This window comes from Tardiphaga sp. 813_E8_N1_3 (assembly GCF_051811025.1).
Classification (GTDB): domain Bacteria; phylum Pseudomonadota; class Alphaproteobacteria; order Rhizobiales; family Xanthobacteraceae; genus Tardiphaga.
Map to the genome: position 1 here is coordinate 2,995,443 of NZ_JBPWQE010000001.1, position 55,717 is coordinate 3,051,159.

The 55,717-nt window shown below is 61.8% G+C and carries 56 protein-coding genes and 3 tRNA genes (1 of these 59 running past the window's edge); 25 read left to right on the forward strand and 34 right to left on the reverse strand.

Annotation, left to right across the window (positions count from 1 at the left end; all coding sequences use genetic code 11):
• Window positions 1-131 precede the first annotated feature (131 nt).
• The 6 genes from AB8A33_RS14345 (at window position 132) to AB8A33_RS14370 (ending at window position 4,750) form a co-directional block, all read left to right on the forward strand.
• The gene (locus AB8A33_RS14345) at window positions 132-452 is read left to right on the forward strand and encodes an HU family DNA-binding protein (RefSeq protein ID WP_068730898.1); all 321 of its coding nucleotides are present in this window, start codon (window positions 132-134) and stop codon (window positions 450-452) included.
• Between the two features lie 96 nt (window positions 453-548).
• Window positions 549-1,808, forward strand: a complete 1,260-nt coding sequence (gene pepT, locus AB8A33_RS14350; RefSeq protein WP_439093363.1) for a peptidase T — start codon at window positions 549-551, stop codon at window positions 1,806-1,808.
• Window positions 1,809-2,019: 211 nt separating this feature from the next.
• Window positions 2,020-2,754, forward strand: coding sequence for a helix-turn-helix transcriptional regulator (locus AB8A33_RS14355; protein WP_439093364.1), 735 nt, complete (start codon window positions 2,020-2,022; stop codon window positions 2,752-2,754).
• Window positions 2,755-2,836: 82 nt separating this feature from the next.
• On the forward strand, window positions 2,837-3,451 hold the full coding sequence (locus AB8A33_RS14360) for an acyl-homoserine-lactone synthase (RefSeq protein WP_439093365.1): 615 nt from the start codon (window positions 2,837-2,839) through the stop codon (window positions 3,449-3,451).
• Window positions 3,451-3,636, forward strand: a complete 186-nt coding sequence (locus AB8A33_RS14365; RefSeq protein WP_439093366.1) for a hypothetical protein — start codon at window positions 3,451-3,453, stop codon at window positions 3,634-3,636. Before AB8A33_RS14360 ends, AB8A33_RS14365 begins: the two co-directional genes overlap by 1 nt.
• A 331-nt stretch (window positions 3,637-3,967) precedes the next feature.
• Window positions 3,968-4,750 carry an outer membrane protein gene (locus AB8A33_RS14370; protein WP_439093367.1) on the forward strand — a complete coding sequence of 261 codons (783 nt, stop codon included), beginning with the start codon at window positions 3,968-3,970 and terminating at the stop codon, window positions 4,748-4,750.
• 60 nt (window positions 4,751-4,810) lie between these two features.
• On the opposite strand, the gene AB8A33_RS14375 is transcribed toward AB8A33_RS14370, so the two are convergent.
• From AB8A33_RS14375 to AB8A33_RS14405, 7 genes are all read right to left on the reverse strand, one after another.
• A tRNA-Val gene (locus tag AB8A33_RS14375) sits at window positions 4,811-4,887 on the reverse strand.
• Window positions 4,888-4,951: 64 nt separating this feature from the next.
• A complete protein-coding gene (locus AB8A33_RS14380; protein WP_439093368.1) occupies window positions 4,952-5,368 on the reverse strand; it encodes a GFA family protein in 417 nt (138 codons plus the stop codon).
• A gap of 99 nt (window positions 5,369-5,467) precedes the next feature.
• A complete protein-coding gene (gene lon / locus AB8A33_RS14385; protein ID WP_439093369.1) occupies window positions 5,468-7,894 on the reverse strand; it encodes an endopeptidase La in 2,427 nt (808 codons plus the stop codon).
• Window positions 7,895-8,201: 307 nt separating this feature from the next.
• Window positions 8,202-9,476, reverse strand: a complete 1,275-nt coding sequence (gene clpX / locus AB8A33_RS14390) for an ATP-dependent Clp protease ATP-binding subunit ClpX (RefSeq protein ID WP_439093370.1) — start codon at window positions 9,474-9,476, stop codon at window positions 8,202-8,204.
• A gap of 443 nt (window positions 9,477-9,919) precedes the next feature.
• A complete protein-coding gene (locus tag AB8A33_RS14395) occupies window positions 9,920-10,555 on the reverse strand; it encodes an ATP-dependent Clp protease proteolytic subunit (RefSeq protein WP_089264576.1) in 636 nt (211 codons plus the stop codon).
• A 313-nt stretch (window positions 10,556-10,868) separates the two neighbouring features.
• The gene (gene tig, locus AB8A33_RS14400; RefSeq protein ID WP_093758783.1) at window positions 10,869-12,221 is read right to left on the reverse strand and encodes a trigger factor; all 1,353 of its coding nucleotides are present in this window, start codon (window positions 12,219-12,221) and stop codon (window positions 10,869-10,871) included.
• 161 nt (window positions 12,222-12,382) lie between these two features.
• Window positions 12,383-12,467, reverse strand: a tRNA-Leu gene (locus tag AB8A33_RS14405).
• A gap of 150 nt (window positions 12,468-12,617) precedes the next feature.
• On the opposite strand from AB8A33_RS14405, the gene AB8A33_RS14410 reads away from it, so the two are divergent.
• A complete protein-coding gene (locus tag AB8A33_RS14410; RefSeq protein WP_439093371.1) occupies window positions 12,618-13,934 on the forward strand; it encodes a multicopper oxidase family protein in 1,317 nt (438 codons plus the stop codon).
• A 6-nt stretch (window positions 13,935-13,940) separates the two neighbouring features.
• On the opposite strand, the gene AB8A33_RS14415 is transcribed toward AB8A33_RS14410, so the two are convergent.
• Window positions 13,941-15,437 carry an NAD(P)H-hydrate dehydratase gene (locus tag AB8A33_RS14415; protein WP_439095940.1) on the reverse strand — a complete coding sequence of 499 codons (1,497 nt, stop codon included), beginning with the start codon at window positions 15,435-15,437 and terminating at the stop codon, window positions 13,941-13,943.
• Between the two features lie 428 nt (window positions 15,438-15,865).
• Here AB8A33_RS14415 and AB8A33_RS14420 point away from each other — a divergent pair, with 428 nt between their 5' ends.
• On the forward strand, window positions 15,866-16,204 hold the full coding sequence (locus tag AB8A33_RS14420; RefSeq protein WP_068730910.1) for a P-II family nitrogen regulator: 339 nt from the start codon (window positions 15,866-15,868) through the stop codon (window positions 16,202-16,204).
• A 187-nt stretch (window positions 16,205-16,391) separates the two neighbouring features.
• Window positions 16,392-17,801, forward strand: coding sequence for a type I glutamate--ammonia ligase (gene glnA / locus AB8A33_RS14425; RefSeq protein WP_439093372.1), 1,410 nt, complete (start codon window positions 16,392-16,394; stop codon window positions 17,799-17,801).
• Between the two features lie 76 nt (window positions 17,802-17,877).
• Here the strand turns inward: glnA and AB8A33_RS14430 are convergent, their stop codons facing one another.
• Entirely contained in the window at window positions 17,878-18,564 is a 687-nt protein-coding gene (locus tag AB8A33_RS14430) for a hypothetical protein (RefSeq protein ID WP_439093373.1), read from the reverse strand.
• Between the two features lie 122 nt (window positions 18,565-18,686).
• On the opposite strand from AB8A33_RS14430, the gene AB8A33_RS14435 reads away from it, so the two are divergent.
• Window positions 18,687-19,826 (forward strand): AI-2E family transporter, encoded by a 1,140-nt coding sequence (locus AB8A33_RS14435; RefSeq protein WP_439093374.1) that lies wholly within the window; start codon window positions 18,687-18,689, stop codon window positions 19,824-19,826.
• A 76-nt stretch (window positions 19,827-19,902) separates the two neighbouring features.
• On the opposite strand, the gene AB8A33_RS14440 is transcribed toward AB8A33_RS14435, so the two are convergent.
• From AB8A33_RS14440 to AB8A33_RS14465, 6 genes are all read right to left on the reverse strand, one after another.
• Complete coding sequence (locus AB8A33_RS14440) at window positions 19,903-20,199, reverse strand: antibiotic biosynthesis monooxygenase family protein (RefSeq protein WP_092142187.1); 297 nt, start codon at window positions 20,197-20,199, stop codon at window positions 19,903-19,905.
• Between the two features lie 78 nt (window positions 20,200-20,277).
• Window positions 20,278-20,475: a hypothetical protein gene (locus tag AB8A33_RS14445; RefSeq protein ID WP_439093375.1), complete on the reverse strand. Its 198-nt coding sequence runs from the start codon at window positions 20,473-20,475 to the stop codon at window positions 20,278-20,280.
• A gap of 185 nt (window positions 20,476-20,660) precedes the next feature.
• Window positions 20,661-21,911, reverse strand: coding sequence for a diguanylate cyclase (locus AB8A33_RS14450; protein WP_439093376.1), 1,251 nt, complete (start codon window positions 21,909-21,911; stop codon window positions 20,661-20,663).
• 246 nt (window positions 21,912-22,157) lie between these two features.
• Window positions 22,158-22,634 (reverse strand): 30S ribosomal protein S9, encoded by a 477-nt coding sequence (gene rpsI, locus AB8A33_RS14455; protein WP_068730917.1) that lies wholly within the window; start codon window positions 22,632-22,634, stop codon window positions 22,158-22,160.
• Window positions 22,634-23,098, reverse strand: coding sequence for a 50S ribosomal protein L13 (gene rplM / locus AB8A33_RS14460; RefSeq protein WP_068730918.1), 465 nt, complete (start codon window positions 23,096-23,098; stop codon window positions 22,634-22,636). The genes rpsI and rplM overlap by 1 nt, the downstream gene beginning before the upstream one ends.
• 151 nt (window positions 23,099-23,249) lie before the next feature.
• Window positions 23,250-23,681 (reverse strand): PaaI family thioesterase, encoded by a 432-nt coding sequence (locus AB8A33_RS14465; RefSeq protein ID WP_093758792.1) that lies wholly within the window; start codon window positions 23,679-23,681, stop codon window positions 23,250-23,252.
• Between the two features lie 76 nt (window positions 23,682-23,757).
• On the opposite strand from AB8A33_RS14465, the gene AB8A33_RS14470 reads away from it, so the two are divergent.
• The 3 genes from AB8A33_RS14470 to AB8A33_RS14480 all read left to right on the forward strand — a co-directional run bounded on the left by AB8A33_RS14470 (window position 23,758) and on the right by AB8A33_RS14480 (window position 26,611).
• Window positions 23,758-24,579, forward strand: coding sequence for an enoyl-CoA hydratase (locus AB8A33_RS14470; protein ID WP_439093377.1), 822 nt, complete (start codon window positions 23,758-23,760; stop codon window positions 24,577-24,579).
• Between the two features lie 5 nt (window positions 24,580-24,584).
• Window positions 24,585-25,181: a CoA-binding protein gene (locus tag AB8A33_RS14475; protein ID WP_439093378.1), complete on the forward strand. Its 597-nt coding sequence runs from the start codon at window positions 24,585-24,587 to the stop codon at window positions 25,179-25,181.
• Between the two features lie 149 nt (window positions 25,182-25,330).
• Window positions 25,331-26,611: an O-acetylhomoserine aminocarboxypropyltransferase gene (locus tag AB8A33_RS14480; RefSeq protein ID WP_315841828.1), complete on the forward strand. Its 1,281-nt coding sequence runs from the start codon at window positions 25,331-25,333 to the stop codon at window positions 26,609-26,611.
• 160 nt (window positions 26,612-26,771) lie between these two features.
• Here AB8A33_RS14480 and AB8A33_RS14485 read toward each other — a convergent pair whose 3' ends face one another.
• Window positions 26,772-27,581 (reverse strand): FTR1 family iron permease, encoded by an 810-nt coding sequence (locus tag AB8A33_RS14485; RefSeq protein WP_439093379.1) that lies wholly within the window; start codon window positions 27,579-27,581, stop codon window positions 26,772-26,774.
• A gap of 98 nt (window positions 27,582-27,679) precedes the next feature.
• Entirely contained in the window at window positions 27,680-28,792 is a 1,113-nt protein-coding gene (locus AB8A33_RS14490) for a COX15/CtaA family protein (protein ID WP_439093380.1), read from the reverse strand.
• A 153-nt stretch (window positions 28,793-28,945) separates the two neighbouring features.
• On the opposite strand from AB8A33_RS14490, the gene AB8A33_RS14495 reads away from it, so the two are divergent.
• Window positions 28,946-29,170: a DUF2842 domain-containing protein gene (locus AB8A33_RS14495; protein WP_439093381.1), complete on the forward strand. Its 225-nt coding sequence runs from the start codon at window positions 28,946-28,948 to the stop codon at window positions 29,168-29,170.
• Here AB8A33_RS14495 and AB8A33_RS14500 read toward each other — a convergent pair.
• Window positions 29,167-30,204 carry a polysaccharide deacetylase family protein gene (locus tag AB8A33_RS14500; protein ID WP_439093382.1) on the reverse strand — a complete coding sequence of 346 codons (1,038 nt, stop codon included), beginning with the start codon at window positions 30,202-30,204 and terminating at the stop codon, window positions 29,167-29,169. The two genes, AB8A33_RS14495 and AB8A33_RS14500, sit on opposite strands and share 4 nt — an antisense overlap.
• A 126-nt stretch (window positions 30,205-30,330) precedes the next feature.
• Here AB8A33_RS14500 and AB8A33_RS14505 point away from each other — a divergent pair, with 126 nt between their 5' ends.
• The gene (locus AB8A33_RS14505; protein ID WP_439093383.1) at window positions 30,331-31,512 is read left to right on the forward strand and encodes a GNAT family N-acetyltransferase; all 1,182 of its coding nucleotides are present in this window, start codon (window positions 30,331-30,333) and stop codon (window positions 31,510-31,512) included.
• Window positions 31,513-31,663: 151 nt separating this feature from the next.
• On the opposite strand, the gene AB8A33_RS14510 is transcribed toward AB8A33_RS14505, so the two are convergent.
• Complete coding sequence (locus AB8A33_RS14510; RefSeq protein WP_439093384.1) at window positions 31,664-33,967, reverse strand: GumC family protein; 2,304 nt, start codon at window positions 33,965-33,967, stop codon at window positions 31,664-31,666.
• Window positions 33,968-34,200: 233 nt separating this feature from the next.
• Here AB8A33_RS14510 and AB8A33_RS14515 point away from each other — a divergent pair, with 233 nt between their 5' ends.
• From AB8A33_RS14515 to AB8A33_RS14525, 3 genes are all read left to right on the forward strand, one after another.
• Complete coding sequence (locus AB8A33_RS14515) at window positions 34,201-35,334, forward strand: glycosyltransferase family 4 protein (protein ID WP_439093385.1); 1,134 nt, start codon at window positions 34,201-34,203, stop codon at window positions 35,332-35,334.
• Between the two features lie 108 nt (window positions 35,335-35,442).
• A complete protein-coding gene (locus AB8A33_RS14520) occupies window positions 35,443-36,981 on the forward strand; it encodes an undecaprenyl-phosphate glucose phosphotransferase (RefSeq protein ID WP_439093386.1) in 1,539 nt (512 codons plus the stop codon).
• Between the two features lie 62 nt (window positions 36,982-37,043).
• Complete coding sequence (locus AB8A33_RS14525; RefSeq protein WP_439093387.1) at window positions 37,044-38,312, forward strand: O-antigen ligase family protein; 1,269 nt, start codon at window positions 37,044-37,046, stop codon at window positions 38,310-38,312.
• A 64-nt stretch (window positions 38,313-38,376) separates the two neighbouring features.
• Here AB8A33_RS14525 and AB8A33_RS14530 read toward each other — a convergent pair whose 3' ends face one another.
• On the reverse strand, window positions 38,377-38,628 hold the full coding sequence (locus AB8A33_RS14530; RefSeq protein ID WP_439093388.1) for a hypothetical protein: 252 nt from the start codon (window positions 38,626-38,628) through the stop codon (window positions 38,377-38,379).
• Between the two features lie 167 nt (window positions 38,629-38,795).
• Here AB8A33_RS14530 and AB8A33_RS14535 point away from each other — a divergent pair, with 167 nt between their 5' ends.
• Both AB8A33_RS14535 and AB8A33_RS14540 read left to right on the forward strand, forming a co-directional pair.
• A complete protein-coding gene (locus tag AB8A33_RS14535; RefSeq protein WP_439093389.1) occupies window positions 38,796-38,966 on the forward strand; it encodes a hypothetical protein in 171 nt (56 codons plus the stop codon).
• A 347-nt stretch (window positions 38,967-39,313) separates the two neighbouring features.
• Window positions 39,314-39,595 carry a hypothetical protein gene (locus tag AB8A33_RS14540; RefSeq protein ID WP_184516113.1) on the forward strand — a complete coding sequence of 94 codons (282 nt, stop codon included), beginning with the start codon at window positions 39,314-39,316 and terminating at the stop codon, window positions 39,593-39,595.
• A gap of 128 nt (window positions 39,596-39,723) precedes the next feature.
• Here AB8A33_RS14540 and AB8A33_RS14545 read toward each other — a convergent pair whose 3' ends face one another.
• The 8 genes from AB8A33_RS14545 to AB8A33_RS14580 form a co-directional block, all read right to left on the reverse strand.
• Entirely contained in the window at window positions 39,724-39,861 is a 138-nt protein-coding gene (locus tag AB8A33_RS14545) for a hypothetical protein (protein WP_439093390.1), read from the reverse strand.
• A gap of 449 nt (window positions 39,862-40,310) precedes the next feature.
• Window positions 40,311-40,388, reverse strand: a tRNA-Pro gene (locus tag AB8A33_RS14550).
• A gap of 80 nt (window positions 40,389-40,468) precedes the next feature.
• Window positions 40,469-41,290, reverse strand: a complete 822-nt coding sequence (locus AB8A33_RS14555; RefSeq protein ID WP_439093391.1) for a MerR family transcriptional regulator — start codon at window positions 41,288-41,290, stop codon at window positions 40,469-40,471.
• A gap of 51 nt (window positions 41,291-41,341) precedes the next feature.
• Window positions 41,342-41,677 carry an integration host factor subunit alpha gene (locus tag AB8A33_RS14560; RefSeq protein WP_120290178.1) on the reverse strand — a complete coding sequence of 112 codons (336 nt, stop codon included), beginning with the start codon at window positions 41,675-41,677 and terminating at the stop codon, window positions 41,342-41,344.
• Between the two features lie 145 nt (window positions 41,678-41,822).
• Window positions 41,823-42,800 carry a beta-ketoacyl-ACP synthase III gene (locus AB8A33_RS14565; protein ID WP_068730934.1) on the reverse strand — a complete coding sequence of 326 codons (978 nt, stop codon included), beginning with the start codon at window positions 42,798-42,800 and terminating at the stop codon, window positions 41,823-41,825.
• Complete coding sequence (gene plsX / locus AB8A33_RS14570; RefSeq protein WP_439093392.1) at window positions 42,797-43,858, reverse strand: phosphate acyltransferase PlsX; 1,062 nt, start codon at window positions 43,856-43,858, stop codon at window positions 42,797-42,799. Before plsX ends, AB8A33_RS14565 begins: the two co-directional genes overlap by 4 nt.
• Before the next feature lie 213 nt (window positions 43,859-44,071).
• Entirely contained in the window at window positions 44,072-44,662 is a 591-nt protein-coding gene (locus tag AB8A33_RS14575; protein WP_439093393.1) for a YceD family protein, read from the reverse strand.
• Window positions 44,659-45,201, reverse strand: coding sequence for a ubiquinol-cytochrome C chaperone family protein (locus AB8A33_RS14580; RefSeq protein WP_439093394.1), 543 nt, complete (start codon window positions 45,199-45,201; stop codon window positions 44,659-44,661). Before AB8A33_RS14580 ends, AB8A33_RS14575 begins: the two co-directional genes overlap by 4 nt.
• Before the next feature lie 140 nt (window positions 45,202-45,341).
• Between AB8A33_RS14580 and AB8A33_RS14585 the strand changes: the two genes are divergently transcribed.
• Both AB8A33_RS14585 and AB8A33_RS14590 read left to right on the forward strand, forming a co-directional pair.
• Window positions 45,342-45,812: an outer membrane protein assembly factor BamE gene (locus AB8A33_RS14585; protein ID WP_439093395.1), complete on the forward strand. Its 471-nt coding sequence runs from the start codon at window positions 45,342-45,344 to the stop codon at window positions 45,810-45,812.
• A gap of 157 nt (window positions 45,813-45,969) precedes the next feature.
• Window positions 45,970-46,974 (forward strand): Bug family tripartite tricarboxylate transporter substrate binding protein, encoded by a 1,005-nt coding sequence (locus AB8A33_RS14590; protein ID WP_439093396.1) that lies wholly within the window; start codon window positions 45,970-45,972, stop codon window positions 46,972-46,974.
• A 76-nt stretch (window positions 46,975-47,050) separates the two neighbouring features.
• On the opposite strand, the gene AB8A33_RS14595 is transcribed toward AB8A33_RS14590, so the two are convergent.
• The 4 genes from AB8A33_RS14595 to AB8A33_RS14610 form a co-directional block, all read right to left on the reverse strand.
• The gene (locus tag AB8A33_RS14595) at window positions 47,051-47,293 is read right to left on the reverse strand and encodes a DUF2171 domain-containing protein (RefSeq protein WP_068730941.1); all 243 of its coding nucleotides are present in this window, start codon (window positions 47,291-47,293) and stop codon (window positions 47,051-47,053) included.
• A gap of 82 nt (window positions 47,294-47,375) precedes the next feature.
• On the reverse strand, window positions 47,376-47,531 hold the full coding sequence (locus tag AB8A33_RS14600) for a hypothetical protein (RefSeq protein WP_439093397.1): 156 nt from the start codon (window positions 47,529-47,531) through the stop codon (window positions 47,376-47,378).
• Window positions 47,532-47,618: 87 nt separating this feature from the next.
• Window positions 47,619-48,449, reverse strand: a complete 831-nt coding sequence (locus tag AB8A33_RS14605; protein ID WP_439093398.1) for an arylamine N-acetyltransferase family protein — start codon at window positions 48,447-48,449, stop codon at window positions 47,619-47,621.
• A 1,053-nt stretch (window positions 48,450-49,502) separates the two neighbouring features.
• Window positions 49,503-50,303 (reverse strand): hypothetical protein, encoded by an 801-nt coding sequence (locus AB8A33_RS14610; RefSeq protein ID WP_439093399.1) that lies wholly within the window; start codon window positions 50,301-50,303, stop codon window positions 49,503-49,505.
• A 158-nt stretch (window positions 50,304-50,461) separates the two neighbouring features.
• Here AB8A33_RS14610 and AB8A33_RS14615 point away from each other — a divergent pair, with 158 nt between their 5' ends.
• From AB8A33_RS14615 to AB8A33_RS14625, 3 genes are read left to right on the forward strand one after another with little or no spacing between them, the layout of a single operon-like run.
• On the forward strand, window positions 50,462-50,944 hold the full coding sequence (locus AB8A33_RS14615; protein ID WP_439093400.1) for a YaiI/YqxD family protein: 483 nt from the start codon (window positions 50,462-50,464) through the stop codon (window positions 50,942-50,944).
• 9 nt (window positions 50,945-50,953) lie between these two features.
• Window positions 50,954-52,762 (forward strand): ABC-F family ATP-binding cassette domain-containing protein, encoded by a 1,809-nt coding sequence (locus AB8A33_RS14620; protein ID WP_439093401.1) that lies wholly within the window; start codon window positions 50,954-50,956, stop codon window positions 52,760-52,762.
• A 1-nt stretch (window position 52,763) separates the two neighbouring features.
• Entirely contained in the window at window positions 52,764-53,843 is a 1,080-nt protein-coding gene (locus AB8A33_RS14625) for a D-TA family PLP-dependent enzyme (protein WP_439093402.1), read from the forward strand.
• Here the strand turns inward: AB8A33_RS14625 and AB8A33_RS14630 are convergent.
• Window positions 53,840-55,060 carry an NAD(P)/FAD-dependent oxidoreductase gene (locus AB8A33_RS14630; RefSeq protein WP_439093403.1) on the reverse strand — a complete coding sequence of 407 codons (1,221 nt, stop codon included), beginning with the start codon at window positions 55,058-55,060 and terminating at the stop codon, window positions 53,840-53,842. The two genes, AB8A33_RS14625 and AB8A33_RS14630, sit on opposite strands and share 4 nt — an antisense overlap.
• A 39-nt stretch (window positions 55,061-55,099) precedes the next feature.
• Window positions 55,100-55,717: the 3' portion of an SDR family NAD(P)-dependent oxidoreductase gene (locus AB8A33_RS14635; RefSeq protein ID WP_439093404.1), read on the reverse strand. 300 nt of this gene lie beyond the right edge of the window; only the last 618 of its 918 coding nucleotides appear in the window; its start codon lies beyond the right edge, outside the window — the gene reads right to left on this strand; it ends in the stop codon at window positions 55,100-55,102.

Sequence of the window (55,717 nt, forward strand, 5' to 3'; positions counted from 1 at the left end):
CCGTTTTAAGGCCGGAAATGCAAATAAGCCCCTGTTTGCAGGCAAAACAGCGGGGCGGCATCGCTCCGAATCGTTTAAGCCCTGCTGCGTCACAGGTTTAAGACAGACCACCAACGAGAAGGGCCAGATTCATGGCAAAAGCTGCAACCACCACCGCCGCGAAAGCGGCCACTCCTCCCACCATCACGCTGAAGCATCTCGCCGCGGCCCTGGCTGAAGATCACGAGCTGTCGAAGAAGAAGGCCGAAGAAATCCTCGGTGACATGGTGGAGCGCATCACCAACCACCTCAAGAATGGCGAGCGTATCCGCATCGTCGGCCTTGGCATCCTTCAAGTCCGCAAGCGCGCCGCCCGCATGGGTCGCAACCCGGCGACCGGCGAGCAGATCGAGATCGCGGCCAGCAAGAAGGTCGCGTTCCGGCCGGCCAAGGAACTCAAGGAAGCCGTCTGATCGACCGCTTGAACTTCTCATTCCGGGCCGCGTCCTCGTGACGGCCCGGAATGAAACTTCTAAGCTGCCAGGACTTCTGCAATCAGATGGTGCCCTTTGACAGCAACTCCCCCCTTCGATTTCGCCCATGACGTGACTGCGTGCTTCCTGCGCTATGTGGTGATCGACACTCAGTCCGACCCCGCTTCCCCCACCTGTCCATCGACCGAAAAGCAGAAGGATCTCGGCCGCGTACTCGCGCAGGAGCTGCGGGACCTGGGGCTCAGGGACGCGCATCTCGACGAGCATGGCTATGTCTATGCGACGATCCCCGCGACATCGGACAAGAAAGTGCCGGTGATATGTTTCTGCTCGCATATGGACACCTCGCCCGACTGCAGCGGCAAGGACGTCAGACCGCAGATCGTCAAGAACTATCGGGGCGGCGATATCGTGCTGCCGGTGGACACAACGCAGGTCATCCGCGTCGCCGACAATCCAGCGCTGAAGGACCAGATCGGCCATGACATCATCACCACCGACGGCACCACTTTGCTGGGCGCCGACAACAAGGCTGGCCTTGCCGAGATCATGGACGCGGCACGTTTCCTGGTTGCCAATCCACAGATCAGGCACGGCACCATCAAGATCCTGTTCACGCCCGATGAAGAGATCGGCCGCGGCGTCGACAAGGTCGACCTGACAAAGCTGGGCGCTGACTTCGCCTACACCATGGATGGCGAGACCGCCGGCTATGTCGAAGACGAGACTTTCTCGGCCGACGGTGCCGTCATCACCATCGAAGGCGTCAGCGCGCATCCCGGCTTTGCCAAGGGCAAGATGGAGCACGCCATCAAGATCGCCGCCGCAATCGTCGAGCAACTGCCGAAAGACACCTGTTCGCCTGAGACCACCGACGGCAAGCAAGGCTTCCTGCATCCGATCGGCATTTCAGGCGCGCTTGAAAAAGCGACGCTCAGTCTGATCGTGCGCGACTTCACAGATGACGGCCTTGCGGAGAAGGAAGCGCTGCTGCAATCCATCGTCGACGACGTGATGATGGCCTATCCGCATTCGACGGCGACGGTCGAGATCAAGCAGCAATACCGCAACATGAAGCAGGTGATCGACCGCTATCCGCAGATGGTCGAATACGCCGTGGAAGCGATCCAGCGCGCCGGGCTCAAACCCGTCCGCAGCAGCATCCGCGGCGGTACCGACGGATCACGGCTGTCCTTCATGGGCCTGCCCTGCCCCAACATCTTCGCCGGCGAACACGCCTTCCATGGCCGTACCGAATGGGTCAGCGTCCAGGACATGGAAAAAGCCGTGCAGACCATCGTGCATCTGGCGATGATCTGGGAAGAACGGGCGTAGTGGTAATAAAGAACCGGTCGCCTCGCTGCACAAAGCAGCGAGGGCCGACGTTCCGGCAGTGACGGAACGGTGTATAGTTGTGCTGTCAATCGAATGGCGAATTGCGCGCCGTGACAACCACGATATGCTCACCCCAGTACATAATTATAAATTATAACAAGAATTAATTCTCAAAAACATAGCTCCATTTCAGCTGAAATGCAGGCGCGCCATGGGGTCATTCAAAGGCAAGCATTTTCAGACCGCTTTGTCGGCCATCGAAAGCATCGCCAATGCCGCCTCCATGTCTGCGGTTGGCGATATCGTGGCCGCTACGGTCAAATCATTCGGCTACAATCACATCTGCTTTCTGGCCTCGACCGGCGTCAACCAACCGTTCGAAGATCGCGTGTTGCTGAAAGTATGGCCCAAGCCATGGGCCGAACAATATAGCGCGTCCAATTTCTATGCCTCCGATCCCGTTGCGCCACGGATCCGTCGGCAACCCGAGCTGTTCACCTGGTCCGACATCCGGCTCGACGAGGTCAGTCCGATATCACGGACCATCATGGAGATCGCATCCGTCGATTACGGATTGAAGTTCGGCCTCTGCGCACCCGTGCACGGCATGAACGGCTATCAGGCCGGCCTGTCGCTGGCGGGCTACGAAGTCGAAAATACCGAGGACGCGCACGGCGCCATCGAGCTCGTCACCATGTATGCGTTCAACCGCTTTGCAACGCTTCGCTCTCACCAGCGTGCGAAGTCGATTGCGCTCACTTTGAGGGAGCGCGAGGTCGTCAGCTGGGTTGCTGCCGGAAAGACCGCCTGGGACACGAGCGTCATTCTCGGTATCTCCGAGGATACGGTGAACAAGACTGTCACCGCCGCCATGCACAAGTTGAATGCGCATACGCGCGCGCAGGCCGTTGCCGAAGCGATCACACAAGGACTGATCGCTTTCTGAATTGTCAATCCCCTGCCCACGGAATATCGCGACCAAACTCATCATGAGAACTCTCCACGCAGACGAGCGTGGAGAGCTTTTTATGATCGAGGTCATTCACAGCGGTAATGCTGGGCAGTTCGGCGATCTCCTGGACAAGCAGTTTCGGCTGCGGCACGAGGTCTTTGTCGGAGAGCGCGGCTGGACCGCCTTTGATGTCGATGGCATCCACGAGAAAGACCAGTATGACGATGATGCTGCCGTCTATCTGGTCGCGGCCGACGACGCAGGCACTGTCGCCGGCGGCTTTCGCCTCTATCCAACCGTCTTGCCTCACATGCTCAGCGAGAATTTTGCGCAGCTGGTCGATGGCGCGCTGATCCAGCGCCGCGATGTACTGGAGCTGACGCGCTTTGCCATGCGCAAATCCGAACGGCGCAGCCGGCACTATTTCGAACTGCTGCTCGCAATCCAGGAATATGGCCTGATGGAGGGCCTGTCCGGCTTCACCTCGGTCATCAATCCCTTGCGCATCCCTATTCTTCAGGGCTTCGGACTGGAGATCGAGCCGCTGGGATTGCCAGCCATGATCGATGGCGAGACGACCATCGCCGTGCTGTTTCATGTCAGCGAAAAGTGTTTCGCTCGCGTCAGCAAGAGTGTTGCTATCGAAGAGAGTGTTTTTGCGCTGCCTCAAACATCCCGGTGGATCGCCTGATGCCGATGTCCCCCAATCAGTTCCAGGTCATTCAGGGCGGTAAGGACAGCGACGAGCTGATCGCCACGATGCTGCAAGCCCTGCGGCTGGCAAACGCATGCGGGTCCGAGACAACCTATGATCTGCTGCGCATGGCGTTGTTGAACGAAGGCGTTCAACTCGCCAAGGTACTGGCGGCGCGCTAGGCGCAACGCTCGCAAGAGATGTGGATCGGGAGATGGCAGCCGGCGAGAGAGACAAGCTCCCGCCGCGCGATAGGCGTCCGGGCTCAATCTCGGAAATCCATTTGCTTCACCGCCAACTAACACTGTGCGTTGCGACCGATGCGCAGACTGAAACTGGCGGCAGGCAAGGCAAATACTCCAGCTCAGCGTTGCTAACGCGGATTCATTGTGAGCCAAGGGCGACAACAGCCAGAATGAGCGCCAGTGTATCTCTCCGGCAACAGCGGTTGCTCGACTCAGTGGTTACACTCTCACGCTGTTTCGCCGCCTATCCATTTTCGGGAATCACCCCATGAAGACATTTGCTGCTGCGATCCTCGCGCTGGCGTTGGGGTCTGTAACGGCCTCGGCCGCGGACTTGCCGGCCCGCAGCTATACCAAGGCTGCACCGCTCGCCGTGCCCGCCGCCTATGACTGGTCCGGCTTCTATATCGGCGCGAATGGCGGCGGCGGCGGCGGCCAGTCGTGCTGGACCTTGGTTTTGATCCAACAAAACGACGGCTGCTTCAATGTGAGCGGAGGTTTGGCGGGCGGCCAGATCGGTTACAACTGGCAATGGAGCCGCGCTGTACTCGGCCTGGAAGTGTCGGGGGATTGGGCAAATCTGACGGGAAGCGCCATCCCCAGTGTGGGACTACAGCGAACCGATCACTCTCATGTTTCCAGCATCGTCATGGCGACAGCGCGTGCTGGCTATGCCTGGGACCGCTCCCTGCTCTACATCAGAGGCGGCGCAGCCTGGGTGCACGAAAACTATTCCGTCACATGCAACGGGACCACCGCGACCGGCAATTGTAGGCCCATTGGCGCAACGTCGCGTAGCGCGAGTGAGACTCGCGTGAGCGGCGTTGTCGGCGCCGGTTACGAATATGCGGTGACCAACAATCTGATTCTGGGCATCGAGGGTGATTATCTGCCGATGGGCACGAAAGATGTCATGTTTGAATCTCAACCGGGATATACTTGCGGCGCTGGCTTCGGCCAGCCGTGTTCTGTTGCCGTCAAGCAGGACCTCTGGACAGTGACTGGGCGGCTGAGCTGGAAATTTCACGGACCGGTGGTCGCGAAGTACTAATACTGATCGCCGCCGGTGCCGGATCGTTCAAAAGCCCTACCTTGCGGGTATTTGGCTTGATGGTAGGCGGCGAGAGATTCGAACTCCCGACCCTCTCGGTGTAAACGAGATGCTCTAACCAGCTGAGCTAGCCGCCCTCACGGCCTCTCTTTAACGCCGGGACTTCCCCGCGGCAAGGCGTTCTGCGTGGATCATCTCGCCCTACGGATCGTTCGATCCCTTCGGTCGCGCCGGCAGTTCCGCAAGATCATGAATCCAGGGCGAGGCTGACCGGCACCAGATCTGACGTCGTGGCGGCAGCTCGGCGCGCTGGCGGATACTGCCCCAGCGAATACCCCACTCGTTATCCTCAGCCGCCTCGCCACTGGCGAACATTGGCGAACCGCAGTCGCCGCAAAAGTGCTGCAGCCGGTTGAGACCGTTGTCGCCACGCTTGACATAGATCTTCGGTGCACCGCCCGTCATCTCGATCGTGTCTGCCGGCGTCAGCACGGTGACGCGATAGGCCGAGCCGGTCATGGTCTGGCAATCCGTGCAATGGCAGATCGACACCCGCTGCGGATCGATTGTCGCGCGATAGCTGACGAAGCCGCAGTGGCATTGGCCGTCGATCTGCATGTCGCACTCCTCCCTCATGGCGTCATCTGTGCCGGGATGATGTCACAAAAAAAGCGGCGCCCCGGAGGGCGCCGCTGATTGTTGTCGAGAAGTCCGGCCTTAGTGCGCCGTCAGGCCGCTGCCGGCCTCTTCCGCGCCGTCGGCCTTCACCGGCAGCTTGGTGTCCTCTTCCCAGACGATCGCCTTCGGCGCCCTTACCAGGGCGTTGGCGATCACCTCGTCCATCCGGGCGACCGGGATGATGTTCAGCCCGCCCTTGATGGCGTCGGAGATCTCGGTGAGGTCCTTGGCATTGTCCTCAGGGATCAGCACCGTCTTGATGCCGCCGCGAGCCGCCGCCAACAACTTCTCCTTCAGACCGCCGATCGGCAGGATCCTGCCGCGCAGCGTGATTTCGCCGGTCATGGCGACATCGTGCCGGATCGGAATGCCCGTGAGCACAGACACGATCGTCGTCGCCATCGCCACGCCTGCGGACGGACCGTCCTTCGGCGTTGCACCCTCGGGCACGTGGACGTGGATGTCGCGCCGCTCGAACAGCGGCGGCTCGATCCCGAAGTTGATCGCGCGCGAGCGGACGTAGGACGCCGCCGCCGAGATCGATTCCTTCATCACGTCGCGCAGGTTGCCGGTGACGGTCATGCGGCCCTTGCCGGGCATCATGACGCCTTCAATGGTGAGCAGCTCACCACCGACATCCGTCCATGCCAGACCGGTGACGACACCGACCTGATCGTCGCTCTCGATCTCGCCGTAGCGATACTTCGCCACGCCCAGAAACTCTTCGAGATTCTTCTCGGTGACCTTCACCACCTTCTTCTTCGAGAGCATCAGCTCCTTCACGGCCTTGCGGGCCAGTGTGGAGAGCTCCCGCTCCAGATTACGCACGCCCGCTTCGCGGGTGTAGCGGCGGATCATCAGCAACAACGCGTCGTTGTCGATCGACCATTCCTTGGCATCCAGGCCGTGCTTGGAGAGCGCGATCGGAATGAGATGCTTGCGGGCGATCTCGACCTTCTCGTTCTCCGTGTAGCCGGCGATCCGGATGATCTCCATACGATCCATCAGCGGCCCCGGAATATTCAGGGTGTTCGCCGTGGTGATGAACATCACGTTCGACAGATCGTAGTCGACCTCCAGATAGTGATCGGCAAAGGTGCCGTTCTGCTCGGGGTCGAGGACCTCAAGCAGAGCCGACGACGGATCGCCGCGGAAATCGGCGCCCATCTTGTCGATCTCGTCCAGCAGGAAGAGCGGATTCGTCGTCTTCGCCTTGCGCATCGACTGGATGATCTTGCCGGGCATCGAACCGATATAGGTCCGGCGATGTCCACGGATCTCCGCTTCGTCGCGCACGCCGCCGAGCGACACGCGCACGAACTCACGCCCCGTAGCCTTGGCGATCGACTTGCCCAGCGAGGTCTTGCCGACGCCGGGAGGTCCGACGAGGCACAGGATCGGCCCGCTCAGCTTGTTGGCGCGCGTCTGCACCGCGAGGTACTCGACGATGCGGTCCTTGACCTTCTCGAGCCCGTAGTGATCGTCGTCCAGCACGGCCTGCGCCGCGGCAAGGTCCTTCTTGACCTTGGACTTCTTGCCCCACGGAATCGACAGCAGCCAGTCGAGATAGTTGCGCACGACGGTCGCTTCCGCGGACATCGGCGACATCTGGCGCAGCTTCTTCAGCTCATGCTGCGCCTTCTCGCGGGCTTCCTTCGACAGCTTGGTCTTGGCGATCTTCTCTTCGATGTCGGCCAGCTCGTCGCGACCTTCGTCGTCGCCGAGTTCCTTCTGGATCGCCTTCATCTGCTCGTTGAGATAGTACTCACGCTGGGTCTTCTCCATCTGGCGCTTGACGCGCGAGCGGATGCGCTTCTCGACCTGCAGCACCGAGATCTCGCTCTCCATCAGGCCGAGCACCTTCTCCAGGCGCGCGGTGACGGACAGCGTTTCCAGGATGCCCTGGCGATCCGCGATCTTGACGGCGAGATGCGATGCGACGGTGTCGCCGAGCTTGGCGAAGTCAGTGATCGCCTGCACGACGCCGACGACTTCGGCGGAGATCTTCTTGTTGAGCTTCACATAGCTCTCGAAGTCCGAGACCACCGAACGCGACAGTGCTTCCGCCTCGACGCTCTTCGCCTCGGTATCGGCCAGCGCGACTGCAGTCGCTTCGTAATATTCGGTGCGATCGGAATATTTCTCGACCTTGGCGCGCTCGAGCCCTTCCACCAGCACCTTCACGGTGCCGTCGGGAAGCTTCAAAAGCTGCAGCACGCTGGCGAGCGTACCGATCTCGTAAATTGAGTCCGGCGATGGATCATCATCCGACGCATTCTTCTGCGTGGCGAGCATGATGAGCGCATCGTTCTTCATCACCTCTTCGAGCGCGCGGATTGATTTCTCGCGGCCGACGAAGAGAGGCACGATCATGTGCGGGAAGACGACGATGTCGCGCAGCGGCAACACCGGATAGGAGTGGCTTTCGCCGTGAACAATGGTTGGCCGGGGTTTGGAGGCAGTCATGGCCCATTCCTTTTGCTGTGCCCCCTTGCAAGCAGTCCGCCCGATGGCGCAACCGCACAAGGTGCCGATTTTCCGTCTTTGCTCGGCCGTCTCAGGCTCTACGTGTCCGGATCGTTATGGCGAATCTTGAGGGAGATTTTGTGTTCGCCGAGAGCATTAGGTGGCTATGGGCCGGGGGGGTGTCAAGTCGCGGAAATACCCATGAACAAGGGCGGTTTACAGAGCGTAGCAGCAATAAAATAGGCGGCTACCGATCACCGGCAGCCGCCTATTGAACTTAAGTCGATGGGCCCGAAAGCCGCGTGGATCAGGCGCTTGCGCTGCTCTCGGCGGTCCGGTCCGAACGGTCGGCGTAGATGTAGAGCGGGCGAGCCGTCCCATCCACAACCTCCTTGGAGATGACGACTTCCTCGACACCTTCCAGACCGGGCAGATCGAACATGGTTTCGAGCAGGATGCTCTCCAGGATCGACCGCAGACCACGTGCACCGGTCTTGCGTTCGATAGCCCGGCGGGCCACCGCGCCCAACGCCTCGTCGGCGAAGGTCAGCTCGATGTTCTCCATCTCGAACAGGCGCTGGTACTGCTTGACCAGCGCGTTCTTCGGCTCGACCAGGATCTTCTTCAACGAAATCTCGTCGAGATCCTCGAGCGTCGCGACCACTGGCAGACGGCCGACGAATTCGGGGATCAGGCCGTACTTCAGAAGATCTTCCGGCTCGACATGGCGGAAGATTTCACCGGTGCGGCGATCTTCGGGTGCCAGAACCTGCGCTGCGAAGCCGATCGACGTGGTCCGTCCGCGCGACGAGATGATCTTCTCGAGGCCAGAGAACGCACCGCCGCAGATGAACAGGATGTTCGTCGTATCCACCTGCAGGAATTCCTGCTGCGGATGCTTGCGGCCGCCCTGCGGAGGCACGGAGGCAACGGTGCCTTCCATGATCTTCAGCAGTGCCTGCTGCACGCCCTCACCCGACACGTCACGGGTGATCGACGGATTGTCCGACTTGCGCGAGATCTTGTCGATTTCGTCGATGTAAACGATGCCGCGCTGCGCACGCTCGACATTGTAGTCGGCAGCCTGCAGCAGCTTCAGGATGATGTTCTCGACGTCCTCACCGACATAACCGGCTTCGGTCAGCGTCGTCGCATCGGCCATCGTGAAAGGCACATCCAGAATGCGGGCGAGCGTCTGCGCGAGCAGCGTCTTGCCCGAACCGGTCGGACCGATCAGCAGGATGTTCGACTTCGCGAGTTCGACGTCGTTGTGTTTGGTCTGGTGGTTGAGGCGCTTGTAGTGGTTATGCACCGCGACCGAGAGAACCTTCTTCGCATGGAACTGACCGATGACGTAGTCATCGAGCACCTTGCAGATTTCCTTCGGCGTCGGAATGCCGTCGCGCGACTTGACCAGCGAAGACTTGTTCTCCTCGCGGATGATGTCCATGCAGAGTTCAACGCATTCGTCGCAGATGAAGACGGTAGGACCCGCGATCAGTTTGCGAACTTCGTGCTGGCTCTTGCCGCAGAACGAACAATACAGCGTGTTCTTGGAGTCGCTGGTACCGACCTTACTCATTCCTATCTCCGTCCGCCGTTCGATCTTTGTCTGCCGGTCGCCCAGTTACGGGACATATCCCGTAGATAGAGCAAAATCCGTACCAAAAAAGACCTCGTTCCAGAATGCCGCTCGAATCACGGCTCACTCGAATCCCCGCGATACTAACCGATCCGCATCAGCGAACCATGCTGACAGCCGATGATCAAGAATTCGCTAATCGGCTCCATCGCCTGGAGCGTGACAATAGCGTGATTTGCGGCATTTGCGCGGGAGAACCCCGAAAATTGGGGAACGTTGCGTGAATGACACCACCCGACCAGCACGAAAGCGGAACTCTCGCGTCTGCTGGCGTCGGCACATAGTACCAATTCGGGAATAACTTGATCGATAGCTGGCTTGGGACAGGCGGCGCGCGGGCGCCGTCTGTCTCGGTCTCGATATGTTCGCCGAAACGGCGTCGTTTAGGCCGGCTTCGCCGGGGTCGATTCTTCAGCGCGCTTGTCGATGACCTTGTCGATCAGCCCGAAATCCTTCGCCTGATCCGCCGTCATGAAGTTATCGCGCTCGAGCGCGTTGTGAATGTCCTCGTAAGCACGTCCCGTGTGCTTCACATAGATCTCGTTGAGCCGGCGCTTCAGGCTCTCGACTTCCTTGGCATGAATCAGGATGTCGGTGGCCTGGCCCTGGAAGCCACCTGACGGCTGATGAACCATGATGCGGGCGTTCGGCAGCGCGAAGCGCATGTCCTTGGCGCCAGCCGTCAGCAACAGCGAGCCCATCGACGCGGCCTGACCGACGCACAGCGTCGACACCGGCGGACGGATGAACTGCATCGTGTCGTAGATCGCCAGACCCGACGTCACCACGCCACCGGGCGAGTTGATGTACATCGAGATTTCCTTCTTCGGATTCTCGGCTTCGAGAAACAGAAGCTGGGCAACGGTCAGCGTCGACATGCCATCTTCGACCGGACCGGTCACGAAGATGATGCGCTCCTTAAGAAGGCGCGAAAAGATATCGTAAGCCCGTTCACCGCGGTTGGTCTGTTCGACCACCATCGGGACGAGGTTCATGTAGGTTTCTACCGGATCGCGCATTGATCACCCGAAAGGTTGGAGGAGACACACGTCCATCGGCAAGACTGGAACCGGTTACGGTTTGCCGGGAGAGGACGAGTGTCCCGTGATGCAGGAACAACAAACAGAGCCCACAGATATGGACCAATCGAGCGGCAACAAGACCACCGGTCCACATGCCGCCCTGAACCTCAGTTCAAGCCGATTCGGACGGCCACCGCAAAGCGCTGGAGCCCTTTTGGAACCTGTTTCGGGCGGTATCCTTAACGTCAAAACGCCGGCTGGAGGACCCGGCCGGCGTTTCTTTTAACGTCTTCTAATAAGAAGAAGCGGCTCAGGCCGCAGTCTTCTCGTCCTCGTCCTTGTAGAGGTCGTCCTTGGACACCTTCTTCTCGGTCACATTGGCCAGTTCGAGGATGAAGTCGACGACCTTGTCCTCGTAGATCGGTGCACGGAGCTGGGCCAGCGCGTTGGGATTGCTGCGGTAAAAGTCCCACACTTCCTTCTCGCGGCCCGGCATCGAACGGGCGCGCTCGATCACGGCACGGCTGACCTCGTCATCGCTGACGGTGATCTTGTTCTTCTCGCCGATCTCCGAGAGCACGAGACCGAGGCGCACGCGGCGATCGGCGATCTTGCGATACTCTTCCTGAGCGGCTTCTTCGGTGGTGTCCTCGTCGGCGAAGGTCTTGCCCGACGATGCCATCTCCTGCTGGATCGAATTCCACATCAGCTTGAACTCTTCGTCGACCAGCGACGGAGGCGCATCGAACTTGTGGGTCTCGTCGAGACGGTCGAGCAGCAGGCGCTTGACGCGCTGGCGGGTCGCACCGGCGAATTCGGCAACCAGACGCTCGCGTGCGGCTTCCTTCAGCTTGTCGAGGGACTCGAGGCCGAGGGTCTTGGCGAACTCGTCGTCGATCACGGTGTCGACCGGCGATTCCACCTTGGCCGCGGTGGTCTCGAACTCGGCGGCCTTACCGGCCAGCGTCTCGCTCGCATAGTTGACCGGGAACGACACCTTGAGGGTGCGGGTCTCGCCGGCGGCGATGCCGATCAGCTGGTCCTCGAAGCCCGGGATGAAGGTGTTGGAGCCGATCGCAACCGGGATCTCCTCGCCGGTGCCGCCCTCAAAGGCGACGCCGTCGATGGTGCCCTTGAAGTTGACCGTAACGCGGTCGCCTGACTCGGCCTTGCCGGTCTTCTCGGTGAAGGAACGGTTCTGGTCGGCGACGCGCTTGATGGCTTCATCGACGTCCGCATCGGTCACTTCGGCCACCGGCTTCTCGACGGTGAAGCTCTTGAAGTCGGCGAGCGCGATCGGCGGCACGACTTCGATCGCGACGGTGTAATTGAGGTCCGACTTGCCCGACAGGATGTCTTCGACTTCCTTCTGCTCGGTCGGCATCGTGATCTTCGGCTCGGAGGCGAGCTTGAAGCCACGCTCCGTGAAGATCTGCGTGTTGGTGTCGCGGATCAACTCATCGACGGTCTCGGCGGCAACCGAGCGACCATAGAGACGCTTCAGGTGACCGACGGGAACTTTGCCCGGGCGGAAGCCGTTGAGCTTGACCTTGCCCTTCATGTCATCGAGGCGCGCATCGACCTTGGCTTCGATGTCGGCAGCCGGCACGTTGACCGAGAACTCGCGCTTCAATCCCTCGGAGAGGGTTTCATTCACCTGCATGGCGTCAATCTTCTTCCCGCTTGGTCCGGCCCAATGGCCCGGACATTGTAAATCTGTGCGGCATCAGGCCAGAGCCTGCGCCGGTGGTGCGAACCGTCTCTGCAAGGCCAACCTTGCGGAAACATGTCCGAAAATCGTCATGGTCAAACGCTATGTGCGCTTGGTGCGGGCGGAGGGACTCGAACCCCCACAACTTTCGTCACTGGAACCTAAATCCAGCGCGTCTACCAATTCCGCCACGCCCGCGAAAAACATCATGTCCGGCCGCGATGTCGCGAGCGGCGGGCTTATAACATGGGGACCGTGGTTCGCAGCAAAAAAATGGTCACATAGCGGCTTACTTGCCGCAGCCCCGGCAACTGGACTTTGGCGCGGCAAAATGGTCGGGATTTGGGCATGACGAACCGCTTCCTCCCCCTCACGCGCCGGACCCTGCTTGCAGGCGCCGGGAGCGCGCTGATCGCCCCGATTCTGCCCCGGGTCAGCCTCGCGCAAGCCGTCGCCGCGCTGGAACTACAGGCCAAGGCTGATCCCTTCCCGGTGAAGCCCGGCGCCTCCGCTGAGGCCTGGACGCTCCATTCGGCCCAGCAGGGTCCGCTGCGTTACAACCGCGGCGACGAGATCACAGTTCAACTCGCCAATCAGCTGCCGGTCCCTATCGCCTTGAACTGCCGAGGCATTAGCGGCCCGTCCGGGATCGGGCCGCTGCTCGACCGCAAGCCGGTCGCGGCCGGGGCCAAGGACGCGTTCAAGCTGCAGATGCGCAGCGCCGGAACGTCGTATCTGGACATGCGCCTGCTCGGCGACGGTCGGGCGCTGCCGTCCCAGGTTCGCAGCCTGGTCGTCCAGGAGAGCGATCCGGTCGAGGTGGACCGCGACGAGGTGCTGCTGATCGAGGACTTCCGCCTCAGGCCGGACGGCAGTCTGCTCGCCCCCGCCAATGATCCGAAAGACGCCGCCGCGTTGTTCCTGATCAACCGGAAATCCACGCTAGATCTGTCGGCCCGGATCAACGAACGGCTCAGACTCCGTCTTATCAATGGCTGCCAACGCAATGTGGTTGCTCTGAAATTTGACGATCACGAGGTCCGTGTGATGGCCATCGACGGTCAGCCCTCGGAGCCATTCCCAGCCCGTAACAATCAGGTGGTGCTGGCACCCGGAACCCGGGTCGACGTCTTCCTCGACGCCGTCAAGCCGGCGGGATCGACCTCGGCGATCCTGCTCCATGACGGCAAGACCGCCCGGCCGATCGGCCAGATCAAAATGTCCAACGATCCGCCGCTACGGGCCACGCCCCTGCCGGCCGCCGCGCCGCTGCCCTCCAACGGCTTGCCAGCTCAGCTCGATCTCAAGGGCGCGCTGCGCGTCGATATGGCCCTGAGCGCCGTCAGTCCCGAATGGGTGAAACCGATCGATCTGTCCGGCAGCACGCCGCCAGCATTCCGGACCAAGCCCGGCCGTACTGTGGTGCTTGCGCTGACCAACCGGGCCACCAGCCCGATGGTGTTCCAGATCCACGGCCATCACGTCCGCCTGCTCGACAGGCTCGATGACGGCTGGAAGCCGTTCTGGCTCGACACCCTGGCGCTCGACGCCGGTCAGACCCAGCGCATCGCCTTTGCTGCCAACAATGTCGGTCGCTGGCTGATGGAGGCCTTCGTCGCCGACTGGGCCGCCCCGCGGCAGGTCCGCTGGTACGGCGTCGACTAGGCCTTCTCAGTATTGGATACCGAGCTGGTCATAGAGCCGGCGGAACACCGCCGGCAGCACCTCGGTCAGATCCTCGGCGATCAGCCCGGGGCCGGCCTCGCTGCCTGCCTCGCCATGCATCCAGACGCCGATGCAGGCGGCCTCATAGGCCGGAACGCCTTGCGCCAGCAGCGCGCCGATAATGCCGGCCAGCACATCGCCGGAGCCCGCCGTGGCCAGCCAGGGCGGCGCGTTGGCAGCGATGGCCGCTCGGCCATCAGGCGATGCCACGACCGTATCCGGTCCCTTCAACAGCACGATAGCGCCAGACTCTTGCGCCGCCAGACGAACTCGTTCCAGCTTAGATAATGCTGGATGTTCCCCATCCATCTTACTGAATATTCGCGAAAATTCACCCTCATGCGGTGTCAGCACGACACCCGCATCCGGCTTCCCCTTGATCAGGCCGAAGAGCCGTTCGGGCGCATCGGCGAAGCTGGTCAGCGCATCGGCATCGAGCACCGCGTGTCGCTTCGTGGTTAGGATGGACTCCACGAACATGCGCGTCCGTTCGCCCACACCGGCGCCCGGCCCAATCACGCAGGCCGACACCTTGCCGCCGATCAGTGCGGCGAACTCCGCCGCCGTATCCACCGGCCGCACCATCACCGCAGTCAGCGCGGCGGCATTGACGGCCAGCGCATCGCGCGGCGACGCCACGGTCACCAGGCCTGCCCCGCCTCGCAACGCGGCGCGGGCGGACAGCCGGGCAGCGCCGGTGGCGGCGATGTCGCCGGAGACAATCACGGCATGGCCGCGCGAGAATTTGTGGCTGTTGATTTTCGGCACCGGAAACGCGTCGGCCCACAGGTCCGGATTGTTCTCGAAGGTCTGCGGGCGGATTTCCGCCAGCACATCCTCGTCGATGCCGATGTCGATCACCCGCAGCCGGCCACAATGCACCCGGCCCGGCACCAGCAGATGGCCCGGCTTGGGCCTGAAGAACGTCACGGTCTCGGTCGCCCTGATAGCGCCGCCCATCACGGCCCCTGAATCGCCGTTGATCCCGCTCGGCAGATCGACAGCCAGCACGGGCACGCCGGCCGCGTTGATGGCGTCAATCATGATCAGCGGGTCGCCCTTGATGGGACGATTGAGCCCGGCGCCGAACAACGCATCGATGATCAAAGCCGGCTGCCCGATCAGCGAGGGATCGCAGGGCAGCACCTCGCCTTTCCATCCCTTGGCAGCCAATGCCGCGTCGCCCTTCAGCGTCGCCCGGTCGCACAGCAGGATCACCGCAACATCCCGCCCCTGCGCCGCAAGCTCGGCCGCCGCCACAAAGCCATCGCCACCATTGTTACCGCGCCCGGCCACGATCAGGATCGGACCTTCCTCAGCCATCTCGCCCGCCACGTCAGCAACCGCCCGTCCGGCGGCGCGCATGAGTTTGAAGCCTGGTGTGCCCGCCGCAATCGTGAGTTGATCGGCGCGTGCCATCTCGTCGGTCGTTAGAATATTCATCTCGCTTCTCACTACGCCTTTTTGGAAGGCACTCGCGTCACACGCGAACGCAGCAGAGTAAAACTGCACATCACACGATCACTTTGATCACTATGTAGGCAAAAGTAGTCGAATACTCTTGATGCGAACCTCGTCAGGTGCGATGTAATAACCTGATAATGCTTCAAAAATAGCCGAGGAGCGAACTTGGCACGGACCCTGCTTTTAGGGAAGCCAGCTTCGGGTCCGTCGCGCTCACCGGCAAATGTTGAAAGACACCTGTTTAAGAGACAGGGGTGGCCGACCGTCTACCGCATCGGGCGAGATTTCGTCGGTGCGGCGTGGCGGCAGCGCAATAACGCCCGAAATTGGGTATCGAACAGTGTGCGCAAAACGCGCAATGGTCAAAGCTACGTACGGCCTGATTGGAAGTGCCGGGGAGACGTTCAGTGAAAAAGATCGAAGCCATCATCAAGCCCTTCAAGCTGGACGAGGTGAAAGAGGCTCTTCAGGAAGTCGGGTTGCAAGGCATCACCGTCACGGAAGCCAAGGGCTTCGGCCGTCAGAAGGGCCACGCCGAACTTTATCGCGGCGCTGAATACATCGTCGACTTTCTACCCAAGGTGAAGATCGAGATCGTGATTGGCGACGACCTCGTCGAAAAGGCGATCGATGCCATCCGCCGCGCCGCACAAACCGGCCGCATTGGTGACGGCAAGATCTTTGTGTCGAACATCGAGGAAGCCGTGCGCATCCGTACCGGCGAGTCTGGACTCGACGCGATCTGACGGACTGGACGCTCTCCAAGCCGGGTGCTATCCGACATTCAACGCTTCAAGGCGTCACCAAAAAGGCTGCTTCGGCAGCCTTCTGTTGTTGACGGTTTGTCTTGTTGAAAACATGCCGTTGTGACCTGATCGTCACGACAGATTGTTACGTCCCGGAAATCGGCCCGCAAAAAAGGTAGGGAGCCCCATGACGACCGCCAAAGAAGTCCTGCAGTCCATCAAGGACAATGACGTCAAGTACGTCGACCTGCGTTTCACCGATCCCCGCGGCAAGTGGCAGCACGTGACCTTCGACGTCTCGATGGTCGATGAAGAAATGTTTGCCGAAGGCACCATGTTCGACGGTTCCTCGATCGCCGGCTGGAAGGCGATCAACGAGTCCGACATGATGCTGATGCTGGATCCGGCAACGGCGACGATCGATCCGTTCTTCGCAGAGACCACCATGGTCATCACCTGCGACATTCTCGAGCCCTCCACCGGCGAGCCCTATAACCGCGACCCGCGCGGCATCGCCAAGAAGGCCGAAGCCATGGTCAAGTCCATGGGCATCGGCGACACCGTGTTCGTCGGTCCGGAAGCCGAATTCTTCGTGTTCGACGACGTCCGCTTCTCGAGCGACCCGTACAACACAGGCTTCAAGCTCGACTCGTCCGAATTGCCGACCAACTCCGGCACCGAATATGAAGGCGGCAATCTCGGCCACCGCATCCGCACCAAGGGCGGTTACTTCCCCGTCCCGCCGCAGGACTCGGTGCAGGACATGCGCTCGGAAATGCTCGGCGCGATGGCGCGCATGGGCGTCAAGGTCGAGAAGCATCACCACGAAGTGGCGTCCGCCCAGCACGAACTCGGTATGAAGTTCGACACGCTGACCTATATGGCTGACCAGATGCAGATTTATAAGTATTGCATCCATCAGGTCGCACACATCTACGGCAAGACCGCCACCTTCATGCCGAAGCCGGTCTTCGGCGACAACGGCTCGGGCATGCATGTGCACCAGTCGATCTGGAAGGACGGCAAGCCGACCTTCGCCGGCAACAAATACGCCGATCTCTCCGAGACCTGCCTCCACTACATCGGCGGCATCATCAAGCACGCTAAGGCGATCAACGCCTTCACCAATCCGTCGACCAACTCCTACAAGCGTCTGGTCCCCGGCTACGAAGCCCCGGTGCTGCTCGCCTACTCCGCGCGCAACCGCTCGGCCTCCTGCCGCATCCCCTACACCACCAACCCGAAGGCCAAGCGCGTCGAAGTCCGCTTCCCGGATCCGATGGCCAATCCGTATCTCGCTTTCGCCGCGATGCTGATGGCCGGTCTCGACGGCATCAAGAACAAGATCGATCCGGGTCCGGCCATGGACAAGGACCTCTACGATCTGCCGAAGGAAGAGCTGAAGTCGATCCCGACGGTGTGCGGTTCGCTCCGCGAAGCCCTCGAGAACCTCGACAAGGATCGCGGCTTCCTCAAGAACGGCGGCGTGTTCGATGACGACTTCATCGACAGCTATATCGAACTGAAGATGACCGAAGTGATGCGTTACGAAATGACGCCGCACCCGATCGAATTCGACATGTACTACTCGCTGTAATTCCGTAGGGATTACAGCGAAACGATCGAGGCGCTCCGGCAACGGGGCGCCTTTTTTGTTGCGCCTCTCCTGGCGCCTATTTCCGGGCGAGAGCCATCGCCGGTTCAGGCGCGTTCGGGAAGCCGATCGCCGCAAGCGCCCTGGCTGCCTCCCCTTCGCTGGCCGCCCACGGCAGCTTCGCGGTGACACCGCGCGTGATGGGTTCGCCGAGACGCCCGCCGAAATCGATCGGCCACAGACCATTCGGCACCGCCTCGACCGTGATGCTGCGCAGGCGCGTGCCAGTGCCTAGTGCCGACAGGTCGTCGGGCTGCATCCTGCGCATGGTCGAGGCATCCCTGGGATCGGAGAAACTGGCCAGCACCGGCATCAATTCGCCGGTGACCGGAACAGCGCCGGTCTGGCTGCTGACGTCGCGGAACGCGATCTTGCGTCCGGCCGCCTGATAGGCCCGCATCGCCACGAAATTGGCACCGTCGAAATCGGCACTGCCCTTGTCGTCATGCAACATCAGCGCGGCAAGGTTCCTGCCGCCGCCGAGATCGACGATCACGGCATCGCCCCGTGACGTCACCTTGCCGGCAGGTTGATAGCCCCGATAGGGATGCACGGAGACGACGTTCGAGGCCGCCTTCACGCCGTCCGGCGTCTCGACCTCCATGGTCAGCCGATATTTGTGCGCGGGTCGGTTGATCCGGATCTGATCGCCGATCACCAGGGCAGTGAGCAGTCCGAGCGGACCGACCCATTTCAGCATGTCCATTATTATTGGCCTCCCCCATCGGCCATGCACGATCGCGACGGAGACGTCAAAGCGGCGATATGTCTTGATCCCCGTTGCAATTGACGGAACAGTGAAAGTCCAATCAATGCGAAGGATCCACCGTGCCCGCAGAAGCCAATGTCCAGACGCGTAGTGACCTTGCCTGGGCGATCACGGCGGGCGGCATCGCCACGGTGTCCTTCGCGATCCTCATAGGCTTCGCTTGGTACTTCTCGGGAACGCTATTCCTGATCTTCGCAGGGGTCCTGCTTGGCGTAGCGCTCAATGCGCTGACGGAATTATTCGGGCGCTTCATGGGCGGCCCGCATCCCATGCGGCTCGCAATGATCTGCATCGTGCTCGCCGCGATGCTGGTGGGCGTGATGTATCTGGGCGGATCGACCATCGCCAATCAGGCCAAGACGCTGTCCGGCACCCTCAAGTCGCAGGTCGTCAACGTAAAGACCTATCTTGAGCAGCACGGCGTCGACACCAGCTATTTCGATTTCAACAGCATCACGTCGGATCCGCCCGCGGAGCCCGGCACGTCGCCCGCCACCTCAACGCCGAAGTCCAGCGGCGGCCTGCCAAGCGCTGGCACCATCGCATCATCAGGTGGCGCCATTGTCAGCCAGACACTGAAAATCCTGCTCGGCACCGTCGGTGCGGTCGGCAACTTCTTCATCGTGCTGTTCTTGGGACTAACGTTTGCCGCGCAGCCCAGCGTCTACCGCAAGGGGCTCTTGCACCTGACGCCGCGGAAACATCGCGGGCCGATGACGGTCATCGTCGATCGCATCAGCGACACGCTGCAGCGCTGGCTGATCGCGCAGATGCTCACCATGGTGGTGGTCGGCGCCATTACCTGGATCGGACTGAAGCTGATCGGGATTCCTAGCGCCTTCATTCTCGGCGTTCAGGCCGGCCTGCTCGCCTTCATTCCCACCGTCGGCGCCCTGCTCGGCGGGTTGATCGTCGTGCTCGCCAGCCTCGCCTCGGGCTGGGTCGCCGCTGCGTCAGCCTTTGCGCTGTTCATGGGCGTGCATGCGCTGGAGAGCTACATCCTGACACCGATCCTGCAGCGGCAGGCGCTGGATATTCCGCCGGCCACGCTGTTCGCGTTCCAGATCCTGCTCGGCGTGGTGTTCGGCGTCTGGGGCCTCGCACTGGCATTGCCGGTGCTGGCGATCGTAAAGGTCGTCATCGACTTCATGCGTGAAGAGGACGAAGCCTCCGCACAGGATAAGGCGATAGCGGCGTAAGGCGGATTATGCGGAGTTTCTCATCGGGCGCGCTTCGCGCGACCCGTTGGCTAATCCGCCTTACTACTGATCGAACTCAGGTGGTCAGCACGGTCTCGGTGTGCTCGACATAAGGCGGCGTTTCGAAATACGGGCCCACCAGCGCGCGCCATTCGGCGAAATCGGGCGAGCCGCGGAAATCGACGGTGTGGTTTTCGAGGGTTTCCCACTTGGCGACGAGACGGTAGCGCGACGGCATCTCGACCGACTTGTGCAGCTCAAAACCCTTGCCGCCCTTGGCGCGGAGGAACAGCGGCTTGGCCTTGGCGACGGCCGCCTCGAAATCCTTCTCGGTGCCCGGCTTGACGTCGATCTGTGCGATTTCAGTGATCATGGTTTCCCGACCCTTTGTTTTGCGGTCGGTGTCTTTACCGCAAAGTCGGGGTTCGGTGAAGGAGCCGCCGAAAAGTGATCAGGCGAACAGCAGAACCGTGCCGACGACCATGACGCAGCAGCCGATGAAAGCGATGACCGGCAGCTTGCTGTGCTGCACGCCGTAGCGCCCCTGCGCACGACGTTCGGTAATCAGCGCGGTCTCGTATTCGTCCGAGCTCGAAAACATGCAGGCAAAGCCGGCACGGGCCGAGGCAGCGGCCGCTTCAAGGGACATCAAAGCAGTGTCGGAGGTCGAGTCGGGCAAGGTCATCATGCGATGACAGTAGGGATCGAATGGTAAACGGATCCTTTAGAGCATGATCCCGAAAAGTGGATGCCGGTTTTCGCCGACAAACGAGTTCGTTTGTCGAGAGATCATGTTCAAACGACAGAAAGAGCCAAAGTCTGATGCATCAGACTTTAGCGCACGCCGTTTGCCGTCATCGTAACGGCTGCACGTACCACCGCGGGCTTGGCCTGCGCCGCTTGCCCGATCGCCGCAGCACGACGCCCCTGTTCCAGCGACAGCGGTTCTTCTTCCGCCGCCTGCACACGATTACGGCCGCTGCGCTTGGCCTGGTAAAGCGCAGTGTCGGCCGCAGCGAGCAGGACGTCGAGTTCAGTGCCGGCCGGTCCGCCGGCGACGCCGATACTGACGGTGGTCGCGACCGGCGCCTCGTCTACCTGGATGCCGCAGGTCGCAAACGCCTCGCGCACGCGCTCGGCCGCCTGCATTGCCTCGTCCAGGCTGCAGGGCAACATCGCCGCAAATTCCTCGCCGCCGATGCGGCCAGAGAGATCGGTGATCCGCAGCGTATGCGTGATGACCGTGGCAAACAGCTTCAGCACCTCATCGCCGGCGGGATGGCCGAAGCGATCATTGATCGACTTGAAGTGATCGATGTCGAAAATCATGACTGTGACCGGCCGCCCGGCTTTCGCCTCGCGCTCGATCATCCGCGCCGTAGCCTCGGAGAAGCCACGGCGGTTAAACAGACCGGTGAGCGGATCGCAGGATGCCGCGACCTTGTGCGCGGTGACCGCGCGCTCGGACACCAGCATGAAGATCAGGAACACCGTGCCGACCGCATAGAGCACGAGTTCGACGGCAAAGGCCGTGACCCAGATGCTGTTGCCGAAATTGCTGTGATCGCCATGCAGCAGGTCGCCGAGCAGGATCGGCAGCATCAGGACGAAACCATGCAGCATCGGCACCAGGATGGTCGGCCAGCGCCTTTGCACCGCCTTGCGACGCTCGTTCCACAATTCATGGGCCGTCAACATGGCATAGAGCGCCACGATGCCCGCGCCGATGGTCATGCGCAGCGACGCCGCCTCAGCCGGCAGGGTGAAGATGACAGCGATCCAGGCGATGGCGCCGAGAAACAGGCCGGCCCAGCTCGGGCTGCGGCCATGGAACACGCGCGCAGCGTTCCACACCATGCCGCAGGCCACGAAGCCCACGGCATTGAATGCCAAAGACAGCACGTCACCCAGGAGCGACGCGGCAAGTGTCCACAATGCGACCGATACGGCGCCGAGCAGGTAAGCCAGCCCCCACCAGTTGAGGGCCGCGATCTTTTCCTGTCGTCCGAAGAACAGCAGCATCCCGCCCAACATCGCCGCAACCAGGGTTGCCACCAGATAGAGCGTGGAAGAATCGAGCGACATATTTGAGCACCGGCAATTGTTGCGAGATTTCCGAACCATCATGATTCGGACTGGCCTCTTCGCCATCATCGAACATACGAGTGTACCGATTGGAAATCCGTTTGCACGCCTGCACAAGTTTTCACGAAAAACTGCGTCAATCTGTCAGCATTCCGATCGTGGACCAGAACGCAAAAAGGGCGCCCGAAGGCGCCCTTTTCAAAATTGTATTCACCGCATTTGCAGCAAATTTTATCGAAGCAGAAATTAGCGCTTCGAGAACTGGAAGGACTTGCGGGCTTTCGCCTTGCCGTACTTCTTGCGCTCGACGACACGCGAGTCGCGGGTCAGGAATCCGCCCTTCTTGAGGACGCCGCGCAGATCCGGTTCGAAGCAGGTCAGAGCCTTGGAGATGCCGTGACGCACGGCACCGGCCTGGCCCGACAGACCGCCACCGGCAACGGTGCAGATCACGTCGTACTGGCCAGCGCGGGCTGCAGCGACCAGCGGCTGCTGGATGAGCATGCGCAGCACCGGACGAGCGAAGTACACTTCGACTTCACGGGTGTTGACCACGACCTTGCCGGCGCCCGGCTTGATCCAGACACGAGCGACAGCGTCCTTACGCTTGCCGGTCGCATAGGCGCGGCCCTGCTTGTCGATCTTCTTCACATACTTCGGCGCATCAGGAGCCGACACCTTCAGCGACGACAGCTGGTCGAGAGACTGCATGGTATCCGACATTATGCGGCCCTCTTGTTCTTGCGGTTCAACGCACCAACGTCGAATGCTTCTGGTTGCTGGGCCTCGTGCGGGTGCTCTGCACCGGCATAAACACGCAGATTGCCGAACTGGACGCGACCGAGCGGGCCGCGCGGGATCATGCGCTCAACAGCCTTCTCGACAACGCGCTCCGGGAAACGACCTTCGAGGATCGACTTCGCAGTACGTTCCTTGATGCCGCCGATGAAGCCGGTGTGGTGATAGTAAACCTTGTCTTCACGCTTGCGGCCGGTGAAAACCACCTTGTCCGCGTTGACGATGATGACATGGTCTCCGCAATCAACATGCGGGGTATAGGTCGGGAGATGCTTGCCGCGCAGCCGCATTGCGACCAGCGTGGCCAGCCGGCCCACCACGAGACCAGTGGCGTCGATGACGATCCACTTCTTCGTGATCTCGGCGGGCTTTGCCGAAAACGTCTTCATTGTGAATATCCATGAAAAGGGGATATCGGCGGTGATCCGCCGAACTGAGGGCGTTTCTAAATAAGCGACCGGATTCCGTCAATGCCAAATATGACAGAATTCATCAATTAAATCATCGCGTTATAATTACGGTTCTATAATACCTTAGTAATTACCCAACGTTCGGAATGGAATAGGTCGAGGTCACATGGGCGATCGGATCGGCCGAAGTGCCTGATAACAGGGTCACTTCACCCACCGCGAGGCGTTTTCCGAGTTTCAGCAGCTTGGCGGCTGCCAGTACATCCTGCCCCGGCAAGCCCTTGCGCAGGAAATTGATGTTCAGGCTGGTGGTCACCGCAAGGCCCACAGGACCGATCGCCGACAGCAGCACGACGTACATGGCAAAATCGGCCAGGGCCATCAGTGTCGGACCCGATACCGTGCCACCCGGCCGCAGCATGCGTTCGCCATAGGTCTGGCGCAGCAGGCAAGTGGTACCATCAGCGCTTTCAATCGCGATATCGCCGGCGCCAAAGGCCTGCGGGAACTCGCGCTTCAGAAACGCCTCGAGTTCAGCCACGCTCATTTTCGCAGTCGTCATGTCTCCACCCTGCTCTCGCTTGTGCCGTCCTGTTACAATATGGTGACGGTCCTGCCCAGCGATGGAATCTCAAGTCATGGTTCAACCAGCACGCGCGGAAACAGCGCGGCCATCCATTCTTCTGCGTGAAACGGTCGGCAGCATCGGCGTGTTGACGCTGAATCGTCCGGCTGCCCGCAACAGTCTCTCCGAAGGACTGATCGGCGAATTGCACGCCGCCCTCGATGACATGGCCGGCGATAAAACCGTGCGCGCCGTGGTGATCGCCGCCAACGGCCCGGTCTTCTCGGCCGGACATGACCTGAAAGAACTCACCGCGCGACGTACAGACACCGATCGCGGCCGCGCTTACTTCGCGCATATGATGACGATCTGCAGCGCCATGATGCAGGCCATCGTGCGGCTGCCGAAGCCGGTGATCGCAGCGGTGCAAGGCGTCGCCACTGCCGCGGGCTGCCAACTCGTCGCGAGCTGCGATCTCGCCATTGCCTCCGAACAGGCAAAATTCGCGACGCCCGGCGTCGATATCGGCCTGTTCTGCTCGACACCCATGGTGGCGCTGTCGCGCAACGTGCCGCGCAAGCAGGCAATGGAGATGCTGCTGACCGGCGAGCCTGTCTCCGCTGAACGCGCGCGCGAGATCGGCCTGGTCAACCGCGTGGTACCTGCCGGCACCGAACGCGATGCGGCGATCGCGCTGGCAGAGCAAATTGCGCGCAAGTCGGCGCATACAGTGAAGATCGGCAAGGAAGCTTTCTATCGCCAGGCCGAGATGAGCCTCGCGGAGGCCTATCGCTTCGCCGCTGAGGTGATGACCGAGAACATGATGGCCCGCGACGCCGAAGAAGGCATCGGCGCGTTCATCGCAAAGCGCGAGCCGAAGTGGGAAGACCGGTAATTGAAATGAACCACGACAGCTATAACGACGCCTATATCCGCGAGATCCTCAACACCGTCAAAACCGTCGCGATGGTCGGCGCTTCCCCGCAAAACGTGCGGCCGAGCTATTTCGTGTTCAAGTATCTGGCCGAACGCGGCTACGACATGATCCCGATCAATCCGGGCCAGGTCGGCAAGAGCCTGCTGGGCAAGCCATTCGTCGCCTCGCTGCAGGAGATCGATCGTCCGATCGACATGATCGATATCTTTCGCAGCGCCGAGCATGTCATGCCGATCGTCGAACTCGCGCTGACGCTCAATCCGCTGCCCAAGGTGGTCTGGATGCAGCTCGGCGTGCGCCATGATGAGGCCGCCGCCAAGCTTGAGGCCGCTAGCATCAAGGTGGTGATGAACCGCTGCCCCAAGATCGAATATGGCCGGCTGTCGTCGGAGATCCAGTGGATGGGTGTCAATTCGCGCACGCTCAGCTCCAAGCGCGCACCAATCCCCACACAAGGCATGCGACTGTCGCTCAATCGCAGCAGCCTTGGCGGCGGCAGCACCGCTGCGGCCGATCGCGTTGCGCAGCAAAATAACAAGGACAAGAACGACACCGCCTGACGGTGCGTTTCGCGATTTTATTTCCTTTGAAATGACACAGCGCAGCACGAGTGTTGCGAAGTCACGGCAAAATGCCGCCTCGCCTTGACGGCAGCGCCGCGCCCGATCAGGTTGGCGCCAACAAACCGACTATTCCATAGGGAGTGATGATGAACGATCGTATTCCAGGCTTCGCCACCCTCGCCGTCCATGCCGGCGCGCAGCCCGACCCGACCACCGGCGCACGCGCGACGCCGATCTATCAGACCACTTCGTTCGTGTTCAACGACGCGGATCACGCCGCCTCGCTGTTCGGCCTGCAATCCTTCGGCAACATCTATACGCGCATCACCAATCCAACCACGGCTGTACTGGAAGAGCGTGTCGCAGCACTGGAAGGCGGCACGGCCGCCCTCGCCGTCGCATCCGGCCATGCCGCGCAGCTTGTGGTGTTTCAGCAGCTGCTGCAGCCGGGCGACGAATTCATCGCCTCGCGCAAACTCTATGGCGGTTCGATCAACCAGTTCAGCCACGCCTTCAAGAGCTTTGGCTGGAACGTGGTGTGGGCCGATCCCGATGACGTCCCCTCGTTCGAGCGCGCGGTGACTGACAAGACCAAGGCAATCTTCATCGAGTCGATCGCCAATCCTGCCGGCTCGATCACCGACATCGAGGCGGTTGCTGCCGTTGCCCGCAAGGCCGGCGTACCGTTGATCGTCGATAACACGCTGGCGACCCCCTATTTGATCAAGCCGATCGACCACGGCGCCGACATCGTCGTGCATTCGCTGACCAAGTTTCTCGGCGGCCACGGCAATTCGCTCGGCGGCATCATCGTGGACGCGGGCACCTTCGACTGGTCGAAAGGCAACAAATATCCGGTGCTGTCCGAGCCGCGCCCGGAATATCATGGCATCAAGCTGCAGGAGACCTTCGGCAACTTCGCGTTCGCCATCGCCTGCCGCGTACTCGGCCTGCGCGATCTCGGCCCGGCGTTGTCGCCGTTCAACGCGTTCCTGATCCAGACCGGCATCGAAACGCTGCCGCTGCGCATGCAGCGCCACAGCGACAATGCCAAGGCGGTCGCCGAATGGCTGTCGGCCCATCCGAAAGTGGCGGCGGTGAATTATTCGGGATTGTCGGATAACCGCTATCACACCCTCGCCCGCAAATATGCGCCGAAGGGCGCGGGCGCCGTGTTCACCTTCAGCCTGAAGGGCGGCTACGACGCCGGCGTCAGCCTGGTGTCGAACCTGAAACTATTCTCGCATCTCGCCAATGTCGGCGACACCCGTTCGCTGGTGATCCACCCGGCTTCGACCACCCACAGCCAGCTCGACGACGAAGCCAAGACGCGCTCCGGCGCCGGGCCCGACGTTGTCAGGCTGTCTGTCGGCATCGAGGACAAGGAAGATCTGATCGCGGATCTCGAACAGGCGCTGAACGCGTAAGTTCTTCCCTCGCCCCGCTTGCGGGGACAGGGTGGCGCGGACGCAGTCCGTGTCGGGTGAGGGGGAGCCAGTGTTTCACTCGCTGGCTCCCCCTCACCCGGATTACTCGCTTCGCTCCTAATCCGACCTCTCCCCGCAAGCGGGGCGAAGTTAAGAAGCGCTAGGCCTGACCGCGCATCGCCTTCGCTTCGCGGATCAAACGTGCATTGCGCTGGAACACCGAATAGGTCGCCAGCGCGAACAGCACCACCAGCAGCTGGATCGACAGCGCTTCCAGCGTCGGATTGAAACCGATCGCCGTGAGGAACGCCGAGCCCGGCGCGTCGGTCACAGGGATCATCGCCTGTTCCTGGAATTCCTGGATCGCCTCGCCGATGAACTTGATGCCCATTACGAACAGGAAGGCTGAGGTGATGATGAACAGCGGCCGCAGCGGGATGCGCTGGGCAATCATGTTGATGAAGTAAAACAGCACGACCAGTCCGGCCGTCGCCGCCGCCAGACCGCCGAACAGTCCGACGCTCCAGCCACCTTCGGTGGTCGCGAGCGTGTTGATGAACAGCACCGTCTCGGCGCCCTCACGAAACACCGCGAGAAATGCCAGCATCGCGACGGCCAGACCCGTATCCTGCGCGAGCGCATGATCCGCCTTCGCCGCCAGATAATCCTGCCAGCCACGCGGATCCTGCTTCACCATCAGCCAGCCGCTGACATAGAGCATCAGGCCCGCAGCAAACAGGATGACGATGCCCTCGAAGACATCGCTGTGGTCGCCGGAATTGAACACCGCAAAGGCCCAGGCGGCGACTAGGCTGGCGAGAATTGCCGCCAGCGCGCCCAGATAGAGTGCGGTCACGCGATGGCCGCCGCCGGATTTCCTGAGATAGCCGGCCAGTGCCGCGATCACGAGCATGGCCTCGAGACCCTCGCGCAGCAGAATGACGGCAGCCTGAATGAATACGGACGACATGACCCAATCCCGTGTGGCGGTGCGCCCTATCTATTGCGCGGCGCGCATGAGCGAAAGCCGCGCAGCCACACGACTGCGTCAACTCCGTTACAATCGTTCTAGTCGGTAACGCGCAACAGCTGGGCGGCCTTGCCGACCGCGAGGTCGAGCTGACGTTCCGTCAACACCGCCCCGCGCGGCTTCATACGCTCCACCTGCAGGATTGCCAGCGTCAAAACCACGATCGCCACCGCCTGATGCGTCAGCGCCAGATCGATTGGCACCTGATGCAGCAGCGTGAGAATGCCGAGCGCAGCCTGCACCGCGATCGATGCCGCCAGCCACAGCGCGCCATTGACAACCGGTGCCCCTGCCCGCGCGCGGATCGCGTCAATCACATGCCAGATCGCCAGTGCGAACAGCACATAGGCGGTCATGCGATGCTGGAACTGAACCGTCAGCGTGTTGTCGAACATGTTGCGCCACCACGGGTCCTCGAAGAACAGCCGTGATGCAGACGGGATCAGCGCGCCGTCGATCTCCGGCCAGGTATTGAACACGCGACCGGCGCGCAGGCCCGCGACCAGCGCACCGAAATAGAGCTGCAGAAAGGTCAGCCCCAGTAACACCCAGCTCGTCACGCGCAGGCGGCTTGCCGCCAGCGCCGGCGCACGATCGCTTAGGCGGCGGAGCGTCCAGACGATGGCAGCGAAGATGATCAGTGCCAGCATCAGATGCACCGCCAGCCGATATTGCGAGACTTCCACGCGCTTGGTCAGGCCAGATGCCACCATCCACCAGCCCACCGCGCCCTGCAGGCCGCCGAGACCGAAGATCACCCACAGCCGCTTCTTCAGTTCCGAGGTGAGAACGCCGCGCCACAGGAACCAGAGGAATGGCAGCAGGAACACCACGCCGATGACGCGGCCGAGCAGACGATGGCTCCATTCCCACCAGAAGATGGTCTTGAACTCATGGAGCGTCATCCCACTATTCAATTCGCGATATTGCGGGATCTGCTTGTAGGCCTCGAAGGCCGCGATCCAGTGCGATTCATCCAGCGGCGGGATTGCGCCGGTCACCGGCTTCCATTCGACAATCGACAGGCCGGACTCGGTGAGTCGCGTCGCGCCGCCGACCAGCACCATCGCCACGATCATCGCAGCGACGGCAATCAACCACCAACGCACCGGGCGTAATTCCTTGTGGCGGGTTTGGGACGGAGCGGTCATCGCAGGGGTCTCGGGAACAGCCGCAAAATCAACGCCAAAATCAGCGCCTTGAATGAAATTTCGAGCCCCTTATAGTCCGCCCGCGAAGGCCTGCAAAGTTGGGCACTTTGCCTAACCCGATCTCAGACCGACTTTGGACCGCACATTTCCGTCATGCCCATCCGCACCCGCAAATTCTTCGGAACCATCTTTCTGCTGATCCTCGTGGTGGTGTGGTCACTGCTCGGCATGACCATCGCGCAGACCCCCTGGCTGGCTAATAACGGCTGGCTGCAGGCAGCCTTCTATGTCATCGCCGGCCTCGGCTGGGTGCTGCCGGCGATGCCGATCATCAGCTGGATGAGCAAGGCCAATCCTGTGGATCCCGAGGCCGGCTAGCGCTGCGCACCCGCGCCGAGCATCACGCCGGATACCATCACCCGCAAGGCACGCAGCGACTGCCGCCGGCCGTCCCAGGCCAGCCGCGACAGCGCGAGAAGATCCGATCCACCATTGGCCTCGATGACACCGGGGAGCGATGTCACGGCGCTGGCAAAGCCGGCCTGCGCCACCATCGCAACGTGACGCCTGTCGAATGAGGCTTTATCGCCGAACGGATAGGCAAAATGCCGCGGCTCATAGGGCAGCGCAGCCTGTGCCACCGCCCGTCCCATGGCGATCTCGCGCGAGGCCGCGCTGTCGCCGAGATTGGCGAGCGCCGGGTAGTTGACCGTGCTGCTGCCGATCGTCGCCCCCGGATTCCCCGCAAACGTGGCCACATCGTCCCAATGCATCGCAGCATGATGTGACAGGGTCGCACTATCGACCGAATAGCGTTTGCAGAGATCGTCCGTCGCAACGGCCAATTCGTGCGGCGGCAACGTCCGCAGCCAGCTATCGAGATAGTAATAGGCGCGATATTTGTCAGCGACCGAGGCGGTTTCGAAATGCCGCTGCCGGTGATCGATGATCAGGCTAATGCGATCATGCGTTGCGATCGCCTGCTCCAGTGCCAGCCACCACATGGCGCCGAGCCCGTCGGCAAAGGCGCTCGGCAGATAGAGTGTAAACGGCACCTCATGCGCCGCCAGCAGCGGATAGGCGAAATCGACGAAGTCGCGGGTGCCGCCATCGAAGGTCAGCGCCACGAAGCGCCGTCCCGTGCGTGGTGAGCTAGCGCGGCGACACACCTCGTCCATACCGACGATATCGACGGGCCAGCGCTTCAGCGCGCGGATCGTGCGGTCGAGAAACCACGGCGTGATCTCGTGGACTTTCAGCGGCTGGAATGCATCCTGCCGGGGCGGTCGCACGCGTTCGAATTTGAGGATGATACCGGCACCGCCGTGTCTGCCCTCCAGCAGACGGTGCATGCCGCTGAGATAAGTCAGCTCTAAGCCCAGCGCCGTGCGCCAACCGGTCTTGTATGACACCGCAGATTCCCCCAAGCGGCGTCATGCCTCTCGCCAGTCGGCTATTGTCATTACTGTTTGTTGACATTTCTTTGCAAAGGTCGGCCCAAACCTGAAAATCTAAACAAAATCTGAAACAGGCTCGCGATGACCATGGCTGCTGTGATGGAAACACCTGTGGCGATGGCAACTGCGAGCCGCATCGCACGCGTCGATGTAATCAGCGATTTCAGCGCTGCCGAAGCCATCTGGCGCAGCCTTGAGACGTCCGAACAGCTCTCCACGCCCTATCAGCGCTTCGACTTCCAGTCGGCCTGGCAGATCCATATCGGCGCCCAGGAAGGGCTGAAGCCCTTCATCGTCGTCGCCTATGACGCCGCGCATCAGCCGCTGATGTTGTTGCCGCTCGCCGTCAGTCGCGAAAACGGCATGCGCGTCGCCGGCTATCTCGGCGGCAAGCACGTCACCTTCAACATGCCACTGTTCCGGCGCGACTTCGCGGCGCAGGCGACAAAGGCAGATATCGACGCGCTGCTGCGCGGAATTCAAAAGCACACCGAGACGGTCGACGTCCTCGCGCTGGTCCGTCAGCCCAAAAGCTGGATCGGCATCGACAATCCGCTCGCGCTTTTACCGAGTCAGGCCTCGACCAATGATTGCCCGGTGCTGAAGATGGTGCCCGGCGAAGCGGCGACAGATCGCATCAGCAATTCGTTCCGCAAGCGCCTCAAGACCAAGGAAGGCAAGTACCGAAATCTTGCCGGCTATCGCTACATGCACGCGAAGACGGAGGCCGAGGTCAAGCGCGTGCTCGACGCCTTCTTCGCCATCAAGCCGCTGCGCATGGCCGAACAGAACCTGCCCAACGTGTTCGCCGAGCCCGGTGTCGAAGCCTTCATCCGCCAGGCCTGCACGACGCCGCGCGCGGACGGCTACACCATCGATATCCACGCGCTCGCATGCGACGAGGAAGTGATCGCGATGTTCGCCGGCGTCGCCGACGACAGCCGCTTCTCGATGATGTTCAACACCTACACCATGTCGGAGAATGCAAAATACAGCCCCGGCCTGATCTTGATGCGCACCATTATCGATGCCTATGCCGAGCGCGGCGTGACCTCGCTGGATCTCGGCATCGGCGGCGACGACTACAAGCGGATGTTCTGCAAGGACGACGAGCCGATCTTCGACAGTTTCGTGCCGCTCACCACGCGCGGCAAACTCGGCGCCATGGGCCTGTCGTCCTTCGCCCATGCCAAGCGGCTGGTGAAACAGACCCCGGCCCTGCTGCAGATGGCGCAGATGCTGCGCCACGCATTTCAGCGCTGACCTTCAAGAACGCAGTTCGCAATGAAAACTCCGTCATGCTCAGGCAAAGCGCGAAGCGCGGCTTCGCTGGACGACCCGGGCATCCACGTCTTAGTCGTTGCGTTAGAAGGCGTGGATGGCCGGGACAAGCCCGGCCATGACAGCTACTAGCTTAAGCCGCAAACACGCGGCCGCCCGGTCCGACCGGGTCGTTGGCCGGCGGCGTTGAGCGCAACATCTTCACGTCGGCGAAGCCCACGGCCTTGAGCTGTTCGGCCATCAGCTCGCGCGCATCCATGCTCATGGTCACTTCCGGCACCACCACGGCGCGGGCCTGATCGGTCAGAAGTCCTGCCGGCAGATCGGCGGCCGTGCCGGCATCCAGCAGCACGTGATCGTAGACGCGTAGCAGCGCGTCCAGCGCCATGGTCAGGCGCGGCGACTGCAACAGCGAGCGATCGGCGCCGGCGCGGCCAGCCGCCACCATATGCAGGCCCGACATCCGGTCCTTGGTGATGACCTGGCCGAACGACGCCTCGCCCAGCATCAGCTCCGCCAATCCGGGCGCACGCGGATCATTCGATACGGCTTCCAGCGTCGGCGACGACGAGGCCAGATCGACCAGCACCACTTTCGCGTCACGCGACAGGATGCGCGAGAGCGTCAGCGCGGTGAGCGCGATATTGTCGTTGTGGCCGGTGCCGAGAATCGTGATCTTGCGCGCCGATTTGCCAGCAGCGCGAAACTCCTGCGCCAGCTGCTCGATTTCGCTGACGCCAGCGGCCAGCTCGGGATGGGTATCCCGCACCACGGGTTGCGGCGCGGCAACGGGAGCCGGCTCCGGCACGATGCCCGGCGCAACGACAGTTTCCGGCTCACGCACGGCAGCAGGCGCCTGATCCACGAACGGCTTGAACGCCGGCTCCGTGACGCGGGCCTGCGTGACCGGCATCATCGGCGCAGCACCGCGCGGCGCGGTCATGCGCAGCAACTCACTGGTGACGATGCCACCGGCGGTCAACATCAACGTTGCCAGCGTTGCGATCAGCACGATCGGAAGTTTCTTCGGATAGGCCGGCGTATTGGACACGATGGCGCGGGAGATGATGCGACCATCGGTCGGTGCCGCCTCGATATTCTCACGCGTGGACGCTTCGCGGTATTTCGCCAGATAGGATTCGAGCAGATCGCGCTGCGCCCTCGCCTCACGCTCCAGCGCCCGCAACTGCACATCCTGGCCATTGCTGGACGTCGCCTGGCGCTTCAGCTGTTCGAGATTGTTGGTCAGGCCATCGACGCGGCCGCTGGCAATGCGCGCATCGTTCTCGAAGATGCGCGATAGTTTCGCAGCTTCGTCGCGCAATTGCTTGTCGAGATCGCCGAGCTGCGCCCGCAATTCCTTGATGCGCGGATGCGCGTCGAGCAGCGTCGAGGACTGTTCGGCAAGCTGCGCACGCAGCGTCACGCGCTGCTCGGACAGCCGGCGGATCAGGTCGGAATTCAGCACCTCCGAGAATTCGATCGGCTTGCCGGTCTGCAGCATGTCCTTGATGAGCCGCGCCTTGGATTCAGCGTCAGACTTCAACGAGCGCGCATTGTTGAGCTGGCTGTTGATCTCGCCGAGCTGCTGGTTCGAGAGCGACGTATTGTTGGTCCCGATGAACAGGCTGGACTTGGAGCGGAATTCCTCCGCGCGCGCTTCCGCCTCGACGACCTTCTTGCGCAGGTCATCGATCTCGCCGGACAGCCATTGTCCGGCCGATCGCGCCTGATTCTGCCGCGCGTTCTGCTGCATCACCAGATAGCCGTCGGCGATGGAATTGGCGACGCGCGCGGCGAGTTCGGGATCGCGCGACTGGAATTCGACGACCATGACGCGTGACTTGTCGACCGCATAGGCCGTCAGGCGCTCGTAATAAGCATCGAGCACGCGTTCTTCAGGCGTCATCGAGAACGGATCGCGGCCAATACCCATCAGGCCGAGCAGCGACCGCCATGGCTGTGCGCCCTGCAACACCGGATCGAATTCCGGGCGCTCGGCAAGCTTGTTCTTCTTGATGATCTCACGGGCGAGATCGCGCGACAGCAGCAGCTGCACCTGGCTGGTCACGGCTTCCGCGTCTAGGGAGGTACGCTCCTCGTTGCGCTCGCCGCTTGGCCGCAGGAAAACGTTTTCACGTCCGTCGATCAAGATGCGCGCTTCGGACTTGAAGCGCGGCGTAATCAGGTTGACGATAAGGAGTGAGCCGACAAGCGCCATCAGCGTCGGAACGAGAATCCACATCTTGCGACGGACAAGCGCCTGCCACAGCGCGCGCAGATCGAGGTCGCCGAGATCGGGCGCCGGCGCAGCGATCACACGCCCTGCTTTCTTCTCGGGATTTTTGCGTGAAACCGGGTTTGGCATGGTTGGCGCCTTGATGGCCCGTTCGACCGACGCATCGCCTTTGCCTGCACGCCAGAATGCCAAACGCATCGCCTACCCCACCCAAACGCCACTGCGTCTACTCAACGGAATCGATTAAAGACGATTAAGGTTGCCGCGCGGTTAATTGGCAGGCTGATACCGGGACGTTGCAGCGGAAGCCTGAATCCACACGGTTTTTTAACGACGAAGCCTCTTATTGGATTCAATTGCTTCAGGGATTTTCCGATGCGCGTTCCAGCTCCCGGCGACGCCCTCCTCGTCAGCGAATGCCGATTCTGATCATGAGCGCACCTTCGGACACGCCGCTTCGCATCCTGCACGCTGTCCGCGCGCCGGTCGGCGGCATCTTTCGCCATATCATCGATGTCGCCAACGGACAGGCCGATCGCGGCCATGAAGTGGGCATCGTCGCCGACAGTCTGACCGGCGGCGACCGTGCGCGCGAGGCACTGGCCGAGATCGCGCCGCGCCTGAAACTGGGCACCTATCGCCTGCCGATCCACCGCGAGCCCCATCCGGGCGACGTTCTGATCTGGATGCAGTTCATGCGCCTCGTCAGCCGGCTGAAGCCGGACGTGCTGCATGGCCATGGCGCCAAGGCCGGCGCCTTCGTGCGTCTGAAGGCAAAGTCGAACAACGTCATCCGCATCTACACGCCACATGGCGGCTCGCTGCATTATCCGCAAAATACGGCGAAAGGCGCCTTCTACAGCCGCCTCGAACGCGCGCTGATGAACCGCACTGAACTGTTCCTGTTCGAGAGCGCCTTCGCCCGCGACACCTATCAGCGCATGATCGGCACGCCGTCAGGCCTCGTGAAATGCGTGTTCAACGGCGTGACGTCAGGGGAATTCGATCCCGTCGAGCCTGCCGATGACGCGACCGATGTCTGCTATGTCGGCGAGTTCCGCCGCATCAAGGGCGCGGATCTGCTGGTCGATGCCGTCGCGCGCCTGCGTGCCGACGGCCAGCCCGTCACCCTGACGCTTGGCGGCGACGGCGAAGAGACCAACGCTTTGAAGGCGCAGATCCAGCGCCTCGGCCTCGGGAGCGCCGTGCGTTTCATCGGCCACGTCAAACCGCGTTACGGTTTCTCGAAAGGACGCCTGCTGGTGGTTCCATCGCGCGGCGACTCGATGCCCTATGTCGTGATCGAGGCCGCCGCCGCAGGCGTTCCGATGATCGCTGCCAATGTCGGCGGCATTCCGGAAATCTTCGGCTCGCACACCTCCGCCTTGTTCCAGTCGAACAATGTCGACGCCATGGCCGCCGCGATCAAAACTGCTCTCGACGACATCGCCGCTGCGCGCGCCCGTGCACAGTTGCTCCGTGAGCGCATCGCGGAACATTTCTCGCAGGACGCGATGGTCGAGGGCGTCATCGACGGCTATCGCAGCGCATTTGCGAAGCGTTAACTCTCCTTAACCTGTAACCAAATATTCTGATTTGTCCGGTAATTCTCACGAAAAGCGGTAGGCTTGACGTGCGACATCGCACGCCAGCGAAACAACGGACATTTCACCTTGGACCCGATCAACGCACGCTCAATGATCGACGCGGCCGCGACGGACGCGCCCGGCCAGCGCCAGTTCGAACGTCGTCGGCGCCTCACGCCGGAGGCACTCGCCGTTGCTGATCAGAAGGTGCGCGCCGCCTATTCGCCCGTCGTCATCACGGGCGTCGTCCGCGTGGTCGATTTCCTGATGCTCAGCATCATCGGCATTGCGCTCAACCTGCTCTATGTTGCGCCAGAAGCTGGCTTCAGATGGGAATACCTCGCCGCGATCCTCGCGATGGCTGCTGCTGCCGTGGTGTGTTTCCAGTCTGCCGACATCTATCAGGTGCAGGTCTTCCGCGGCCACATCAAGCAGCTCACGCGCATGGCGTCGGCATGGGCCTTCGTGTTCCTGTTGTTCATCGGCGTCTCGTTCTTTGCCAAGGTCGGCGGCGCGGTGTCGCGTGTCTGGCTTTCCTCGTTCTTCTTCATCGGTCTGTTCGCCCTGATCGCGGAACGCGCCGTCGTGCGCGCGCTGATCAAGCGCTGGGCGCATCAGGGGCGGCTCGACCGCCGCACCATCATTGTCGGCGCCGATTCCAATGGCGAGACGCTGATCAGGGACCTCAATGCGCAAGAAGATTCCGACATCCAGATCCTTGGCGTGTTCGACGACCGTAACGACAAGCGCTCGATGGACACGATCTCCGGCGCGCCGAAGCTCGGCAAGGTCGATGATATCATCGAATTCGCGCGACGCACCCGCGTCGATCTCGTGTTGTTCGCGCTGCCGATCTCGGCGGAGACGCGCATTCTGGAAATGCTGAAGAAGCTGTGGGTCCTGCCGGTGGATATCCGCCTGTCCGCGCATACCAACAAGCTGCGCTTCCGCCCCCGTTCCTATTCCTATCTCGGCAAGGTGCCGACCCTCGACGTGTTCGAGGCGCCGATCACCGACTGGGATCTGGTGATGAAGTGGCTGTTCGACCATATCGTCGGCGGGTTGGTCCTGCTCGCTGCATTGCCCTTCATGGCGCTGGTCGCCATCGCCATCAAGCTCGACAGCCCAGGCCCGGTGCTGTTCCGGCAGAAGCGCTTCGGCTTCAACAACGAGCGCATCGACGTGTTCAAGTTTCGCTCGCTCTATCACGACCAGGCCGATCCGCTGGCCAAGACCGTCGTGACAAAGGGCGACAAGCGCGTCACCCGCGTCGGCCGCTTCATCCGCAAATCCTCCATCGACGAATTGCCGCAGCTGTTCAACGTCGTGTTCAAGAACAACCTGTCGCTGGTCGGCCCCCGTCCCCACGCCGTTCAACAGAGGGTGCAGAGCCAACTGCTAGACGAGGCCGTCGACGGCTATTTCGCTCGCCACCGCGTCAAGCCCGGGATCACCGGCTGGGCGCAGGTCAATGGCTGGCGCGGTGAAGTCGACAGCGAGGAGAAACTGCAGAAGCGCGTCGAGTTCGATCTCTACTACATCGAGAACTGGTCAGTGCTGTTCGACGTCTACATCATGCTGAAAACGCCGGTTTCAATGCTGACCAAGAACGAGAACGCGTATTGAGGCAGGCCTCAGCCTCTGCCTTACACCACTCGTCAACCCTGCCTGCGTAGAGTGATGCCGCCATGAGCACTCACGCGACTGCCGATCATTACATCGCCTCGCCCGCGGCGCCTCCCGCCGTGGTGACGCTGCAGCGCGCGCTGCTGTGGGCGATGGGGTTTGGCGGCGCCATCGTCTTCATCGAGCCCAGCCCCTTCGAGATCGCGACCCTCACGGCGATGGTCGTATTCTTCGCGTCAGGTCTGCGCATGCGGCTGGTGTTCATGCCGCTGCTGCTCCTGCTGTTCCTCGTCAATCTCGGCTACACGATCTGCGCGGCCTATCTGCTCGACAAGGCGCCGATCGTGAACTGGATCCTGACCTCCTGGTACATGGCCATCATGGCGATCTTCGTCGCGCTGGTGATGTCCGAGGACACGCTGGCGCGCATCGATCTCTTGCGCCGCGGCCTGATCGTCGGCGCACTGGCGGCGTCGTTGGCCGGCATCGCCGGCTATCTGCATCTCATCCCCGGCGCGGAGATGTTCACGCTCTACGGCCGCGCCTCCGGCACGTTCAAGGATCCCAACGTGCTCGGCGCGTTTCTGGTCCTGCCGGCACTGTTCTGCCTGCAGAGCGTCGTCAGCGACGGTTTCGGTCGCTCGCTCCGCAGCGCCATTGCGCTCGGCATCATCGCGCTCGCCGTCCTGCTCGCTTTCTCCCGCGCCGCCTGGGGCCTGCTGGCGATCACCTCGGCCTTCATGCTGATGCTGATGGTGCTGACCAGCCAGTCCAACAAACAGCGCTCGCGCATCGTCATCATGGCGCTGGCGGCCGTCGCCGTCGTGGCGCTGGTGATCGTGATCCTGCTGCAGTTCGACTTCATCGCCGACATGTTCAAACAGCGCGCCTCCTTCGATCAGAAATATGACGAAGGCCGTTTCGGCCGTTTCGGCCGTCATGTGCTCGGCGCGCAGATGGCGCTCGATCTGCCCTTCGGCATCGGCCCGCTGCAATTCACGCGCTTCTTTCCGGAAGACACCCACAACTCCTATCTCAACGCCTTCATGTCCGGCGGCTGGATCTCGGGCGTGTGCTATCCCGCGCTGGTGTTCATCACCGCCCTGCTCGGCTTCCGCTACATTTTCGTGCGCGTGCCATGGCAGCGCGCCTATCTGGCAGTCTTTGCGGCCTATCTCGGCACGGTCGGCGAGGCCTTCATCATCGACACCGATCACTGGCGCCATTTCTGGATGATGCTCGGCATCATGTGGGGCATGTTCGTGGCCACGCAGCAATACATGGCAACGGCGCAATTGCGTGCGGCGTCCACGCCGCCAAGCAGCGTCTGACAAACTCACAAACGAAAACAGCCCCGCTTGCGCGAGGCTGCTTTGTTCGAATCATAGACGTGCGTTAGCGAACGATCACGGTCTTGGTGCGCGAACCGCGGCGATCCCAACCGTGATGGCGGTGACCGTAGTCGCGGTCGCGGCGCATATAGGCGCGGCTCTGGCGATAGCCATGACCGCGATGATAGCCACGATCCTGATGGTGATAACCACCGCCGCCGATCTGCACATTGATGCCCTGCGCAGACGCGGGGCCTGCAGGTGCTGCGACATAGAGAACGGCCGCAGCCGCCAGCAAAGCCAGTTTCTTGATCATGACAATTTATTCCTTCCTTTAAAAGTATCGTAGGACAAGTCGATGTTGTCCGGATGGTTCCGCATAATTCGTCGCGCGTGATCGAATCGCGCGAAATCGAAGACGTTTGTCGCGTGCATCATGCGCAACGGAACGGAACCGGCGCGAAACCTCGCCGTTGTCTTTGCATGACACAGCAGACAAAGAACCGCGCCTTCGACAAACAGCCAAAGCCCGATCAAAAAATTTCGCCGGCCGGGCCGCACGACAAGCCGGAACTGACCGACGAGAACAAGACGCCCGGCAGCGGCATCTTGCCTGACAAGGATCACAAGGAAGTCGAAGGTCCAACGGGATGACCGCGATCGGTCATCATGCCGTCACGGATTAGCATTAGACATTTATTAACCTTCTCGACTCACTGTGGAGTCAAGGAAGCGCGGACCGGATGTACGTCTGCGTTTGATGGCTCGGAGTTCGCTCCGGGCCATTATCTTTTTCTGGACCCGCCATGAGCTGCGAGATGATCGACGATGCACGCGCATCTCGCTTTGGGTTGAAACGCGTAAAGCTGAACGCCGCTCGCTGATCGAGCGAAATTATTCGTTCCCCCATCGCCGCAAAATTTGTGGTCGATATGCCATGAATTGGAACTGAACCTTCAAAACACCGACACGTTGACTTCTCGATACGAAGGAGAAGCAGCATGAAGAAGACAGCACTTATTCTTGCCACCGTCGCTGCCGTCGGCGCAGCGTCGATCGCATCGAAACCCGCGGAGGCCCGTGGCGGTCGCGGCGCCGCGATCGGACTTGGCATCGCAGCTGGCGCATTGGCAGCCGGTGCCTATGGCGCTTACGGCCCCGGTTACGGATATGGTTACGGCCCGCGCCACTACGGCCCGCGTTATGCCTATGGTCCGCGCTACGGTTACGGCGACGGCTACTATGGCGGTCCCCGCTACTATCGCAGCTACGGTTACTACTAACCGCGGTTGACTAAATTGACGAAGGCCCGGAGCATATGCTCCGGGCCTTTTTCGTCACCATCATCCAGTGTTCGCGCGCATCGCTGCTGCGTCGTTACTCGCCGCAAGTGCTTTAGTTACGCAGTGGCCTAGATACCAAACAGCCAAACAGCCGTGATGGTCGCAACCACCGCTAACCCGCTGATGGTCCAACCACCGTAATAGCCGATATCATCGTCATGCCGGATCTCCGTCGGACCATCTGCGGTATGCCAGTGACTTGCCATGCGAGCCTCCTGTTTTCAGGATAATCGGCTCGATGACCAAGAGTTCCATTGGCGCAAAAAAGACACCTCGGCGCCACCTGCCTGACCACCCTTCCAAAGGACATCGGGATTCGTGGCCACCGGCATCTGTGGCCAAAGGGTCACGACGGCAAGGATTCATTAAGGAGTGCGGCCGGGGCAATTGACGGAACCCGGAGCCGGGAGAAGTCTAATGTTTTCAGCGTAGAGTAGATTTTATGTTAGAGATTATTGTCCTCGGCTTCCTTGTTTGTGCGGCGGCTTATGTCGGGCTTCTCTGGTTCGCCGGACGGAAAGACGACGTAATTCACGGTGATTTCGTCGAACCGAAATCGTAAGGCCCACGTCACGAGAGCTCGATCGAGGCCGCCCAATCCAGGCGGCATCGCTCGCATGCGAGGCTTCTAATATCTTGAAATTATGTGGAAAAATGGTCGGAGCGAGAGGATTCGAACCTCCGACCCCTAGTCTCCCAGACTAGTGCGCTAACCGGGCTGCGCTACGCTCCGATGGGGCATCGTGTAGCTTCGATCCGTCCGAGGCGCAAGAAGCCTGAGCGGATTGAAACGGATTGGTTGTGGGACCGCAGCTAGCCGTCCTTCATCGCCGTATCGAGCGCCCGGCGCGCCGCCAGCAGCTCCTCGAGCACAGCTTCCAGCCGCTCGCGCTCCAGCCGGCGCTGCGGGTTCGGCCTTGGGCTCGGGACTGCAGCCGGTCTTGCGCTCTGCGTCGGAGCCGACATCGCCGGTTCGGGCCGTGCCGCAACAGGATTTGCCAATACGGGGTTTGCCCGCGACGGCGGCCGCTGCAGCAGTGGCTCCACGCGCGGCGACGCCGACGTCATCGGAGGTTCGCGGCGGCCGGCGACGGGAGCGGCAGCAGCTTCCTCCTCGTCTTCTTCGTCCTCAGCCTCTTCGTCCTCACCCTCTTCGCCGTCGTCCTCGTCGCCCTCTTCTTCCTCGTCCTCAGTGTCTTCGGCGTCAGCGTCGGCTTCGTCTTCAGCCGCTTCCTCGATCTCCTCGTCGCGTTCCGCCTCGTCCTCGGCCTCTTCTTCCTCGTGATCCTCTTCGACCACGGGACGCTTCGCCTGGACGCGCGGTGCGATGGCGGCAGACGTCGGCGCGAAGCTCGGCGCAGCGTGGCCATCGACCAGCCCCTGCACCGATTTGATGCCGTTCTCTTTCAGGATTCGTTGCACACCGCGGATGGTGTAGCCTTCGCCGTAGAGCAACCGGCGGATGCCACGCAGCAGATCGACATCGTCCGGGCGATAATATCGCCGGCCGCCGGATCGCTTCATCGGTTTGATTTGAGTGAACCGCGTTTCCCAGAACCGCAGAACATGCTGCGGTATATCGAGATCGTCAGCGACCTCGCTTATGGTTCGAAACGCATCCGGCGCTTTGTCCAAGTGCAGGATCCCTGTGGTTCGCCAAGTCTTTATTTAAACCTGGTTCTCTAGCTACTCGTCGTGATCTTTACCGTTGCCAACTGCGGTACTGTCGCCATTGATCCGCTGTTTCAGAATCGCCGACGGCTTGAATACCATCACTCGCCGCGGCGAGATCGGTACTTCTGTGCCCGTCTTCGGATTGCGGCCGATGCGCTCGCCTTTTTTGCGCACCATGAAGGAGCCGAACGACGACAGCTTCACTGTCTCGCCCTTCTCCAGACAATCCGTAATTTCTTTCAAAACCAGTTCAACAAACGCGGACGACTCCGTGCGCGAGAGACCTACCTTTTGGTAGACCGCTTCGCACAGATCAACGCGTGTGACTGTTTTTCCCGTGCCCGTCATCGCCTGCCCCAACTACTCTCGGCGAACCAAATTCGCGTCAGAAATTAGGAGGTTAACGCGCTCCGGTCAACAGTCACCATCGATGCAAAGGCATGGAAAATCATGACAATTTGAGATGTTGTCGATCTGCATCATCACCAGCGCATCACCAGCGAATGAGTGCAGACCCCCAGGTGAAGCCGCCGCCCATGGCTTCGAGCAGCACGAGGTCGCCCTTCTTGATGCGGCCGTCGTTTACCGCCACCGATAGTGCGAGCGGAATCGACGCCGCCGACGTGTTGCCGTGAAGGTCCACGGTCAGCACCACCTTTTGCGGTGCAATATGCAGTTTATGCGCCGACGCATCGATAATGCGCTTGTTGGCCTGATGCGGCACGAACCAGTCGATGGTCTCGGCGCTGGCACCGGTGGCTTTGAAGGCATCGACGATCACGTCGGTGATCATACCCACCGCATGTTTGAAGACCTCGCGGCCTTCCATGCGCAGGTAGCCCACCGTCTGCGTCGAAGACGGACCGCCATCGACGAACAGCTTTTCCTTGTGCCGGCCGTCCGAGCGCAAATGCGTGGTCAGCACGCCGCGATCGCTGGCTTCGCCGGGCTGCGTCTGTGCTTCCAGCACCACTGCACCGGCGCCATCGCCGAACAGCACGCAGGTTCCGCGATCGGTCCAGTCGAGAATCCGCGAGAACGTCTCCGCGCCGATTACCAGCGCACGCTTGCCGGCGCCGGTGCGCAGCAGGCTGTCGGCGGTGGTGAGTCCAAAGATGAAGCCGGAACACACCGCCTGCAGATCGAACGCCGCACCATGGGTGATGCCGAGCGCGTTCTGCACCGCAACGGCCGTCGCCGGGAACGTATTGTCCGGCGTCGAGGTCGCCAGCACGATCAGGTCGATGGACTGCGCGTCGACGCCGGCATTGGCCAGCGCCGCCTGCGCGGCCTTGATCGCCAGATGCGAGGTGAACTCGCCGTCCGCAGCGATGTGGCGCTGCTTGATACCGGTGCGCTGGACGATCCACTCGTCCGATGTGTCAACCTTGGATGCCAGTTCGGCATTGGTCAGAATCCGCTCCGGCAGGTAAGAGCCGCAGCCGAGCACGACCGAACGTATCGCAGTCACGAGACAGCCTCCTGCGCAGCCGGGCTCGCAGGGAGCGCTTGGCCGTCGCGGTTGAGCATTTGATTGATCTTGGTGAGAAGGTCGTAGCGGACCATGTCGTAACCGACATCCACCGCATAGGCGAAACCGTCGGCATTGGTGCCACCGTGGCTCTTCACCACGATGCCGCGCAGGCCGAGAAACACCGCGCCGTTGGACTTGTTCGGATCGACCTTGTCGCGCACCGCCTTGAAGGCGTTCTTGGCGAACAGGTAGCCGATGCGCGAGCGCCAGGTGCGGGCCATGGCATTGCGCAGATATTCGGCGAACTGGCGCGCGGTGCCTTCCGCCGCCTTGAGCGCGATATTGCCGCTGAAGCCTTCGGTGACGATCACGTCGGCATCGCCGCGGCCGATGCCGTCACCCTCGACGAAACCGACGAATTCGAGCTGCGGCAGGTTCGCGGTGCGCAGCAGTTCGGCGGCATCGCGGATCTCGTCGCCGCCCTTGATTTCCTCGACGCCGATATTGAGCAGGCCGACCGTCGGCCGGGCCAGATCGAACAGCGCGCTGGCCATGGCGCTGCCCATGACAGCGAGGGTCTTCAGATGGTTGGCGTCGCCGCCGATCGTGGCGCCGAGATCGAGCACGACCGAGTCGCCACGCGTGGTCGGCCAGATCGCGGCTAGGCCGGGACGTTCGATACCGTCGAGCATGCGCAGGCAAAAACGTGCCATCGCCATCAGCGCGCCGGTGTTACCGGCGGACACCGCGACATCGGCCTCGCCCTTCTTCACCGCCTCGATGGCCAGCCACATGGACGAGACCTTGCGGCCACGGCGCAGCGCCTGGCTCGGCTTCTCATGCATGCTGACAGCAACGTCGGTATGGATCACCTTCGATACGGCCTTCAGTGCCGGATGATTGGCGAGTTCTTTCTCGATCAGCGCGCTGTCACCAAACAGCAGGAACTCACTGTCGGGATGCCGGGTCAACGAAATCGCAGCGCCGGGAATGACCACCGATGCGCCTATGTCGCCACCCATGGCGTCTAGCGCGATGCGAACCTTTTTCGGCATGGACGTTCCGGAAACCTGTCTCTTGCGGCCTGTGACGCTCGTGGCCGCGGACGAAGTCTGCCGCATTGGGCGGCAGACGGCGAAGTTATGGCATTAACCCGATTTCGGCCGGGGACAATAGCGTTTCCGTGACCCGATACAACATCTTGACCGGGCGCTTTTGTCCCGCCAGCCGCACGGGGCGTGGAATCGGCCCCCGGTCTCAGCCCTTGCTCAGTTCTTGCCGGGTTTTTTGGATTTGGGCGTCTCAGGGGCCGTTTTCAGCGCTTTCAGGGCCGCAAACGGGTGCTCTTCCGGGTCCGGAACCTCGACCACCGGCTCGAACACCGCATCCGGCTTACGGGGATACGGGTCCAGTCCCAGAAACAGCGCGTCGGTCGCCAGTTTGCCGAGGTCGATGAAGCCGTTTTCGATCGGCTCCGGCGGGTCCGGGGTCTCCTCGTCGCTCTCGACGTCCTCGTCCACCGATTCGGCGAGTTCGCGAATCTGCGAGGGCGGCGCGAAAATCACGTCGATCTCTTCCTCGAAATCGGCAGCCAACGGGTCCAGCGTCACCACGCAGGTCTGCTCGACCTTGCCCCAGATACGACCGGTCACATGCACCGTGCCGCCCTTCACGGGGCTCAGCAGGAGTTCGCCTTTCACGGCGCCCACGCTGACGAGGCCGCCAAGTTCTGCGATCCGCTTGCGCTCCTCCGGCGTGGCCTCGATGTCGCGTTCCAGCCCGGTCTCCGGGATCTGAACCACGGCGATGGGCACGCTCCAGGGCGGCGTAATATCCACGGTGCGGTCGGGTTTGTTCATGTCGTTACCAAAGTCTCCGCAGGCGACGGGAAGTGCCACGCGCCTGATGTCAGTGTCGTTTGATCCAGCGTGCCCAGACGGGCATTCGCCGCTTCGACATAGACAGCGAGACGCCGGGCGTTCTCGATATCCATGCCATTATAGATATTCTTCGACAGCGCCGCCGCCAGAGGCTCCCTGCCCGCGACAAGCGCTGCGTCATAGGCGCCTGTCCGGCCGTAAAACGCATCGCCGAATTCCCGCATTTTCTTCGGCACCTTCATGTCGCTGGTGCCGAGTTCGCGCAGGTTGTCGTCCATATCGCTGCAGAACCTGTCGAAAAGTCCCTGCGACAACTCATCCTTGGGACTCATCCGGCGCAGCACCAGCCACATGTGAAGCAGCAACATATCGAAACGCCCGTTTACCGTATCTGGTGCTCCCAAGTCCCGATAAAACAAGGGTTCTCGCGCCTGCGCCACGATCATGCCATAGATGGCTTCAATGGTGCCGCGCAACGGCGCCGGGGGCTTTCTGAAGTGACTGAACGGCCAGACCATCTTGGGTTCCTCAGGCGGGCCTCTCGGGCACGCGCATGTTGCATTCAGAGGTTCTGCCCGGTACGTCAACGCCTTCCGGGATGCAAGTCTTTCGGAAGCAAGGCCTTCCCGAGAATCAAGAGGATGGGACCCCCTCCGCTATGACAATTTCGACCTCCACCAGCGCGAAGGCGCGGCTGACACGTGGCTGGCGCGGCATGCGCGCCGCACTCGCGGTCGCGGCCCTGTGCGTCACGCTGGGCGCCTGCGCCGAGCAATTCCAGAAGGGCTACATCCTGCCCCCCGGCGCGCTGGAGCAGATTCCGATCGGCGCCAGCCAGGATCAGGTCCTGATCGTGATGGGCACGCCCTCCACTGTCGCCACGCTATCAGGCGAAGTGTTCTATTACATCTCGCAGCGCGCCGAACGCGTCGTCGCGTTCATGCCGCAGAAGGTCACCGACCAGCGCGTCATCGCGATTTATTTCGACAAGAACCGCAAGGTGATCCGGCTCGCCAATTACGGCATGCAGGACGGCAAGATTTTCGACTTCATCAGCCGCACCACGCCGACCTCCGGCCAGGAAATGAGCTACCTCACGCCGCTGTTCAAGCTGATCAGCTTCCGCTAGGCGAAACTATCAAATCGCTGAATTGCAAAAGCCCCGCAGCACACGCTGCGGGGCTTTTCTTTACGCTGTGACCAACGTCGGCTTGCCCGCCACCATCTGCCTCACTACGATTTCAGCAAGATCAAAAACCAAAATGACACCATCGAGGGAAGAAGCTATGACCAATCTGGTTACCCGTCGCCGCGTACTCACCGGCGCCGCCGCGATCACCAGCGCCGCGATCCTGCCGCGTTCGAGCCTCGGCGCCGGTGAATGGAAGCCCACCGAAACTGTCCGCGTCATCGTGCCCGCTGCAGCCGGCGGCTCCACCGACGTGATGGGCCGTATGCTCGCAGCGCATCTGCAGCCGGTCTGGGGCCAGTCGGTGGTGGTGGAAAATCGCTCGGGCGGCGGCGGCACCATCGGCACCGCCGAAGTCGCGCGCCTCAAGGGCGATGGCCACACCATCCTGGTCGGCAATCCCGGCCCCAACGCCATCGCCTACAGCATCTTCAAGAACCTGACCTACAAGAGCGATCAGTTGCAGGCAGTCTCCAACATGATCAAGATTCCGAACATCGTCTGCGCGCATCCGAGCGTGCCGATCAAGACGATCCCGGAGCTGATCGCCTATATCAAGGCCAATCCGGACAAGCTGAACTATGGCTCGTCGGGCGTCGGCCAGAGCCCGCATCTCACCGGCGCATGGTGGTTGCAGCTCACCGGATTGAAGATGCAGCACGTGCCGTTCCGCGGTGCAGGCCCTGCGCTGCAGGCGGCCCTCGCTGGCGACATCCAGATCCTGTTCGACAATCTCTATCCGTCGCTGCCCCAGGTGCTCGACGGCAAGCTGACCGGCCTTGCCGTCACCACGCAGCAGCGCAACGCGCAAGCGCCTAACGTGCCGGCGATGCGCGAGACGGCGCCCGAGCTGGAGAAGTTCGACGTCGCGTCCTGGTTCGGCGTATTCTATCCGAAGAGCACACCGACCGAAGCCGTGACCTCGCTCAATGAGCAGATCAAGGTTCTGCTCGCCACCGATGCGACCAAGAAGACCATCGCGGCCATGGGCGCCGTGTCGGACTACGGCACGCCCCAACAATTCCAGACCTTCGTCGAGGCCGAGACGGCCAAGTTCAAGACCATCATCGACAAGGAAGGTCTGCAGATGGAGGTGAAGTGAGGCGCGCCTTACCTCGCTCTCCATCTGAGTAATCTGAACGAAAACCCCGCGGTTTACACCGCGGGGTTTTTCCGTCTTACTTCTCTTCTTCCATGGCAAAGGCGACGTCGCCATTGGCTGACAGCCGCACCTTGTCGCCCTCAACCTCAGCGACCAGACCGCCATCGATAAAGTGATGATGACCCTTGTGGCTGCCCTCGCCGCTGTCCTTCTTGGTCAGCTTGATGCGGTTGCCCTCGACCTTGTCGACCGTGCCGACATGGACGCCGTCGGCGCCGATGATTTCCATATGTTCCTTGATCTTGCTGAGCGCGCTCATGTCGTATCCTCTGATGTGGGGAATACTGAACGTGCGGCTGCGCAATAGGTTCAATCGCGATCCAGTGAGATCGGCGTCCCGATCATGCGCTCTTGTTCATCTTCTTGATCTTGGCGTCCTGCGCCTCGATCGCCAGTGTCAATTCCATGATCGCCTTGGACAAAAGCTCGGTGGCTTCCTTCTGATCCTGCGACTTGGCGGCGCGCAGCGCGTAGTTCTTGGCGGATGACAGCGACATTTGACGGCCCTCGTGATGATCCCGAGGCGAATTAGCCGAAGGCGTCATTCGCCGCAACCGGGTCGAAATCGGGGAATTACGCAGCGATCAACGGCGCTCCGCGTTGGCGTTGATGACCGCGAATATCTCGTCGGCGGATGCCGGCGGCGTGACGCCGAAGGTCTCGTCGAGAACCTGCTGCAACTCTGCAGCGCTGCCGAGCACGCGCTCAGACACCGGTTCGCCGTCAGGTCCCTCCGTGATCAGGTGGCGATTGACCAGTTTATAACGCCGGCCGTTGCTGACGCGCTCCATCACCAGCATCGAGGTGAAGGGCACGAAGGGACTGGTCGATGTGTACCAGTTGCCGAGCTCGTAATCCGACGGCAGTTGCGGCGCGAGGTCAAACACATACATCGTCCGCCAGCCATCCGCCCGCTTCACACTCAGCGACAACAGGCCATCCGCTTCGATCAGCCGATAGGTCCCCATCGCCGTTTGCTGCTCGGTCCCCGCGAGGAGCCGTAGAGGTGCATCGAGTATGCAGGCGCCAAAGCCGGTATCGGCCAGATAAGATCCGTCCGGAAGATCGACCTTCAGGAGCATGTGCGTCCTGGGGCCAAGCGGACTGTCCGGCGGCGCATTCCAGCGCACCCGGGCGCCGAGGCCCGTGACCTTGAAACCGATCGTCTCGAGCGCGGCTCGCAGCATCGCATTCAGCTCATAGCAATAGCCACCCCGTCGGCTTTCAATGAGCTTGTGCTGCAACGACGCCATGTCCAGCTTGACCGGCAGGCCCAGCAACGGATTGAGACCCTCGAAAGGGAGCGCATTGATGTGAGCGACATGAATGGCCGTCAGTGTCGCCAGATCCGGCGCAACCGGTCCGTCAAAGCCGATCCGCGCGAGATAGCGATCCAGCCGAAAAACATCCGTCATCATTTCTGCCTCTTGATCATCTCGCTCTGACATAGCCCATCCGACAGCAGCGGGCGACAACGTACCGCCTAAGCTGTCATTCCGGGGCGCGCGTCGCCGGCGAAGCCGGCAGAGCGCGAACCCGGAATCCCGAAGTGTTCAGCGCAAAACATGTCGAGATTCCGGGTTCACGTGCGCGAAGGCGCGCCCGCGCCCTCAGGCAAACCAATTGGTTTGCCGGGGAATGACAGCGTGGGGCGGCACGACAGTGTCTAAACATTTTTTCCTATCCACCATTGACAGCATCCCCATCAGGTTTATATTCCCCTACGTCCTGCCCCACCGAGAGGGGCGATCGCGATCGTCACGTTCGCGGGGTGGGATGCGGTGGACGCCGGAGATGCGGCGTCACGCGGTTCATGGGTGACGTCTGTCTTCGGGCAGGACGGATCTGCGCCAGCACTGCCACTGGCAAGGAGACGGCCGGCCTTCGGATGGAAAGTTACCCTGGACAGTGTGACGGACGACCAAGTCAAAACGTGTCCGGCCCAGTCGCTTGAGGCTCCCTTCCCATCGCCTTGGGACTTTAATTCGGTGATCGGATCGTTCGCTGAGGCAAAGTGCAAGCAAGTCGAAAAAACACCGCGGGCGGAACGCTGGGCAATCGCCCTGCGCCTCCGAAAGTCCTGATGCATTACCCTTGCGGAAGACCGCATTCGCATCAGGCCCAAGGGTGCAACGGGCACCCGGCGTTCCGCACGCCCTCTTGATTGAGGGTGGGAATGCAAGAGACGACGGCGCCCCCACGCCGCTAACAACAGGGGCGATGACGCATGTCCGAAGGGCAGTGGCTGTTTGACAGTTGCATCAGCGATGACGCGCAGGCGTCAGCGATATCCCTCCCCCTTGCGGGGAGGGTCGGCCGATAGGCCGGGGTGGGGGTGCCACGAGCGACGCCCTCACGTGGGGCACCCCACCCGTCACGTCGCTCGCAAGAGCTCGCGCCGCGCCTCCCCACTGCGCGGCTTCGCCGCTTGAGGGAGGGAAAAGGAAGAGCGCCGCTCCTCGACAACATCAAGCCACCGCAACCTCGCGCGGCTGAGTGATCGCGATATGCTGGCAATGCGCCACGGGTGTCGTACCGTTGGCCACGATGAGCGCATCGAGCTCGACGAATCGATGCCCCTTCTTCTCGTAATTGGCGGTCACCTTCGCCCGCGCGATCAACTCGTCATCGGTGTTCGCGGTCGCCAACAACTGCATCCTGCTGCCGACGTGAATCCACGGCCCGAGCAGCGCATTGTCCACCAGCACCTTGTTCATGATCCGCTGCAGCACGCCGGGATGCACGATGCCCTCGCGCAGGTACCGATCGTCGGCCTCGCGAACCTCACCCAGATATTCGGCAAGTCCATCTTCCGGCCAGACCCGCGGCGCGGTCCCGAGCCACTTGTCCAGCGCGTAGGAGTTGGCATCCACCGGCAGCCGCTTCGACACAGCCGCCGTATCCGGGAATTCATCCAGCGACGGCACCACCGGGAAAGCCGTCAGCGACGCCGTGCCGGTCGCGCGAATCTCGCCGCCACCCTCAACACTCAGCGCGAGCTCCTCGCCGGCTTCCTCGGCGATCACCTCGACGGTCTCGCCGTCATAGACCGGCTTGGTGAAACGGGCCTCGATCAGGCCACGCTCCAGAAAGTCCCGTCCCCAGTGCTGCACCGGTGGATGGATCATATAGGCCAGCACGTCGACGCCAGGCACCAATCCGCCGCTGAAGCCGAATTTCCGGGCGACAGAATCGTCATGCATCTTGTTTTCGGACTGTTTGGCGGTGTTAAACGCCTCAACACGGTACGGTTCGAGCCGTTTGGTCATGATTCCTCCCGAAAACTGCGCGAAATTGAGTGTTCGCCTTGGCAGGAGATGATACCCGTCACCATGTTCGAGGCAAGGCAACGGGCGGGGAACTGTCCCGCGTCAGCGCCGCACCGCCCACCCGCAAATGACTGCCTTTTCCTGGAACTTGTGACGCCTTGACCACACGTATCTATATCGACGCCGACGCCTGCCCGGTGAAAGACGAGATTTACCGCGTCGCCGCCCGCTTCAGCCTGCCTGTTACCGTTGTGGCCGGGAACTTCATTCGAATCCCGCAGGATCCGCTGATCGACATGGTGTCCGCCGGCGCCGGAATGGATGCCGCCGACGACTGGATTGCGGAACGCGCTCAGAAGGGCGATATCGTGGTCACAGCCGATATTCCGCTGGCCAGCCGCTGCGTCAAAGCGGGCGCCGCGGTGATCGCGCCCAACGGCAAGCCGTTCACAGAACAATCCATCGGGATGACGCTCGCGGTACGCAACCTGATGACCGATCTGCGGTCATCGGGCGAAATCACCGGTGGTCCCAAATCATTCGCGCCGCGCGACCGCTCGGCGTTCCTGTCGGCGTTGGATCAAACCATCCGCCGCATCCAGCGCGACCCGGCCTTTGCGCCCGCGCCGAAACAAAGTTGAACTGATCTTATGGCTCCTCCGCTTATCCAGCTGAAAGACATCTTCCTGACCTTCGGCGGCACGCCGCTGCTCAACGGCGTCGAACTCTCGGTGTCGCAGGGCGAGCGCGTCTGCCTGATCGGCCGCAACGGCTCCGGCAAGTCGACGCTCCTCAAAATTGTGGCGGGAATCGTCGAAAACGACAAAGGCAGCCGCTTCGTGCAGCCCGGCGCTACCGTGCAGTATCTGCCGCAGGAACCGGACTTTTCCGGCTATGCAACGACGCTCGCTTATGTCGAAGCCGGCATGGGCGACGGTCACAATATCTATCAGGCGCAGTATCTGCTCGAGCAGCTCGGCCTCACCGGCCACGAGAACCCGGAAAACCTCTCCGGCGGTGAAGCCCGCCGCACGGCGCTCGCCCGCGTGCTGGCGCCCGAGCCCGACATCCTGCTGCTCGACGAGCCGACCAACCATCTCGATCTCACCACCATTGAATGGCTTGAAGGCGAACTGGCCAGCCGGCGCTGCGCGTTGGTGCTGATCAGCCATGACCGTCGCTTCCTCAGCAATCTGTCACGCGCGACCGCCTGGCTCGACCGCGGCCAGATCCGCCAGATCGACAAGGGCTTCAGCGCGTTCGAGGAATGGCGCGACGACGTGCTCGCCGAAGAAGAACGTGACCAGCACAAGCTCGACCGCAAGATCGTCAATGAAGAACACTGGCTGCGCCACGGCGTCTCCGGCCGCCGCAAGCGCAACGTCAAGCGCCTTGCCGGCCTGCACGAACTACGCGCGCAGCGCCGCGACTATCGCGGCGCCACCGGCAACGCGTCGCTCGCCGCAGCCGAAGCCGAGAAATCCGGCAAGCTGATCTTCGAGGCCAAGAATATCTCGCGCACCTATGGCGACCGCAAGATCGTCGACGACTTCTCGATCCGCGTGCAGCGTGGCGACCGCATCGGCGTGGTCGGCCCCAACGGCGCCGGCAAGACCACGATGATCAACATGCTGACCGGCACCGAGCCGCCGGATTCCGGCACCGTCCGCTTCGGCGCCAATATCGAGATGGCGACGCTCGATCAGCATCGCGAAAGCCTCAACCCGAAGACCACGCTGGCGGAAGCCCTCACCGGCGGACGCGGCGATCACGTGATGGTCAACGGCCAGCCCAAACATGTGGTCGGCTACATGAAGGACTTCCTGTTCGGGCAGGAGCAGATGCGCACGCCGCTGGAAGTGCTGTCCGGCGGTGAACGCGGCCGGCTCATGCTGGCGCGCGCGCTGGCCAAGCCGTCCAATGTGCTGGTGCTGGACGAACCGACCAACGATCTCGATCTCGAAACCCTCGACGTGCTCGAGGAAATGCTGAGCGATTATCCGGGCACCGTGATCCTGATCAGCCATGACCGCGACTTCCTCGATCGCGTGGTGACATCGGTGATCGTGCCGGAAGGCAACGGCAAGTGGATGGAATATGCCGGCGGCTACACCGACATGCTGGCGCAGCGCGGCGCCGATTTGAAGCGCGAGGCGAAGACCGAGGCCGTTGCCGCCAGAGGCAATGGCAAGTCGGACTTGTCCAAGCCTGCCGCGAAGCGCAAGCTGAACTTCAAGGACAAGCACGCGCTGGACACCCTGCCGAAGGCGATGGACAATTTGCGCTCCGAAATCGCTAAGCAGCAGCGCCATCTCGACGATCCCAATCTCTACAAGAAGGATCGCAAGAAGTTCGACACCGCGACCGCTGCGCTGTCCAAGGCGCAAAAGGAATTACAGGATTCTGAAGAGCAATGGCTGGAGCTGGAAATGCTCCGCGAAGAAATCGAGAACGCCTGATATGACCACCACCCTCGCCGCCAAGATCGCCAACGACTACGGCACGCCTGCCCTCGTCATCGACATGGACCGCGTCGAGCGCAACATCGCGCGCATCCAGAAGGTCTGCGACGATGCCGGCATTGCCAACCGGCCGCATATCAAAACGCACAAGAGCCCGGTGATCGCGAAGATGCAGATCGCAGCCGGTGCCAAGGGCATCACCTGCCAGAAGCTCGGCGAAGCCGAGATCATGGCCGATGCGGGGATCGACGACATCCTGATCAGCTACAACCTGCTCGGCGACGAGAAGATGGCCCGGCTCGGCGCGCTGCAGGCGAAAGCGAATGTCACCGTGGCTGCCGACAATTCCGTCGTCATCGGCGATCTGCCGAAGGCCGCCGCGATCTCTGGCCGCAACCTCAACGTCGTCGTCGAATGCGATACCGGCCGCAAGCGCGCCGGCGTCGAGACGCCTGCGGAGGCAATTGCGCTAGCCAAGGAGATCGCAGCCTCGACGGGTCTGACCTTCGCGGGCTTCATGCTGTATCCGACCGAGACCGGGTGGCCCGACGCGCAGAAATTCTACGACGAAGCCCTCGCCGGCGTTCGCACGCTCGGTCTTGAGCCGACAATCGTCTCGACGGGCGGCACGCCGAACCTCAAGAATGTCGGCTCGCTCAAGGGTGCCACCGAACATCGCTTCGGCACCTATATCTATAACGACCGCATGCAGGTCGCCGCCGGCTCCGCCACCTGGGATGACTGCGCGCTCAATGTCTACTCGACCGTGGTGAGCCGCGCCGGCCCGGAACGCGGCATCCTTGATGCCGGCTCGAAGACGCTGACGCCGGACACCGGCGGTCTCGACGGCTATGGGCTCATCCTCGAACATCCCGAAGCGAAGATCGCGCGCTTCGCCGAAGAGCATGGCTTCCTCGATCTCGGGCGCAGCAATACGCGTCCCAATGTCGGCGACGTCGTCCGCATCGTGCCGAACCACGTCTGCGTTGTCGTCAACATGTTCGATGAAGTGGTAATGGTACGCGGTGACGAGATCATCGGCACGCTGCCGGTGGCCGCGCGTGGTAAGCTGCGCTAGCGCGAGAGAAAACGCAGCGCGCCCTCACCGGCCGCTGCGCCCGTCGCGAACGACGCCTGCAGCAGATAGCCGCCGGTCGGTGCTTCCCAGTCGAGCATCTCGCCGGCCACGAAAGTGCCGGGCATGCGCTTCAACATGAAGGCATCGTCGATCTCGTCGAACGAGATGCCGCCCGCCGTCGAGATCGCGCGTGCGATGGGCGCGACGCCGCTGAGCGTGACCGGCACGGTGTTGATCAAAGAGGCCAGCTTCTCCGGCGTCAACGACGCCAGTTGAATGCCCTCTGCGATAGCGACTTCCTGCAGCAGCCCGATAGCCACCGGCGACAGATGGATCGCCTTGCGCAGGAAATTGGAGAACGACTGCTTGCCACGCGATGCTGCAAGCTTCGTCGTTAGTTCACCTGCGTCGAGATCAGGTCGCAGAGCAATCTTCAATGTCGCGTTGCCATCCGCAATGACAGCCTCGCGCAGCACCGACGACAGCGCGTAGATGCCGCCGCCCTCAATGCCTGACCGCGTCACCATTGCTTCACCGCGCACGCTATGTGCCCCGAACGACAGTGCAACACCCTTCAGCGGCTGTCCTTCGAAGCGATCCTTGAATATCTCTGACCACGCAACCGTAAAGCCCGAATTCGCCGGACGCAGCGGCGCGATGCTCACGTCCTTCGCCGCCAGCACATCCACCCATGCGCCGTCAGAGCCGAGTCGCGGCCAGCTCGCACCGCCGAGCGCGAGAACCGCGCTCTTGCAGGCGATCACCCGCGAACCCTCCGGCGCTTGGAATGTCAAACGCCCCTCGCCGTCCCATCCGATCCAGCGATGCCGAAACGCGAAGCGAACGCCACTTTCGTCCAGCCGCCGCAACCACGCGCGCAGCAATGGCGATGCCTTGAAGGCCAGCGGAAACACCCGGCCGCTTGAACCGACAAAGGTCGGCTGCCCGAGCGCCTCGCTCCAGTCGCGTAAAGCGGTCGGCGTGAAAGCCGAGACGGACGGAGCAAGCCGCGCCTCCGCCGCGCCATAGCGCTTGAGGAATTCCGGCAGCGGCTCGCTATGGGTAAGATTGAGCCCGCCGCGTCCGGCCATCAGGAACTTGCGGCCAGCCGACGGCATCGCGTCATAGACCGTGACGGCAGCGCCGCCACGGCTCAGCGTTTCGGCCGCCATCAGCCCCGCAGGACCCGCGCCAATGACCGCAACTTGGTTCTTCACAGGCTCGGTCACGGTCTCACGCAGTGGCGAAGCTGTCGGTCAGGCCTTCACGCCCAAGCGAGTGGCGGCCTGCTCGACATACTTCTGGGTCTGATGGAAAGCGCCTTCCAGCGCCCTAGCCTTCGACATATCACTAATGTCCGCGAAATGCGCGGCAATCGTGTCCGGGCTCCAGTCAGCTTCGGCGAAATTGACACCTTCGCTTTCCAGAATCTTGATGACCGCAAACGAGCCCGCGCCGGCGCCCATGATGGTCTTGGTCGGCGCATTCTCGCTCAGCAGATATTCGACTGCCGGCGTGATCGCTTCGGGCTTCATCAGTTGCAACGCCTGCGCCGGCAGAAGCTCCTCGGTCATCCGCGTCGCTGCGGTCGGCGACACGATGTTGACGCGGATGTCGGTCTTGCGACCTTCCTCGGCCAGTACGTTCATCAATCCGACCATGCCTGTTTTGGCCGCGCCGTAATTGGCCTGACCGAAATTGCCATACAGACCAGACGACGAGGTGGTGAGCACGATGCGCCCGTAGTTGCGGGCGCGCATACCTTCCCACACGGCCTTGCAGCAATAGAAAGTGCCGGTGAGATGCACGTCCAGCACCTTGGCAAAATCGGCGAGCTCCATCTTGGCAAAGGACTTGTCGCGGAGGATGCCGGC

Excerpts from the sequence above, each read along its gene's own strand:
- AB8A33_RS14345 (WP_068730898.1), top strand. The coding sequence starts at position 132 with ATGGCAAAAGCTGCAACCACCACCGCCGCGAAAGCGGCCACTCCTCCC.
- AB8A33_RS14355 (WP_439093364.1), top strand. The coding sequence starts at position 2,020 with ATGGGGTCATTCAAAGGCAAGCATTTTCAGACCGCTTTGTCGGCCATC.
- AB8A33_RS14360 (WP_439093365.1), top strand. The coding sequence starts at position 2,837 with ATGATCGAGGTCATTCACAGCGGTAATGCTGGGCAGTTCGGCGATCTC.
- AB8A33_RS14365 (WP_439093366.1), top strand. The coding sequence starts at position 3,451 with ATGCCGATGTCCCCCAATCAGTTCCAGGTCATTCAGGGCGGTAAGGAC.
- AB8A33_RS14370 (WP_439093367.1), top strand. The coding sequence starts at position 3,968 with ATGAAGACATTTGCTGCTGCGATCCTCGCGCTGGCGTTGGGGTCTGTA.
- AB8A33_RS14380 (WP_439093368.1), bottom strand. The coding sequence starts at position 5,368 with ATGCAGATCGACGGCCAATGCCACTGCGGCTTCGTCAGCTATCGCGCG.
- lon (WP_439093369.1), bottom strand. The coding sequence starts at position 7,894 with ATGACTGCCTCCAAACCCCGGCCAACCATTGTTCACGGCGAAAGCCAC.
- clpX (WP_439093370.1), bottom strand. The coding sequence starts at position 9,476 with ATGAGTAAGGTCGGTACCAGCGACTCCAAGAACACGCTGTATTGTTCG.
- AB8A33_RS14395 (WP_089264576.1), bottom strand. The coding sequence starts at position 10,555 with ATGCGCGATCCGGTAGAAACCTACATGAACCTCGTCCCGATGGTGGTC.
- tig (WP_093758783.1), bottom strand. The coding sequence starts at position 12,221 with ATGCAGGTGAATGAAACCCTCTCCGAGGGATTGAAGCGCGAGTTCTCG.
- AB8A33_RS14410 (WP_439093371.1), top strand. The coding sequence starts at position 12,618 with ATGACGAACCGCTTCCTCCCCCTCACGCGCCGGACCCTGCTTGCAGGC.
- AB8A33_RS14415 (WP_439095940.1), bottom strand. The coding sequence starts at position 15,437 with ATGAATATTCTAACGACCGACGAGATGGCACGCGCCGATCAACTCACG.
- glnA (WP_439093372.1), top strand. The coding sequence starts at position 16,392 with ATGACGACCGCCAAAGAAGTCCTGCAGTCCATCAAGGACAATGACGTC.
- AB8A33_RS14430 (WP_439093373.1), bottom strand. The coding sequence starts at position 18,564 with ATGGACATGCTGAAATGGGTCGGTCCGCTCGGACTGCTCACTGCCCTG.
- AB8A33_RS14440 (WP_092142187.1), bottom strand. The coding sequence starts at position 20,199 with ATGATCACTGAAATCGCACAGATCGACGTCAAGCCGGGCACCGAGAAG.
- AB8A33_RS14445 (WP_439093375.1), bottom strand. The coding sequence starts at position 20,475 with ATGTCCCTTGAAGCGGCCGCTGCCTCGGCCCGTGCCGGCTTTGCCTGC.
- AB8A33_RS14450 (WP_439093376.1), bottom strand. The coding sequence starts at position 21,911 with ATGTCGCTCGATTCTTCCACGCTCTATCTGGTGGCAACCCTGGTTGCG.
- rpsI (WP_068730917.1), bottom strand. The coding sequence starts at position 22,634 with ATGTCGGATACCATGCAGTCTCTCGACCAGCTGTCGTCGCTGAAGGTG.
- rplM (WP_068730918.1), bottom strand. The coding sequence starts at position 23,098 with ATGAAGACGTTTTCGGCAAAGCCCGCCGAGATCACGAAGAAGTGGATC.
- AB8A33_RS14465 (WP_093758792.1), bottom strand. The coding sequence starts at position 23,681 with ATGACGACTGCGAAAATGAGCGTGGCTGAACTCGAGGCGTTTCTGAAG.
- AB8A33_RS14470 (WP_439093377.1), top strand. The coding sequence starts at position 23,758 with ATGGTTCAACCAGCACGCGCGGAAACAGCGCGGCCATCCATTCTTCTG.
- AB8A33_RS14475 (WP_439093378.1), top strand. The coding sequence starts at position 24,585 with ATGAACCACGACAGCTATAACGACGCCTATATCCGCGAGATCCTCAAC.
- AB8A33_RS14480 (WP_315841828.1), top strand. The coding sequence starts at position 25,331 with ATGAACGATCGTATTCCAGGCTTCGCCACCCTCGCCGTCCATGCCGGC.
- AB8A33_RS14485 (WP_439093379.1), bottom strand. The coding sequence starts at position 27,581 with ATGTCGTCCGTATTCATTCAGGCTGCCGTCATTCTGCTGCGCGAGGGT.
- AB8A33_RS14490 (WP_439093380.1), bottom strand. The coding sequence starts at position 28,792 with ATGACCGCTCCGTCCCAAACCCGCCACAAGGAATTACGCCCGGTGCGT.
- AB8A33_RS14495 (WP_439093381.1), top strand. The coding sequence starts at position 28,946 with ATGCCCATCCGCACCCGCAAATTCTTCGGAACCATCTTTCTGCTGATC.
- AB8A33_RS14505 (WP_439093383.1), top strand. The coding sequence starts at position 30,331 with ATGACCATGGCTGCTGTGATGGAAACACCTGTGGCGATGGCAACTGCG.
- AB8A33_RS14510 (WP_439093384.1), bottom strand. The coding sequence starts at position 33,967 with ATGCGTTTGGCATTCTGGCGTGCAGGCAAAGGCGATGCGTCGGTCGAA.
- AB8A33_RS14515 (WP_439093385.1), top strand. The coding sequence starts at position 34,201 with ATGAGCGCACCTTCGGACACGCCGCTTCGCATCCTGCACGCTGTCCGC.
- AB8A33_RS14525 (WP_439093387.1), top strand. The coding sequence starts at position 37,044 with ATGAGCACTCACGCGACTGCCGATCATTACATCGCCTCGCCCGCGGCG.
- AB8A33_RS14530 (WP_439093388.1), bottom strand. The coding sequence starts at position 38,628 with ATGATCAAGAAACTGGCTTTGCTGGCGGCTGCGGCCGTTCTCTATGTC.
- AB8A33_RS14535 (WP_439093389.1), top strand. The coding sequence starts at position 38,796 with ATGACACAGCAGACAAAGAACCGCGCCTTCGACAAACAGCCAAAGCCC.
- AB8A33_RS14540 (WP_184516113.1), top strand. The coding sequence starts at position 39,314 with ATGAAGAAGACAGCACTTATTCTTGCCACCGTCGCTGCCGTCGGCGCA.
- AB8A33_RS14545 (WP_439093390.1), bottom strand. The coding sequence starts at position 39,861 with ATGGCAAGTCACTGGCATACCGCAGATGGTCCGACGGAGATCCGGCAT.
- AB8A33_RS14560 (WP_120290178.1), bottom strand. The coding sequence starts at position 41,677 with ATGACGGGCACGGGAAAAACAGTCACACGCGTTGATCTGTGCGAAGCG.
- plsX (WP_439093392.1), bottom strand. The coding sequence starts at position 43,858 with ATGCCGAAAAAGGTTCGCATCGCGCTAGACGCCATGGGTGGCGACATA.
- AB8A33_RS14575 (WP_439093393.1), bottom strand. The coding sequence starts at position 44,662 with ATGAACAAACCCGACCGCACCGTGGATATTACGCCGCCCTGGAGCGTG.
- AB8A33_RS14580 (WP_439093394.1), bottom strand. The coding sequence starts at position 45,201 with ATGGTCTGGCCGTTCAGTCACTTCAGAAAGCCCCCGGCGCCGTTGCGC.
- AB8A33_RS14585 (WP_439093395.1), top strand. The coding sequence starts at position 45,342 with ATGACAATTTCGACCTCCACCAGCGCGAAGGCGCGGCTGACACGTGGC.
- AB8A33_RS14590 (WP_439093396.1), top strand. The coding sequence starts at position 45,970 with ATGACCAATCTGGTTACCCGTCGCCGCGTACTCACCGGCGCCGCCGCG.
- AB8A33_RS14595 (WP_068730941.1), bottom strand. The coding sequence starts at position 47,293 with ATGAGCGCGCTCAGCAAGATCAAGGAACATATGGAAATCATCGGCGCC.
- AB8A33_RS14600 (WP_439093397.1), bottom strand. The coding sequence starts at position 47,531 with ATGTCGCTGTCATCCGCCAAGAACTACGCGCTGCGCGCCGCCAAGTCG.
- AB8A33_RS14605 (WP_439093398.1), bottom strand. The coding sequence starts at position 48,449 with ATGACGGATGTTTTTCGGCTGGATCGCTATCTCGCGCGGATCGGCTTT.
- AB8A33_RS14610 (WP_439093399.1), bottom strand. The coding sequence starts at position 50,303 with ATGACCAAACGGCTCGAACCGTACCGTGTTGAGGCGTTTAACACCGCC.
- AB8A33_RS14620 (WP_439093401.1), top strand. The coding sequence starts at position 50,954 with ATGGCTCCTCCGCTTATCCAGCTGAAAGACATCTTCCTGACCTTCGGC.
- AB8A33_RS14625 (WP_439093402.1), top strand. The coding sequence starts at position 52,764 with ATGACCACCACCCTCGCCGCCAAGATCGCCAACGACTACGGCACGCCT.